The sequence below is a fragment of the Candidatus Nomurabacteria bacterium genome (genome assembly GCA_020631905.1).
GTDB lineage: Bacteria > Patescibacteriota > Saccharimonadia > Saccharimonadales > VXPC01 > JACKGQ01.
Genome location: JACKGQ010000001.1, coordinates 229329 through 285594 on the forward strand (window position 1 = coordinate 229329; position 56266 = coordinate 285594).

The 56266-nt window shown below is 46.8% G+C and carries 63 protein-coding genes and 1 tRNA gene (2 of these 64 only partly in view); 49 read left to right on the forward strand and 15 right to left on the reverse strand.

Annotation, left to right across the window (positions count from 1 at the left end; all coding sequences use genetic code 11):
• Positions 1 to 475, reverse strand: partial view of a tRNA (adenosine(37)-N6)-threonylcarbamoyltransferase complex transferase subunit TsaD gene (locus tag H6798_01235; GenBank protein MCB9821145.1) — the 5' portion only. The gene continues 701 nt to the left of window position 1, outside the view; the window shows 475 of its 1176 coding nt (coding positions 1–475); it begins with the start codon at positions 473 to 475; its stop codon lies off the left edge, out of view.
• A gap of 56 nt (positions 476 to 531) precedes the next feature.
• Here H6798_01235 and H6798_01240 point away from each other — a divergent pair, with 56 nt between their 5' ends.
• On the forward strand, positions 532 to 1884 hold the full coding sequence (locus H6798_01240; GenBank protein MCB9821146.1) for a UDP-N-acetylmuramoyl-L-alanyl-D-glutamate--2,6-diaminopimelate ligase: 1353 nt from the start codon (positions 532 to 534) through the stop codon (positions 1882 to 1884).
• A 198-nt stretch (positions 1885 to 2082) separates the two neighbouring features.
• A complete protein-coding gene (locus H6798_01245; protein ID MCB9821147.1) occupies positions 2083 to 2805 on the forward strand; it encodes a hypothetical protein in 723 nt (240 codons plus the stop codon).
• Positions 2806 to 2960: 155 nt separating this feature from the next.
• Here H6798_01245 and H6798_01250 read toward each other — a convergent pair whose 3' ends face one another.
• Entirely contained in the window at positions 2961 to 3818 is an 858-nt protein-coding gene (locus tag H6798_01250; GenBank protein ID MCB9821148.1) for an amidinotransferase, read from the reverse strand.
• Between the two features lie 468 nt (positions 3819 to 4286).
• Here H6798_01250 and H6798_01255 point away from each other — a divergent pair, with 468 nt between their 5' ends.
• A complete protein-coding gene (locus H6798_01255; GenBank protein MCB9821149.1) occupies positions 4287 to 4442 on the forward strand; it encodes a hypothetical protein in 156 nt (51 codons plus the stop codon).
• 446 nt (positions 4443 to 4888) lie between these two features.
• Here the strand turns inward: H6798_01255 and H6798_01260 are convergent, their stop codons facing one another.
• A complete protein-coding gene (locus H6798_01260) occupies positions 4889 to 5332 on the reverse strand; it encodes a hypothetical protein (protein MCB9821150.1) in 444 nt (147 codons plus the stop codon).
• 85 nt (positions 5333 to 5417) lie between these two features.
• Here H6798_01260 and H6798_01265 point away from each other — a divergent pair, with 85 nt between their 5' ends.
• The gene (locus H6798_01265; protein MCB9821151.1) at positions 5418 to 6023 is read left to right on the forward strand and encodes a hypothetical protein; all 606 of its coding nucleotides are present in this window, start codon (positions 5418 to 5420) and stop codon (positions 6021 to 6023) included.
• 8 nt (positions 6024 to 6031) lie between these two features.
• Here the strand turns inward: H6798_01265 and H6798_01270 are convergent, their stop codons facing one another.
• On the reverse strand, positions 6032 to 6298 hold the full coding sequence (locus H6798_01270) for a hypothetical protein (GenBank protein ID MCB9821152.1): 267 nt from the start codon (positions 6296 to 6298) through the stop codon (positions 6032 to 6034).
• 53 nt (positions 6299 to 6351) lie between these two features.
• Here H6798_01270 and H6798_01275 point away from each other — a divergent pair, with 53 nt between their 5' ends.
• From H6798_01275 to H6798_01300, 6 genes are all read left to right on the forward strand, one after another.
• Positions 6352 to 7359 (forward strand): hypothetical protein, encoded by a 1008-nt coding sequence (locus tag H6798_01275; GenBank protein ID MCB9821153.1) that lies wholly within the window; start codon positions 6352 to 6354, stop codon positions 7357 to 7359.
• A gap of 92 nt (positions 7360 to 7451) precedes the next feature.
• On the forward strand, positions 7452 to 7721 hold the full coding sequence (locus tag H6798_01280) for a co-chaperone GroES (protein MCB9821154.1): 270 nt from the start codon (positions 7452 to 7454) through the stop codon (positions 7719 to 7721).
• Between the two features lie 83 nt (positions 7722 to 7804).
• Positions 7805 to 9424: a chaperonin GroEL gene (gene groL, locus H6798_01285; protein ID MCB9821155.1), complete on the forward strand. Its 1620-nt coding sequence runs from the start codon at positions 7805 to 7807 to the stop codon at positions 9422 to 9424.
• Positions 9425 to 9820: 396 nt separating this feature from the next.
• Entirely contained in the window at positions 9821 to 10318 is a 498-nt protein-coding gene (locus tag H6798_01290; GenBank protein ID MCB9821156.1) for a hypothetical protein, read from the forward strand.
• A 72-nt stretch (positions 10319 to 10390) separates the two neighbouring features.
• On the forward strand, positions 10391 to 11416 hold the full coding sequence (locus H6798_01295) for a bifunctional phosphoglucose/phosphomannose isomerase (GenBank protein ID MCB9821157.1): 1026 nt from the start codon (positions 10391 to 10393) through the stop codon (positions 11414 to 11416).
• Between the two features lie 65 nt (positions 11417 to 11481).
• Positions 11482 to 11811 carry a hypothetical protein gene (locus tag H6798_01300; protein ID MCB9821158.1) on the forward strand — a complete coding sequence of 110 codons (330 nt, stop codon included), beginning with the start codon at positions 11482 to 11484 and terminating at the stop codon, positions 11809 to 11811.
• Positions 11812 to 11956: 145 nt separating this feature from the next.
• Here H6798_01300 and H6798_01305 read toward each other — a convergent pair whose 3' ends face one another.
• A complete protein-coding gene (locus tag H6798_01305; protein ID MCB9821159.1) occupies positions 11957 to 13183 on the reverse strand; it encodes an ABC transporter permease in 1227 nt (408 codons plus the stop codon).
• Positions 13180 to 14022, reverse strand: a complete 843-nt coding sequence (locus H6798_01310; GenBank protein ID MCB9821160.1) for an ABC transporter ATP-binding protein — start codon at positions 14020 to 14022, stop codon at positions 13180 to 13182. The genes H6798_01305 and H6798_01310 overlap by 4 nt, the downstream gene beginning before the upstream one ends.
• Before the next feature lie 80 nt (positions 14023 to 14102).
• Between H6798_01310 and H6798_01315 the strand changes: the two genes are divergently transcribed.
• From H6798_01315 to H6798_01340, 6 genes are all read left to right on the forward strand, one after another.
• Positions 14103 to 14396, forward strand: coding sequence for a hypothetical protein (locus H6798_01315; GenBank protein ID MCB9821161.1), 294 nt, complete (start codon positions 14103 to 14105; stop codon positions 14394 to 14396).
• Positions 14397 to 14575: 179 nt separating this feature from the next.
• A tRNA-Ser gene (locus H6798_01320) sits at positions 14576 to 14665 on the forward strand.
• Positions 14666 to 14850: 185 nt separating this feature from the next.
• Positions 14851 to 15549: a DUF1361 domain-containing protein gene (locus H6798_01325; protein MCB9821162.1), complete on the forward strand. Its 699-nt coding sequence runs from the start codon at positions 14851 to 14853 to the stop codon at positions 15547 to 15549.
• Positions 15546 to 17222 carry an arginine--tRNA ligase gene (gene argS / locus H6798_01330; protein MCB9821163.1) on the forward strand — a complete coding sequence of 559 codons (1677 nt, stop codon included), beginning with the start codon at positions 15546 to 15548 and terminating at the stop codon, positions 17220 to 17222. The genes H6798_01325 and argS overlap by 4 nt, the downstream gene beginning before the upstream one ends.
• A 49-nt stretch (positions 17223 to 17271) precedes the next feature.
• Positions 17272 to 18771: a cryptochrome/photolyase family protein gene (locus H6798_01335; protein MCB9821164.1), complete on the forward strand. Its 1500-nt coding sequence runs from the start codon at positions 17272 to 17274 to the stop codon at positions 18769 to 18771.
• A gap of 33 nt (positions 18772 to 18804) precedes the next feature.
• Positions 18805 to 19230: a DUF1761 domain-containing protein gene (locus H6798_01340; protein ID MCB9821165.1), complete on the forward strand. Its 426-nt coding sequence runs from the start codon at positions 18805 to 18807 to the stop codon at positions 19228 to 19230.
• A gap of 1 nt (position 19231) precedes the next feature.
• Here the strand turns inward: H6798_01340 and H6798_01345 are convergent, their stop codons facing one another.
• Positions 19232 to 19561, reverse strand: coding sequence for an MscL family protein (locus tag H6798_01345; GenBank protein ID MCB9821166.1), 330 nt, complete (start codon positions 19559 to 19561; stop codon positions 19232 to 19234).
• Between the two features lie 77 nt (positions 19562 to 19638).
• On the opposite strand from H6798_01345, the gene H6798_01350 reads away from it, so the two are divergent.
• The 5 genes from H6798_01350 to H6798_01370 are packed head-to-tail and all read left to right on the forward strand — an operon-like array spanning position 19639 to position 22518.
• A complete protein-coding gene (locus H6798_01350; GenBank protein ID MCB9821167.1) occupies positions 19639 to 19932 on the forward strand; it encodes a hypothetical protein in 294 nt (97 codons plus the stop codon).
• Positions 19929 to 20321, forward strand: a complete 393-nt coding sequence (msrB, locus tag H6798_01355; protein MCB9821168.1) for a peptide-methionine (R)-S-oxide reductase MsrB — start codon at positions 19929 to 19931, stop codon at positions 20319 to 20321. Before H6798_01350 ends, msrB begins: the two co-directional genes overlap by 4 nt.
• A complete protein-coding gene (locus H6798_01360) occupies positions 20314 to 21654 on the forward strand; it encodes a CapA family protein (protein ID MCB9821169.1) in 1341 nt (446 codons plus the stop codon). The genes msrB and H6798_01360 overlap by 8 nt, the downstream gene beginning before the upstream one ends.
• An 11-nt stretch (positions 21655 to 21665) precedes the next feature.
• Positions 21666 to 22196 (forward strand): oligoribonuclease, encoded by a 531-nt coding sequence (gene orn, locus H6798_01365; protein ID MCB9821170.1) that lies wholly within the window; start codon positions 21666 to 21668, stop codon positions 22194 to 22196.
• Positions 22189 to 22518, forward strand: a complete 330-nt coding sequence (locus H6798_01370) for an MmcQ/YjbR family DNA-binding protein (GenBank protein ID MCB9821171.1) — start codon at positions 22189 to 22191, stop codon at positions 22516 to 22518. The genes orn and H6798_01370 overlap by 8 nt, the downstream gene beginning before the upstream one ends.
• On the opposite strand, the gene H6798_01375 is transcribed toward H6798_01370, so the two are convergent.
• The gene (locus H6798_01375; GenBank protein ID MCB9821172.1) at positions 22515 to 23114 is read right to left on the reverse strand and encodes a hypothetical protein; all 600 of its coding nucleotides are present in this window, start codon (positions 23112 to 23114) and stop codon (positions 22515 to 22517) included. The two genes, H6798_01370 and H6798_01375, sit on opposite strands and share 4 nt — an antisense overlap.
• Positions 23115 to 23276: 162 nt before the next feature.
• Between H6798_01375 and H6798_01380 the strand changes: the two genes are divergently transcribed.
• Both H6798_01380 and rpoD read left to right on the forward strand, forming a co-directional pair.
• Positions 23277 to 25040: a DNA primase gene (locus H6798_01380; protein ID MCB9821173.1), complete on the forward strand. Its 1764-nt coding sequence runs from the start codon at positions 23277 to 23279 to the stop codon at positions 25038 to 25040.
• 42 nt (positions 25041 to 25082) lie between these two features.
• Entirely contained in the window at positions 25083 to 26204 is a 1122-nt protein-coding gene (gene rpoD / locus H6798_01385) for an RNA polymerase sigma factor RpoD (GenBank protein ID MCB9821174.1), read from the forward strand.
• A 37-nt stretch (positions 26205 to 26241) separates the two neighbouring features.
• Here the strand turns inward: rpoD and msrA are convergent, their stop codons facing one another.
• Positions 26242 to 26829: a peptide-methionine (S)-S-oxide reductase MsrA gene (gene msrA / locus H6798_01390; protein MCB9821175.1), complete on the reverse strand. Its 588-nt coding sequence runs from the start codon at positions 26827 to 26829 to the stop codon at positions 26242 to 26244.
• Between the two features lie 102 nt (positions 26830 to 26931).
• Here msrA and H6798_01395 point away from each other — a divergent pair, with 102 nt between their 5' ends.
• Positions 26932 to 27132: a hypothetical protein gene (locus H6798_01395; protein MCB9821176.1), complete on the forward strand. Its 201-nt coding sequence runs from the start codon at positions 26932 to 26934 to the stop codon at positions 27130 to 27132.
• Here H6798_01395 and H6798_01400 read toward each other — a convergent pair.
• The gene (locus H6798_01400; GenBank protein ID MCB9821177.1) at positions 27129 to 28040 is read right to left on the reverse strand and encodes a D-alanyl-D-alanine carboxypeptidase family protein; all 912 of its coding nucleotides are present in this window, start codon (positions 28038 to 28040) and stop codon (positions 27129 to 27131) included. The two genes, H6798_01395 and H6798_01400, sit on opposite strands and share 4 nt — an antisense overlap.
• Positions 28041 to 28074: 34 nt before the next feature.
• Between H6798_01400 and H6798_01405 the strand changes: the two genes are divergently transcribed.
• Entirely contained in the window at positions 28075 to 28416 is a 342-nt protein-coding gene (locus tag H6798_01405; protein MCB9821178.1) for a hypothetical protein, read from the forward strand.
• On the opposite strand, the gene H6798_01410 is transcribed toward H6798_01405, so the two are convergent.
• The gene (locus H6798_01410; GenBank protein MCB9821179.1) at positions 28413 to 29225 is read right to left on the reverse strand and encodes a hypothetical protein; all 813 of its coding nucleotides are present in this window, start codon (positions 29223 to 29225) and stop codon (positions 28413 to 28415) included. The two genes, H6798_01405 and H6798_01410, sit on opposite strands and share 4 nt — an antisense overlap.
• 21 nt (positions 29226 to 29246) lie before the next feature.
• Between H6798_01410 and H6798_01415 the strand changes: the two genes are divergently transcribed.
• From H6798_01415 to H6798_01450, 8 genes are all read left to right on the forward strand, one after another.
• Positions 29247 to 30167 carry a threonine/serine dehydratase gene (locus tag H6798_01415; GenBank protein ID MCB9821180.1) on the forward strand — a complete coding sequence of 307 codons (921 nt, stop codon included), beginning with the start codon at positions 29247 to 29249 and terminating at the stop codon, positions 30165 to 30167.
• Complete coding sequence (locus H6798_01420) at positions 30164 to 30997, forward strand: hypothetical protein (protein ID MCB9821181.1); 834 nt, start codon at positions 30164 to 30166, stop codon at positions 30995 to 30997. The genes H6798_01415 and H6798_01420 overlap by 4 nt, the downstream gene beginning before the upstream one ends.
• Before the next feature lie 49 nt (positions 30998 to 31046).
• Positions 31047 to 31409: a hypothetical protein gene (locus H6798_01425; GenBank protein MCB9821182.1), complete on the forward strand. Its 363-nt coding sequence runs from the start codon at positions 31047 to 31049 to the stop codon at positions 31407 to 31409.
• Positions 31410 to 31521: 112 nt separating this feature from the next.
• Positions 31522 to 34164, forward strand: a complete 2643-nt coding sequence (gene polA / locus H6798_01430) for a DNA polymerase I (GenBank protein ID MCB9821183.1) — start codon at positions 31522 to 31524, stop codon at positions 34162 to 34164.
• Positions 34165 to 34725, forward strand: a complete 561-nt coding sequence (locus H6798_01435; GenBank protein MCB9821184.1) for an NUDIX domain-containing protein — start codon at positions 34165 to 34167, stop codon at positions 34723 to 34725.
• Entirely contained in the window at positions 34715 to 35131 is a 417-nt protein-coding gene (locus tag H6798_01440; GenBank protein MCB9821185.1) for a nucleoside deaminase, read from the forward strand. The genes H6798_01435 and H6798_01440 overlap by 11 nt, the downstream gene beginning before the upstream one ends.
• Positions 35131 to 35775 (forward strand): hypothetical protein, encoded by a 645-nt coding sequence (locus tag H6798_01445; GenBank protein MCB9821186.1) that lies wholly within the window; start codon positions 35131 to 35133, stop codon positions 35773 to 35775. Before H6798_01440 ends, H6798_01445 begins: the two co-directional genes overlap by 1 nt.
• Positions 35775 to 36185, forward strand: coding sequence for an NUDIX domain-containing protein (locus H6798_01450; GenBank protein MCB9821187.1), 411 nt, complete (start codon positions 35775 to 35777; stop codon positions 36183 to 36185). Before H6798_01445 ends, H6798_01450 begins: the two co-directional genes overlap by 1 nt.
• Here H6798_01450 and H6798_01455 read toward each other — a convergent pair.
• Positions 36182 to 37726: a hypothetical protein gene (locus H6798_01455; GenBank protein ID MCB9821188.1), complete on the reverse strand. Its 1545-nt coding sequence runs from the start codon at positions 37724 to 37726 to the stop codon at positions 36182 to 36184. The two genes, H6798_01450 and H6798_01455, sit on opposite strands and share 4 nt — an antisense overlap.
• 45 nt (positions 37727 to 37771) lie before the next feature.
• Positions 37772 to 38953: an MFS transporter gene (locus tag H6798_01460; GenBank protein MCB9821189.1), complete on the reverse strand. Its 1182-nt coding sequence runs from the start codon at positions 38951 to 38953 to the stop codon at positions 37772 to 37774.
• Between the two features lie 37 nt (positions 38954 to 38990).
• On the opposite strand from H6798_01460, the gene H6798_01465 reads away from it, so the two are divergent.
• Positions 38991 to 39569, forward strand: coding sequence for an HAD-IA family hydrolase (locus H6798_01465; protein ID MCB9821190.1), 579 nt, complete (start codon positions 38991 to 38993; stop codon positions 39567 to 39569).
• Here the strand turns inward: H6798_01465 and H6798_01470 are convergent, their stop codons facing one another.
• Positions 39570 to 39806: a hypothetical protein gene (locus tag H6798_01470; GenBank protein ID MCB9821191.1), complete on the reverse strand. Its 237-nt coding sequence runs from the start codon at positions 39804 to 39806 to the stop codon at positions 39570 to 39572.
• A 92-nt stretch (positions 39807 to 39898) separates the two neighbouring features.
• On the opposite strand from H6798_01470, the gene H6798_01475 reads away from it, so the two are divergent.
• The 3 genes from H6798_01475 to holA all read left to right on the forward strand — a co-directional run bounded on the left by H6798_01475 (position 39899) and on the right by holA (position 42340).
• Complete coding sequence (locus tag H6798_01475) at positions 39899 to 40426, forward strand: hypothetical protein (GenBank protein MCB9821192.1); 528 nt, start codon at positions 39899 to 39901, stop codon at positions 40424 to 40426.
• A gap of 148 nt (positions 40427 to 40574) precedes the next feature.
• On the forward strand, positions 40575 to 41438 hold the full coding sequence (mutM, locus tag H6798_01480) for a bifunctional DNA-formamidopyrimidine glycosylase/DNA-(apurinic or apyrimidinic site) lyase (GenBank protein ID MCB9821193.1): 864 nt from the start codon (positions 40575 to 40577) through the stop codon (positions 41436 to 41438).
• Entirely contained in the window at positions 41435 to 42340 is a 906-nt protein-coding gene (gene holA, locus H6798_01485; GenBank protein ID MCB9821194.1) for a DNA polymerase III subunit delta, read from the forward strand. Before mutM ends, holA begins: the two co-directional genes overlap by 4 nt.
• Positions 42341 to 42386: 46 nt before the next feature.
• Here holA and rpsT read toward each other — a convergent pair whose 3' ends face one another.
• The gene (gene rpsT, locus H6798_01490) at positions 42387 to 42767 is read right to left on the reverse strand and encodes a 30S ribosomal protein S20 (GenBank protein MCB9821195.1); all 381 of its coding nucleotides are present in this window, start codon (positions 42765 to 42767) and stop codon (positions 42387 to 42389) included.
• Positions 42768 to 42900: 133 nt separating this feature from the next.
• On the opposite strand from rpsT, the gene H6798_01495 reads away from it, so the two are divergent.
• The 12 genes from H6798_01495 to H6798_01550 all read left to right on the forward strand — a co-directional run.
• Entirely contained in the window at positions 42901 to 44502 is a 1602-nt protein-coding gene (locus H6798_01495) for a hypothetical protein (protein ID MCB9821196.1), read from the forward strand.
• 70 nt (positions 44503 to 44572) lie between these two features.
• Positions 44573 to 45406: a tRNA pseudouridine(55) synthase TruB gene (gene truB, locus H6798_01500; protein MCB9821197.1), complete on the forward strand. Its 834-nt coding sequence runs from the start codon at positions 44573 to 44575 to the stop codon at positions 45404 to 45406.
• Positions 45407 to 45435: 29 nt separating this feature from the next.
• Complete coding sequence (locus H6798_01505; protein MCB9821198.1) at positions 45436 to 46335, forward strand: hypothetical protein; 900 nt, start codon at positions 45436 to 45438, stop codon at positions 46333 to 46335.
• Positions 46336 to 47079: 744 nt separating this feature from the next.
• Positions 47080 to 47346, forward strand: coding sequence for a 30S ribosomal protein S15 (rpsO, locus tag H6798_01510; GenBank protein ID MCB9821199.1), 267 nt, complete (start codon positions 47080 to 47082; stop codon positions 47344 to 47346).
• A 171-nt stretch (positions 47347 to 47517) separates the two neighbouring features.
• On the forward strand, positions 47518 to 49635 hold the full coding sequence (pnp, locus tag H6798_01515; protein MCB9821200.1) for a polyribonucleotide nucleotidyltransferase: 2118 nt from the start codon (positions 47518 to 47520) through the stop codon (positions 49633 to 49635).
• Positions 49636 to 49681: 46 nt separating this feature from the next.
• Positions 49682 to 50236, forward strand: a complete 555-nt coding sequence (locus H6798_01520; protein ID MCB9821201.1) for a GNAT family N-acetyltransferase — start codon at positions 49682 to 49684, stop codon at positions 50234 to 50236.
• Positions 50220 to 50825: a uracil-DNA glycosylase gene (locus H6798_01525; protein MCB9821202.1), complete on the forward strand. Its 606-nt coding sequence runs from the start codon at positions 50220 to 50222 to the stop codon at positions 50823 to 50825. Before H6798_01520 ends, H6798_01525 begins: the two co-directional genes overlap by 17 nt.
• 19 nt (positions 50826 to 50844) lie before the next feature.
• Positions 50845 to 52929 (forward strand): ribonuclease J, encoded by a 2085-nt coding sequence (locus H6798_01530; GenBank protein MCB9821203.1) that lies wholly within the window; start codon positions 50845 to 50847, stop codon positions 52927 to 52929.
• A gap of 13 nt (positions 52930 to 52942) precedes the next feature.
• Positions 52943 to 53527, forward strand: coding sequence for a GrpB family protein (locus tag H6798_01535; protein ID MCB9821204.1), 585 nt, complete (start codon positions 52943 to 52945; stop codon positions 53525 to 53527).
• Positions 53528 to 53529: 2 nt separating this feature from the next.
• Positions 53530 to 54192 carry a hypothetical protein gene (locus tag H6798_01540; protein MCB9821205.1) on the forward strand — a complete coding sequence of 221 codons (663 nt, stop codon included), beginning with the start codon at positions 53530 to 53532 and terminating at the stop codon, positions 54190 to 54192.
• 70 nt (positions 54193 to 54262) lie between these two features.
• Positions 54263 to 55135, forward strand: a complete 873-nt coding sequence (locus H6798_01545) for a hypothetical protein (GenBank protein MCB9821206.1) — start codon at positions 54263 to 54265, stop codon at positions 55133 to 55135.
• 89 nt (positions 55136 to 55224) lie between these two features.
• Positions 55225 to 56266, forward strand: partial view of a DNA translocase FtsK gene (locus H6798_01550; GenBank protein ID MCB9821207.1) — the beginning only. The gene runs 1223 nt beyond the window's last position; only the first 1042 of its 2265 coding nucleotides appear in the window; the start codon lies at positions 55225 to 55227; its stop codon lies off the right edge, out of view.

Genomic DNA, 56266 nt, shown 5'->3' on the forward strand with positions numbered 1-56266 from the left:
GCTGCTCACTCACCGCACCTGATTGTGTGCGCCTTATTCCGCTGCTCGCCAAGAAATCACCACCAGCACTCACAGATATCCCGCTGTTACGAATATCTTCGGGTCCTTCAGTTAAGAAGTTGGCAAACACATGGCCAACCACGTGGTTGCAGGCTTGTAAGGGTTTGTTTTTAACGATTGCTAATACCCGAGCCGCCAAGGTGCCAATCAACAAGCTACCAGATAAGCCAGCCCCGTAAGTGACCGCAATTGCGTCGATATCGTCCCAGCTGCAAGCAGCCTCGTCGAGAGCGGTCTGAATAATCGGATTGATTGCTTCTAGGTGGCTGCGGGCGGCAATTTCGGGCACCACACCACCGTAACGAGCGTGAATGTCGATCTGGCTAAGCACCGCACTGCTCTGCACCCGCTGGCCATCTTCGATAACCGCCGCGGCGGTTTCGTCACAACTCGATTCGATCCCTAATATTTTCATCAGCCCAGATTATAACACCTCAGACAAACCGAACCGGTTAGTGGTATAATTTAGGTATGAAGAAGGCGGTCAAACAACTAGCCGAGAAGGCGCTACGTGGTGGGCTTTATAACAAAGTGGTTTTGCCGAAACACTATGCGAACGCCGTCGCCCAAAACATCAAGCACGGGTTTCCGGCCCGCCGGCTCAAGGTAATTGGTGTAACCGGTACCAATGGTAAAACCAGCACCTGTTATTTAATCCATAGCATGCTACTGGCAGCGGGCTACAAAGCTGGCCTAATGACCACGGTGGCTTACGGAGTGGGTAAGAATATTCAGCCGCAAATTCACCACATGACTAGCCAGCCGATTGGTCTGCTGCTGGAGCGGATAGAAAAGATGAAAGCCGAGGGCATGGACATCTTAGTATTAGAAGTCACCAGCCACGCCTTGGCTCAGTTCCGCACCATGGGTGTGCCGTTCGATATTGCGGTAATGACCAACGTCACCCACGAGCATCTCGATTACCATGGTACTTTTGGCGCCTATCTGGGGGCTAAACTCAAGCTGTTTAAATTGGCCAATCGGAATAAGCACGGGCACCGGATTGGAATAGTTAACGCCGACGACGAAAACGCCGCTGTTTTTGCCGATGCGATTGAAAATGTCCTGGCTTATACGCTAGATCCTAAAGCAACAGGTGCTGTCGCGGCGCCGCGCAAGCTCAAGCTAACCCCGCGCGGTAGTACCTACGAAACCGAGATCAAGGGAGTCAAACTTAAGCTCAAGTGCAATTTACCAGGCAGTTTTAATGTGGCCAACAGTTTGGCCGCGGCGAGTGTGGGCGTGGCCTTGGGCCTCGAGGCCAAGCAGATCGAGGCAGGCATCGCCAATCTCGACAACGTCGAAGGCCGAATGACTAGGGTCGACGAAGGCCAAAGTTTTGACGTAATTGTCGATTTTGCCCACACACCAGATAGTTTCGAGAAGTTATTCAAAGATTTGCGACCAGTGGTCAAGGGCAGACTAATTGCTTTGTTTGGTAGCGCTGGCCGGCGCGACGAATCCAAGCGAGCCATTCAAGGCCGACTAGCCGGCAAATATGCCGATTTGGTCGTGGTGACCGAAGAGGACGACCGCGATATCGACGGTACCGAGATTATGAATCAGATTGCTCACGGGGCCGAGGAGTCGGGCAAGGTTCGTGATCAAGATCTATTTTTGGTACATAACCGCACCCAGGCGATCGAGCTTGCCCTCATGCAGGCCAAAAAGGGCGATACAGTCATTTTGCTAGGCAAGGGCCACGAGAAGACCATCGAGCGAGCTGTCGGTAGTGGCGGTACTAAAGACCCCGATAACCCATGGGAAGAGCACCCATGGGACGAGATCGGCACCACCCGCAAACTTCTTAAGACTATAAAATAGTATTGTAAAATAAGCATAAGTAGTGTATAATAGTGTTATTGATCATGAGAGTGGTCATGAATTTTTGACAATGTGTGAAAAAAAAGCCGCGGTTTTCCGGAGGTGTGTGTTTAAGTGGTTTTAACACAGACCCCCGGAAAGCCAACAGGCGGCTTACTTCTACCCGGGAAATTGATTGGAACTACTACAGCCATGACCATGACCATGACCGACTCGACCGTCAGCACCGACAACCTGCTCCAGCAGGTTGGTGCCATCACCAGCCACAAGTTCTACGAAGTGGTGATTGGCGATGCCAGGGTCATCCTGGACATCGCAACCATCCACGGGATCGGCAGCAGGCAGGACGCCAACAACGCGAATTCCATCTGCTGGGCCATCCGCGTGGCCGAAGGCAAGATCAACGCCCTCGAGGGCTTCTACCGCAAGGTGGAGGCCCAGCTGGCCGCGGTGCGCGAGCACCCACAGAGCGAGCACCTCTACGGGCGGGTCCGCGCCGACATCGACGCCGGCATGCCGGCGATCGGTCAAGAGCTTCAGCACCAGCTGCAGTTCGCGCAGGAGAGGCTCTTGCCGGGCCTCGAGAAGCGCCAGGTCAGCCTGGACAAGGCCCTGCAGATCCTGGCGCGAGTGCGCCAGGAAGAGGCTTACGCCGACTTCGTGGACCAGCGCGGCCCGGCACCGGCCGAGTGCTTCGAGAACCTCGATGTTCTCTGGGCGCATCTCCACGCCTACAGGGAGTGGAACAGCGTTCTGCCCGACAACCCCGCCTTGCGGCACATGGGGCTCGACCCCAGTGTGACCCACCAGGGTCACCGGCCGCACAGCTCCGCCAGCCGGCGGGGTGCCGGTCCGCGTGACGACGTCCGCCCGAAGGCCCGCAACCCCAAGGGGAAGCGGGGCAAGGGGAACAAGCAGTAGCCGCCAGGCCAGGGCTTAAGCCAAGGGTGGGAGAGGTGCGACAAGTAGGCATTTGTCTACTTGCTAAGAGCGCAATACCTCTCCTGCCCGGGGCAATCAACACACATTGTCACTTCACCAAAGGTTTTACTAGAAATTTAAAACTTTTGACGAAGTTAAAGAGTCAGACTAACACAGCGGATAAAACCACCGCCCTTAACTAGCTCGGTTACGTTCGGACTAAGCACGTTGTAACCTCTATCACGTAACTCACTTGCCAGATTATGAGCGTGATTGCTCATAATTACGGTTTTTCCTGTACTAACTAGGTTGCACGCGAAACCAGTTTTAGCTTCGTCGAAGCTAACCTCGATTTTATCAATATCTGTTAGTGCACGGATTTTGGCTTGGCTTTCGGGCAGCAAGGCATCCGGGCAATACGCGATGGTGTGGTCGTCGATGACCGCAAGCGCAAGATCGAGATCGTAAAAGAAGCTATCTGGCCAGCCGGTGACCGGATTGATGACCGGTTGGTTGTCGGCACCTAGCTCTGGAATAGCTTGCACACCGATAACAGTTTTACCAAATTCGCGTCCGAGCATGTCGTGCACCTCGGGGCTGGTGCGGTACTGACTACCAACAAAAATGTAGTTACCGCAGGGTAGGGCATCGCCCTGGCCACTAAAGTGGAGATCATCTGGCAATTTAACTGTCTCGAAACCAAGCTTTTGCAGCGTTTCGAGCGCATAGGGCTCTTCTGAGGCGCGTTGCTCTGGCAAATTACTCATGACTGCCTTATCGCCAATTACCAGCGCCCAGTTGGCCGTATAAACCCCGTCTTGGCTAGTAGGTGGTGCGGGTACTTGAATAACCTCTATACCAGCTTGCTCGAACAAACTTTTGATTTCGGCATGTTCGGCTTGGGCTCTGGCTAGATCGACAGGCTTGGAGGCATCCATATGCGAGTTGATCGCGAATCCGTCGTTAAAGTAGTTGGCATCGGACATCAAGACGCGTTGGTTAATCAGACTCATAGAAAAGTAGTATATAGGCCGAAGGCCTTAGGGGCTAGTTTTAAGGAAAGCAAAGCATTAAATCTTTACTAATATTTTCAAGAAAGCAAAGCTTTCCATCTCACTCTTCTATTTTTGAAGAGACCAAAAACAGAAGCAAAAAAAGTCTTCCCAGCCACCCAAACATCCAGACTATCAAGCTTACAGCTCTTAAATCTGGTAACTTGCGGAACTTGCTGGCAAAGCCAGCTGCATACAGTCCTCGTTACCATACTTAAGAACTACAAGCTTGCTAATCTCGAGTTTGGGTGATGCTGGATATACAAGACCGACAGACATCTAATATCCGAGTTCTAAGATCTATCTCATATCAATAAACGAGAAAACCCCGAGCCCCTGAGAGGGCTCTAGGGCTCTCGATCAGAAGCTCGGGGTAGTTGCCCCAAGTCGACGTCGCTCGAAGCGTCGCCGTTTTCCATGTTGCGAGCCATGCATTTCGCAGGTGTGCTGCGGGTTGGCTTCTGTCAGCCAGTAGCAGAGCAGAAGCTGCAGGAACTCGCACGACCGTCGTGTCAGCAACTGCTCGGGGCAGTTACGATCCAGGCTGGTCACGTAGTAACCAAAGGAATCTTGGTTAACCAGTAGCGAGTGATGAACTTCACCACTCAGATCGGCCAAAACCCGAAGGTCTGGTAGCTGGCAGTTGGAGTTCAGCCGGATGCGAAGGTAACCACCTGGCGGTGTATACTTGCCGGCGAGACTCACCGTCCGGTTGTCGAAGTGAATGGTAGGAGGTAGGTCGGTAGCAGACATGTCGAGCATTTGGAGCGACAGTCTGTTGAGGGTCGGGCTCACTTGAGATCCTTTGTTGGCGTGTGGGACGAACGACTATTATGCCAAATTTATTGATAATGTCAACCCATAAAAGCGGAAACCCCAGGCTACTTGCCTGGGGCGTTGTAGTGCGGAGCGACGGCTCGACGCACAATTCAAAAGGAGAAGGTTCGAAGTGGGCGAACCCGGGTTTGAACCCGGACCGAGGAAACCTCGGTGTATTGGCGGTTAATCCGCCCACTACTCGAAACCTTGAGCTACTCCGACATCGCGGGCGGCAGCCCCGCCTCGTGGGTGGCGTACCACTCACGGTGGGGATCGATCACCCCAGGCTCTTCAGAGTTGTTGCCATCTTCGATCAGGCCGAGACCCTTCGGCCAAGTCCTGATCAACCCCACGATGGTTGCGATGACCTCCTGCTCCTTCCGGGTTGAGGCGTCCGTGACGGGCGCATCGTGGGCTCCGAGCAGGATTTTCACCGTTGCGGTGTCCGGGTAGTAGACCCAGTCGTCAGCGCTGATGCCGGCGACTTGACCCATGTCGGCAATCAGCTGGTCGAGGCCGGCAGATGTCAACGGCTGGAAGAACTCGATCTCGCCGAAGTGACTGTTGGGATGGACTGCAATTCGCAACCAACCACAGCCGTCACCAAGCGTGGTGAGCTCCCTATCCGAACCCTCAGTGAAGGTTGAAGGTTTCAAGGTGTCTCCTTGTAAAGGGCCCGGACTTGTTTCCGAGCTTGGGCATCTTACACAATCTATATCACATTGTCAAATTTATGAATATATGTTAAAAATATATATGTTTATGACTGAAGGAGTCTTAGCCGAACAAAACTTGACCTTACGGGTCGGCTTATTGCTCAAAAAAATTACTAAATACGGCCTAGGCGCATTCCAAGATGGCCCCGAATTCTTTAAGCGCTCGATTGAAGATGGCCATGCCGTTGGTAAGTTTGCGCTAAAGGCAAGGCCGGGGGTCAATCTAGAAGCGGTTAAGCCGGAGTTTCGCATGGTTGTATCAGTCCCAGTCCGCGAAACTGGCGAAATTATTCTGGACGAAGAGACGCTTAATGTTGCATGGTGTAGCTTGCGCTCATTCCTAACCCCAGAAATAGTCGGTGGCGAACAACGCGACCCTAAAGAATGGGTGGTTAATTCCGGCACCGGCATAACCGATGAACAAACAGGCACCACCGACAATGAAATTAAAGATTTATTAGACACAGTCACCGATTCTTCGTTAGTTGTGGCCGGCCAAACCTTGATAGAGGCTCCAGACCTCGAGCAGGAGGTTATAGCAGCCCTTAATCGTCAGCTAAGCTTAGCTGATCGACTTAATCAGTTGCTGGGCAACTATCTAGAACTGACTAGATTCGACGATATTTATTAGTCTATTGGTTAAGAGAGCGAGCAGACAGGTCGACCGTCGTTATCTATAGCTGTATCTGCGAAAGAAGCCATGCTTGGCTCAAACTGAAAAGTATAAGACTGGCCTTCTTCGTCAACACAGGTAACTCTAACTAGACCGTCATTATCGTGGTGGAATGTTGGTTCACCAATCACCCTACCGTTTAAAGAAACTGTACGCTGCAGAACTAACGCGACCACCGCATCTATACCTGCAACACGTGGGTCGCAAAGTTCATGCATTGACAAACTACTCATAATCTGTTAAATTTTAACACATAAGTAATTAAAACGCAAACGATAAACATCTTATGACTTCACCACTAGATAAAGTTAACGAACAAGACCCCGTGTTAAGTAGGCGGGCATTTGACCCGCTCGAAATAGAGTTTGGCGATAAAAACTTAAGACGCCAAGCTTTAAATCTCGACATTGAAGCGCTGAATACATCGTTAGATCCTAATGAAAGAATCGAACTGTTAGTTGATGCATGTTATTTGATGTTTCGAGATGAGGAACTGGTTGAACGTGCAACTGGGCTAGCCCGTAGTACCATGGATATGGTTGTCGAGAGGTTAGATGTTGCACTGACTCCCACAGAGCGGCTTAGAATGCGTATGCGTTTACTCGATCTAGGTGAGTTGCACTCACTTGGACTAATCCGTCAAACCGAGCTCGATCACTACGATGGTGATAGCCTAGAGGAATTTGATGCGAAGCACACTAAAGCTATGGTCGCTCGTGAGTCTCGATTAGTGCTTTCGGTTCGAGCGGGCATTGATATGCTGGAAGAAGCCCATAAAGCCCACGAAGCCTCGGAAGCCGAACCGGTGCTACAGAGAGATTTGCGCGGAATGATGTTTGAAGCCCTTGTTATGACATACGCCAGGTATCTCTTATATGAAGATGAGAACACTCTAGATGGTGTGTTCGGCAGTAGCTATTTTAGCGATAAAAGCTCAGCACACGACGCAACAACTAAGAACCACGACATGGTCGTTCGAGATATAGACGGTAATCCAATATCGATCATACAGACAAAAAACTACCATATGGGACATAATCACTACGATCGGCGTATCGACCCTGTCGAGGCGCACAATTTTGGACTGTTTATGCGCGAACCCGGTAAATATATACATGCTCTAAGGCTACTTATTGACAATAACCCGATGACATCAGAAAAGATGCTGGTCGAAGCGAAGGCCCGACTAGAAGAGATTACTGGGCTCAGGGCTCTTTTAGAGGCCCGACGCCAATCGCGCAGGGTGGCCTCGGGTATTGGTATGGCAGTTGAAGCTGCTGACGTAAGATTGTGATTGACACATTATTAGCACTCGGTTAGTATGAGTGCCAGAAACTGCGACGCAGTTTGTTATCAATAGCAATTCGTAAGAGGGAGTAAGACAGAATGTCGAAATTAAGCATTGTACCGCTAGCCGACTTGGTGCTAGCCAAAAACGACGAAGCTCAGGCCAAGACTGCCAGTGGCTTGTTCTTGCCAGAAAATGCTCAAGAAAAACCAAAGACTGCCACTGTCGAGGCAGTTGGTCCAGAAGTTAAGGGTATTAAAGCTGGTGATCAGATAATCTTTAAAAGCTATAGCACGACCGACATCAAACATGGTGGAGTTGATTACATTTTAGTAAAAGAAGAAGATGTTCTAGCAAAGGTAGGCTAGGACACACTCAGAATAAGAACTAATAGTAAGAAAGGAGAAGTCTTAGGGCTCTAAGATCTAAGCTCTAAGATCCAAGATCTAGAATGAGTAAACGAATATACTACGATGCAGATGCCAGAGAGCGCTTACTGGGCGGTGCGAGGGCCCTGTACGAAGCTGTAAAAACAACTATGGGCCCCAAAGGTCGCAATGTGATTATCGCTAAAAGCTACGGCGCACCTACGATTACTCACGACGGTGTAACTGTTGCCAAAGGCATTGATTTACCAGATAACGATCCAGCTACTTTAGGCTATAAGGTGGGTGCCGAGCTGATCAAGCAAGCTGCCAACAAAATGAACGATGTTGCCGGCGACGGCACAACCACTGTAACTGTTCTGACCTACCATATTTTAAATGAAGCCAACAAACTAATTGCGGCTGGCCACAACCCAATGCAACTCCGCAAAGGCTTGGAAAAGGCTGCCGAAGAGGTAATTGCTGCTCTCGAAGGTATGCGCGAAGATATCGGCAACGATAAAAAGCGGGTGGCTCAGGTAGCTACTATCTCGGCCGGCGACTCGACGATTGGCGACATGATTGCCGAAGTTATGGAAAAGGTCGGTCGCGAAGGTGTGGTAACTGTCGAAGAAGGCCAAGGACTGGCCATGGAAAGCGAAGTTGTCGAAGGCTTTACCTTTGACCGTGGTTTTGTTAGCCCCTATATGGTTACCGACAGCGGTCGCATGGAAGCAGTCTACGACAAGCCAAGTATCGTAATTACCGACAAGAAAATCTCGAGCATTCAAGAATTTTTACCAGTTCTTGAAAAGCTTGCCCAAGCTGGCAAAAAAGACGTAGTACTGATTGCCGAAGATGTTGAAGGCGAGGCTCTGGGAGCGCTGATTTTGAACAAGCTTAAAGGTGTGCTCAACACCGTTGCGGTTAAGGCTCCATCTTTTGGTGACCGCCGCAAAGATATTTTGAACGACATTGCCATTTTGACTGGTGCAACTGTGATTTCCGAAGACCAAGGCTATACCTTTGAGTCGGCCGACCTAAGCATGATCGGTAGTGCTCGCCGAGTAATTGTAACTGCCGACGAAACTACAATCATTGAGGGTGCCGGCAATCCGGTTGAATTAGCCTCGAGGATTGATCAGATCAAAACTCAGAGCACCAACGCAAGCAGCGAGTTCGACAAAGAAAACCTAGACAAACGAGCGGCTGCCCTAAATGGCAAAGTTGCGGTGATCAAAGTTGGTGGTGCCACCGAAACCGAGATCGAAGAGAAGAAATACCGAGTCGATGACGCTGTGGCTGCCGTCAAAGCCGCCCTCGACGAAGGCATCGTGCCTGGTGGTGGCGTAACACCTGTAAACTTAGCTGTTGCGATCGACGACACCGACTCTGGTGCCGCTATCTTGAAAAATGCTCTCGAACAACCATTCCGAATCTTACTAACCAACAGTGGTTTGAATGCCGACGAGTGGCTGCCGCAAGTTAAGGCCGGTAAGCCGGGTATGGGACTAGACGTCAATAATCCAAGTAAATTGGTAGACATGAAGGCCAGTGGAATCGTCGACCCTGCTCGGGTAACACGCGAAGCCATCCAGAACGCAGTCTCGATTGCCGGCACCAGCATGACCATGGGTGCGCTTGTAGTCGACGAGCCAGAAGACAAGTCGGCTGGTGGTGCTCCTGATATGTCTGGCATGATGTAAGTATTCAGGAGGGAATGACTTTCCCTCCTGACGCGCAGGCAAATCGAAGATTTGTCTGGCTGTCCTCCCTTCGCAAAGGATCTAATAAACCCGGAGTAAATCCGGGTTTATTAGTGTTTTAAATGGTTATCTAGATGTTACTTATTCTTAAACTGGGAAGGTTGAGCGTTCTCGGGCTGCTCATATCCCAAAGCGGAATAAAGAGATCGGAGTGGATCCGATCTCTTCGCGGTTTTTGAGGAGGTGTGCTAGCCCTTCAACCAAAGACTTATAGCCTCTGATCAAATCCAGATTTATTTAATTTTATGAAAATTGGGTGTTGTAAGTAAAACTTGCAATACTTTAATACTTGTGGTATACTACAGTTACTAATTGGAAGGTTAGGAGTTGGATTAAATGCCATACAAGAAAAAAGATACCAAGATTTCTAATGCGCAAGCATATTTGAAGTCGACCGACACAGTCAGTCGACCGACTGCCATTATTATGAGCTTGTTAACGTTTTTGGCTGTATTTGCGGTTGTCTTGAGCCTATTCTTGGGTGGAAAGTGGTTGTACGACCGTCAGAACAATAATTCGAGCTCCTCGACCAGTACAACTCAGAGCACTTCTAGTAACACAGAAACAGACAATTCAAGCAAAGTTACCTCGAACTCAGCTGGCAACGACGGGCTTGGGATTACAGTTATCGACGGCGACGGCGAAAAGATTGCTAGTCGCGTGGGTGAGCAGTTTAACAAGTCGACCACTACCTCGACCGACAAGCCAGCTTCGACACCAGTCGTTAAAACCGATACTTTGCCTCGGACTGGTCCAGCCAACAATCTTCTGATTGCAGTCGGAGTTGTCGTAATTGTATCAGCTAGCCACAGCTTGTATGCTCGCCGCAGATAACTCATAAAAATACGGAATTATCAGAATTTAGAGAGCTCGCCATGAGCTCTCTTTTGGTTTATGCTTATATATATGTTAGACGATCTTAAATATATTCACACCAAAGATTCTGGCGATGCCTTGGGTATGGCCGAAAAGCAATGGCAGCAGCTCGAGCACGAGTTTCCTGTACCCGACCTAAATAAACCCGATAAAGTGGTCTTTGCGGGCATGGGCGGCTCAGCACTAGAGGCGCTGGTTTCGATGACCTGGCCTGGGTATAACGTGCCATTCGAGCTGGTTCGCGATTACGACTTACCTAAGTATGTCGACGATAAAACCTTGGTGATTGTCTCGAGCTATTCGGGTAATACCGAAGAGGCAGTTTCGGTGCTCGAACAGGCAATTGCCAGCCCGGCCCAGGTGGTCGTGCTAGCTGGTGGTGGCGAATTGGCTGATTTGACCCGCGATAAACATCAGATATATGTTGATTTGCCTAAAGCCAGCCAACCACGTTATGCAGTTTTTTATGCCCTTAAAGCACTAGTTACAATGCTCGAGCGAGCGGGTTTGGTAGCCGAGGCAGAAGCCGAGAAGGCTTTGCATAACAGTGCTGAATTTTTGCGCGAAGAAGTTAAAAATTGGCTACCCGATGTGCCAACTAGCAACAACCCGGCCAAGCGCTTGGCGCGTGAGCTGGTCGGTAAGTCACCAGTTGTTTATGCTGGCAAAGTCCTTGCGTCAGCTGCCTATAAATGGAAAATAAGTTTTAACGAAAATGCCAAGAACGTCGCTTGGTGGGGGCAATACCCGGAGTTTAATCATAATGAGTTTATGGGCTGGAGCTCGCACCCACATGATAAGCCTTATGAGGTGATCGATTTGCGCAGTAGTTTTGACCACCCACGGGTTCGAAAACGTTTTGAACTCAGCGACAAGCTACTAAGTGGCAAGCGACCTAAAGCCCATGTAGTAGAGGCCAAAGGCGCGACTATCTTAGAGCAAATTTTGTGGACGATAAGCTACGGAGATTTTGTTTCGATCTATCTTGCACTACTAAATGGGGTTAACCCAACCCCGGTCGACCTGATAGAAAAGTTCAAACACGAGCTTGGCTAAAGCCCTCATGCTTGCTTGAATGCAAGGCGGCATGTGTCTTAACTTAATGACAGTAAGGAGAGTATATGGCGTTAAGTATTGAAGCGGGCGAGATAGGATTTGAACATGCTGTGCTGGCTTACCAGGTGTGGCCAGATGGGCAAAGTATATCAAGTCTGAAGCTGCCAATTCGGGAATCGTCGGCCATGGCAGTCGAAGAGATCGATATGCCGGAAACAACAGCCTGGGTGACATTTTTTGTCGCAGCTGTTTGTGTAGCTAGAGTCCGGGACGAAAGTGCAGGTGTCGACAGACAGATGATTTTGAGCTCTAACACCAGTATCCCGGAGCTCGAGCTAGAAGATCACGTTGTGATTGAGAGAAGTGGCAAAAGGGTGAAGTTAGCACCATTATAACTGATACTAGAGCAAGGCGAGTTACCAGATTTTGTTCGGGACTGGCTGGTGCCTTACGTTGAACTTGGTAGCAGTGGTAATCCGACCGCGTCAGCCCTTAAGAGACTTCTATAAAAAATCTGGCCGGGACTTGATTTAGCTAATACTATGAGCGGAGGGCGTCGATTGGTTTTTTGCGACTTGCTTTCCAGGCTGGGCCAGCCCCGAATAAGACACCGACAATAACCGACATAGCAATCGCCAGTAATATAACTGTTGGGCTGAAAGCTGGCTTAATGTTCGTAGTGGTACGAATGACTAATCCGGCTAGCTGCGATACAAATACACCGATAAAGCCGCCAGTTACACTGAGTACAATCGATTCCGACAAGAATTGACTCAGGACTTGCCAATTACTAGCACCAATCGCTTTACGAATGCCGATTTCGCGGGTACGCTCGGCGACATTTACGAGCATGATGTTCATGATACCAATTCCACCAACAATCAACGAGATGGCGGCCACTGCGGCCACTAAAGCCGTGACTAACTGAAAAATATCCTCGGTTACATACTCGAGTTCGCTCAGGCGTAATACACTGTAATCTTCTTGGTTATGGAGCTCATGGAGCTTCTGGTTGATAGTTTGCATAAGTTGATTAAGATCGGTTTGGCCTCGCACCAATATTTCTTTGATCTTGGTGTTTTCGGCTTGGAGTTTGTGCAAGGCCGAAAAATCTACAAAAACGGTGTTGTTGTAGTCTATGCCCAGGTTGATCGGGTTGGCTGGGAACCGTTCAAAGACACCTTTGATGACAAAATCTTGTCCGCGGACTTTAATAATCGAGCCAATTGGCGAAGGATCACCAAATAACTGATCGGCTACCGAAGCACCGATCAGAACTGTCCTATCTGATGGTGTCGAGCTAAAATCGGAACCATAACTTATCTGGCGGCCAAGTAATCCGGAAACATTACTATTTGTGGCTATCAAGTAGCCATTGCTTAATAAGTTGCCATCACGGTCGGTGATTTCGGCGCTAATATCGGCTAGTGGCGAAGTTGCCGTAACCCCAGGTATGGCGTTGACTGCATCAAGGTCTGCTTGTGTCAGGCTATTTGAGCTAAGTGCACGGTTGAGGTTGTATCGGGCGATAGTGCCGTCTGGATTACGGTCGATCACATGACCCGAACGTATGCTAATCACATTGGCACCGCTGGCCTCTACCTGCGACAGAACTTGATTCTTAACTCCTTGACCAACGTTGATTGCCAGCACTATCGAAGCTACACCAATGACTACGCCCAAGATTGTTAAGCCACTACGGACACGCGCACCACGTATATTGTGCATTGCGATTCGGACATTCGAACTAGTGTTGCTAAAAATCATTTCTTCTTACCTTTTTGTTTAGAGGTACGTTTCTTGCTGGCGACATGTTTCGGGTCGACTTGGTCTGCTTTTTTATGCTTTTTGCCAGACTTGCGGGCCTCGTAATCTTCGCGTTCGACAACGTCCTGGACCTTGGTTAGATCGATTTGCTGATTTTCTTTCAAGGCTTGGTCGATTCGAATCAGTCCATCTTGCATGTATATGACTCGGCTGGCATAGCGGGTCAGCTCTGGGTTATGGGTGACCATCAAAATAGTATTGCCTTGCTTATTGATAGTTCGAAGTAAGTCCATAATCACTTTGCTGGAAGCTGTGTCGAGATTGCCGGTTGGTTCGTCGGCCACAATCAGGGAGGGGCGGTTAACAAGGGCTCTGGCGATTGCGGCTTTCTGAGTTTGACCACCACTGAGTTGTTTTGGTAGGTAGTATTCCTTGTTGCGAATCCCGAGTCTTTCCAAAAGATCGCTAGCTCGCTTAAGACTGTTGATGTGGGTGGTGCCCTTGTAGGTGAGTGGCAAGGCTACGTTTTCTAACACGGAAATATTCGGCAAAAGGTTAAAAGATTGGAAAACAAAGCCAATGTGGTCGCGACGAATTTTGGCTTTGCCACGGGCAGAGAGATCATTTATATGGACACCCTCGACTTCGTAGATACCATCAGTGGGATCGTCGAGTAGGCCGATGACATTTAGTAATGTTGTTTTACCCGAACCACTTGGGCCCATAATAGCGAGGAACTCACCCTGATCGATTTCGAGACTAACATCATCGAGAGCAATGGTGGTGGCGTCGCCAAGGCCGAAAACCTTGCGGATGTTTTGTAGTTTTACTATCTGCATTCTGGACTATTATTGTAGATTGAAGATTGCTTTTCGAGCAAGCATAAGAACCAGAATTTTGTTCTGGTATAATAGAAGGCATGAGTGAAGTGAGTATCGATCCCATTGACACAAGAGGCATGGTGGCGGGTTGCTATGCGACGTTTATTAGTTGGAATGACCATCCAGACACGGCTCCTATTACAGAATTTCTAGATCAGCAGGGTGTCGACTACTTACCAGTTTTGCTCGACCCAGAGAGAGAAACGTGGCTGGGGACTAGGCCAAGTCTCGATGTGCCAGGGTATGGAACATATGTTGGTCGAGAAGAGATTGAGGTGGCAGTCACTCATCTTAATCTCGGGTCTGCTGCAACTATGGCCGCTGGGCTCTAGCTTATGTGAAAAAATAATACTTTGGTTCGCGGTTTGTCGCCGAATCCCGTAAAATAGTTTGGCCGCACCAAATTCAAACCTTTTGGATTTGAGAGTAACAGCAATGACCTGTCAGACTAATACTTTTACCACTTGTTTTGCAAAAGTAGTGATCCGACAGTCGTCATTGACTGCGACTAGGAGAGGTGTCCGAGTGGTTGAAGGAGCACGCTTGGAAAGCGTGTATGCGGGCAACCGTATCACGGGTTCGAATCCCGTCCTCTCCGCCAGTGAGAAATAATTGAACCAAGGCAGTAAGTATTTAGTTACGCCTTGTTACAGGAGTACTGGATGCGAACCCGTAGGGTTACGAATCTTGTCATAATCTACTGATTTGACGAGATATAGTAGATGGTGGAATAGCTTTAGCTAGTCTACCACCGTACGTTTATCCCGTCCTCTCCGCCAAATATTTATGAAGACAAAACAACATAAAATCGCCCTTGTCCTGGCTCTAGTGGCTGCCGCTTGCGTAGCCTTGAGCATAGTTCGCTATATTTACTCAGGCACGATCAGACATTTGTATTTACCCTGGAATTTACTACTAGGTTCTTTACCTTTGTATCTTGCCTACATCTTGAGCCAGTATCGTGGACGCTGGTTTTGGGTATTGTTCATAGTCTGGCTACTTTTCTTGCCAAACGCTTTTTATATAGTCACTGATTTACTGCATCTTAACCCGATTGAAGCCAATCTTGAACACTACTGGGTAGGCAATTACCGTTATGCCCTAGAACCAAATAGCCCAGGCATTTTATTCGACACGGCACTCCTATTTATGTATTCGAGCTATGGCTTTTTGTTGGGGTTGATATCTACTGGAGTAGTCCATGATCAACTTCTCGACAAGAAGAGATTCAAGCCAAATGCAGCTTGGCTTACAATTTTGGGTTCGTTATTTTTGAGTGGCTTGGCGATCTTTATCGGGCGACGACTCAGACTAAATAGCTGGGACATAGCCACCGATCCAGTTGGGCTAGTAAAGTTAATTGCCAATATATTTTTGCACCCAATAGCAAACGCCGAGGCTTGGGCTGTAACGTTACTATTCTTCTATGTTAGTGCTTGTTTTTATCTACTTTACCGAAGTTTGATATACTTAACTAAACCATGAACTACCTTGAGGAGCTAGTAGCCGACCTAGAGCATTTTGGCGTAAAACCAGAGCTTATTCAGTTTGGCAACGACCAGATTGGCAGCGACATAGCGATGCCATGCTTTAGCTTAGCTCAAGAGCTGCGTCAGAGTCCCCAGGCGATTGCCCAAGATATTGCCGGCCGCCTAAATCACCCCGACATCAACAGGACAGAAGCTCTGGGTGGTTATGTGAATATTTGGCTAAACGAAGAGTCGATGGTCCGAGGCTTAATTGCGCAAGGAGCAGAGAATCCTGATTATGGGTCGGTCGAACCAAATAATCGAACAGTAATCGTTGAATATGTGTCGCCGAACCTTGCTAAACCGCTTTCAATCGGACATCTGCGAAATGCGCTTCAGGGGAGAGCCTTGACTAACTTATATCGGTCGCAGGGCTACAAGGTTATTACCGATAGCCATTTGGGTGACTGGGGAACTGTGTTTGGTATGTGGGTAGTTGGTTTTCAGACATTTAGTAGCTACGAAGCCTTAGGCTCGGGAGGCAACAAAGAACTCGGCAGAGTTTATGTCGAAATGAGGAAAAGCTTGAAGGCCGAGGCCGAAGCCGGGCGGGATGAATTGAAGCAATCCGTCCAAGACTGGCTAATTAAGTTAGAGGCTGGTGACGAAGAGGCTTGGAAATACCATGAATTGTTTAAAAACATTTCACTGGCCGATACCAACCGGGTACTTGCAAAACTAAATATTGTTTTCGATGAAACTCTAGGGGAGGCATTTTATTACCAGCAAGCTCGTCAGTTAATCGAACAGTTGCTGTCAGATGGGGTTGCGACTAAACAAGATGATAATTCAGTTATTGTTGATTTGTCATCTGAGAATCTTGAAACACCACTGTTATTGCAGAAGAGCAACGGAGCCCTGTTATATGCGTCGACGGATATAGCCACGATCAAGTACCGCGAGGAACGTTGGGATCCAACGGCAGTTTTGTATGTGGTTGGCGCAGAGCAACAATTTCACTTTAGGCAACTTTTTGCATTTAATAAACTGGCTAAATATAGCGATGCCGACCTGGTCCATTATTGGTATGGTTTGGTCGAAGAGATTGGCGAAGATGGCCAGAGGCAAAAAATGAGCTCGAGGCGAGGTGCAGTCTATCTAGAAGATGTCTTAGACCTCGCCCTCGAGAAAGCAAAAGCTCAGGCCGAGCCAAACATGAGCACAGAAGATATTACAAAGGTCGCCTACGGAGCAATTAGCTACAGAGAGTTTCTGCAAGGACACCAGAGCAATGTCTTATTTAACTGGGAAGAAATGTTTAGTCTAACCGGTAAATCCGGGCCATACGTCCAGTATGCGGCTGTTCGATTAAACTCAATTTTGGCTAAATCGTCGCTTCAGCCAGCAAGAACAGACGGTTATGATTGGCGAGCAGAACACAGTTTATTACACAAACTGCTCGGCTATCCAGCCCTCGAAAGACAGGCCCGAACAGAGCTCGAGCCCAGCAAATTAGCTTTTTATATTTATGATTTAGCCAAAGATCTTAACCGATATTACGAGACAACAATAGTACTGGACGAAGATGAACAAGTTCAGGCAAACAGACTTTGGTTAATGCAAATCGTTAAGCAGAATCTGGCGCATGCTCTTGGTATTTTGGGCATCGACATTCCAGAGAAGATGTAACCAGACCAATATCTGGTAAAAAAGCTTATGTTCATGCTAAGCTTTTAGTATGTTTGGAAGCAAAAAAGTAGAGGCTGGCAAGAAAGCCCTCGTTCTATTTCCGGATCAGTTATTCAAAATTGATGATTTGCCAAGCGTCGACAGAATATATTTTATTGAAGATCCGCTTTACTTCGGCAACGACAAGACATATCCCTACAAAATACATGGCTCAAAGATAATCTTTTTACGGGCCAGCATGCAAGCCTATCTGGGCGAAGAATTGTGGCCAGCAAAATTAGAAATTGACTACATGGAGAACCACCCAGATTTATGGTCTGGTGCAGCAGTTGCCAGAGCAGCACTCGATGGCTACGAAACAATTTATGTGTTCAAGCCCAATGATCACCGGCTCAAAGAGAGGTTGATTAAGGCCGAACAGGAGCTTACTGATGAGTATTCGGTTGTCTGGCTAGATCTACCTAATTTTTATCTACAGACGCAAGAAATACGCGAGTTTTTCGATGCTAAAAAGACTGACTTTAAGAACTTTTACCAGTGGCAACGAGAGCGTTTTAACATACTTATCGGCAAAGACTATAAGCCTGTTGGTGGCGACTGGATGCTACCCGAACCAAAACCCGTAAAGCAGGCTAGCGTAGGTATGCGTTCATTCGGTAACAATAAATATGTTGCCGAGGCCTATCATTATGTCGAGAATCGCTTTAGTCATTATCATAATCTTCCAGAAGATTTTATCTGGCCGGTTACTCGCGAAGAAGCTGGCCAATGGCACGAGGACTTTTTGTCTACACGACTAGCTGGCTATGCGGCCGGGTCTCATCAGTTAGATCTGGAGTCTTCTTGGAGTGGACGTTCGTTGATTGGTACACTTCTTGAGTCTGGCTTGGTTTACCCTCAAGAGGCGCTGAAATTAGCTACACAAAATCATAGCAAAAAGCCTGGAGAGTTGGTCGATCTAGAGCTCTATGTGCGAAATATATTGGGCTGGCGAGAGTACATGCGTGGTTATTACCTGGAGCGCTGTGTTGACTTGCCGGGTAAAAATGAACTCCAGGCGTCAAGGGTAATGACATCGGCCTGGATCGACGCTCAAACCGGACTCGAGCCAGTCGACGCAATTATCAGAAAAGCTCGACGTACTGGCTACATATCTTCACAAGAACGAGTAGTAATGGCTAGTTTGATGCAAATTATCGGATTTCACCCCCAGAACGTTATTGCTTGGTTCCGGGAAATGTCGATCGATTCTAGTGAATGGCAATTGGTTACTAATGTTTTAGCGGTGACCCAGTTTGCTGGGGGCAAGAACCTATTAACAGCCCAGCCAGTATTGTTGTCTAGTAGTCAGTTAGTTGATATGGGCGCTCATGCCGATCAGACATGGCAAGAAATATGGGATGGGCTGTACAGCCGTTTTATCGACATGCACCGGACACGCCTAGATAAGAATGTCGTCAAACTTCATGACGCACTGGGCGAAGATATTAAGCGAGTGCTTGGCTACAGGGCGGGCGACTTCTTGGCCGAATATACAGTCCGCGGCTAGTGTATACTGGCAGAATAAACAGAGGAGCGAGTTATGGACTATCTTAGTGAGTTGGGCAATGTGAACATCATCGCGGTGTTATGTGCGACGTTTGTTTCTCTAGTGCTCGGTTTTATTTGGTATAACATGAATGTATTTGGAGCTAGATGGGCCAAATTGGCTGGCATTAAGAAAAAGGATTTAGACAAACCCAAGGGCATTGGCCTAAATATGTTGATTATGTCGATCGGGGCTTTTGTCGCGGCCAGCGTAATTGCGGTGATTATGCAAGCAACAGATATGGATACAGGCTTAGATGGGTTTACGCTAGGCTTTTTGTTTGGTTTGGCTTTTCGACTCTCGTCCCATTTCATGCACAATGCCTTCGTTGGCAGAAACCATGAGCTATCGGTTATCGACGGCATGCATGATACTTTACAGCTCGCCCTGATGGGTCTAGTTATTGGTTTGTGGCTCTAAGTTATTGCTTTGGCTTATCGAGTTTGTCTAAGCCAAGTTTTTTGACCATCAAGTAGATAACCAGAGCGGTTGCGACAAGGGTGATTATCGAATCGAGAATCGCTCCCCAGCCGATTGTTAGCTCGCGACCGCTTTTGAGTGATACGACTGTCCAGCTTAACCCAGACAAGCTTTCATTACCTAGAATGAAACCAACGATTGGGCTTATAAGGTTGTTTACAATCGACGAAACAGCCCCGCTGGCTGCTACACCAATTGCTAAACCAACTGCTAAACCTACAACTCCCTGAACTCTTACGAAGTCGACGAATTCTTTGACTGTTTTATTCATAATACTTCCTCCTTTTTTTGCTTACTCATAGATTAGCATATATCGGCAACTCGGCATGCTCGATGTATAATCATGCTATGAAATCTGAGCCAAAATTATGGTTTAAAGCGAAACGCTACGGCTGGGGATGGCGACCTGTCAGCAAGGAGGGTTGGTTGGTTACAGTTATCTTCGCTGGCTACCTTGGAGTTATTGGTGTCGGGTATGGTAGAGTTGCCGAGAAACTAGAGCTAATCGATACAGGCAGTGGTTCGCTAATTTGGCTGACAGCCTTATATTTTACGAGTATCGCTGGTTCGGTGGCTGGTTTAATATGCCTAATAAGATCGAAGAGCGAAAAACCAGGCTGGCGCTGGGGAAATAAAAAGTGAACAACAATCTAAGTCCTCGCCAAAAGTATATACTCGAAGATGCTGGAACAGAGTTACCTGGCAGTGGGCAATTGCTTCACGTCGATAAAACTGGGGTATACCACTGTGCAAAATGCGATACGCCACTTTTTTTGAGTAGCTCGAAATATGACTCAAGCACACCCGGATTAATTGGTTGGCCTAGTTTTGATCAAGCCATTCAAGATTCGGTTGAGTTCCGCGAAGATAAATCTCTTGGACAGTTGCGGACAGAGGTTATCTGCAAGCAGTGCGGCGGCCATTTGGGCCATGTCTTTGCTGCGAATGATTCGAGCACAGGTCAACACTTCTGTATTAATTCGGCAGGTTTATGTTTTGAAGGCCAAGATGGCGAGAGAATCGATGGCTGATAAGCAAAAAGATATTAAGCAGACGGGTAGATTGATAGATGTAGATCACATAAGTCTTGAGGAAATGATTGATGTACGTCAACCAACCGCACCCGTCCAGACTTTGGCAGCTCCATTGGTGTCAAAACCTAGACATCATTTTCTTAGGGCAACGATATTGGCAGTAATTTCTGTCGGACTGGCATTAAGCTATACGCTATATAACCAGCATCTGGCTGTCTCGCCTGGTGTTGATCAAACCGTAACTCAACCTCAGCCATTAGATGAAATCGTAAAAGTTGAAGGTCGATATTTGTTTTCTGGAACCTTGGTCTGGGACCGCAATGTGGAAGAGTGGAGCAAGGACGCCAACGGCAATATCGACCCAGCCCAGCCGTTCTCGTTGCTCGACAGTTATAATCCAGATCAATATGGCGCCTGGATAGCCGACTTAGAATGTCCAACTATCGAAGCCGATATTCCTTTTGAGGCAGGTATGCAGCTACTCCAATTTAATTGTCGCCAAGAGTATTTGCCCTATGCCGCCAAGTATTTCGATTATTTTGATTTTGCCAATAATCACTCCGACAATTTAGGCCGCGATAAACTAATTGAGACCAAAGCTGCTCTCGAAGAAAATGGTATTGGTTATTTTGGCGACCCCGACCCAAGCCTAACCGACGAGACATGCAAGGTGGTTGCGTTGCCGGTTACAGTAACCATGAGTAATGGGATCACTAGCCACGAAGAAGATGGCCGGATGCCGATTGCCTTATGCGCCTGGCATTATTTCTATCGACTGCCAAGAGCTGGCGAGATAGAACAGATGCAAAAATATGCAGAAATTATGCCGGTGTTTGCTTTTTTGCACATGGGCACTGAGTACCAGACGCACTCCAACGCCTACCAGCAAAATGTAGCCCACAAAATTATCGATGCTGGCGCCGATTTTGTGATTGCGAACAACCCACATTGGGTTCAGGAGTCAGAAAGTTATAAAGGCAAGTTAATAGTCTATTCAACTGGTAACTTTATTTTTGATCAAGCTTGGAGCCAAGAGGTCTCCAGTAGTGTTAGTATCGATGCTTTAACCGAATTTACGCTTGCTCCAGATGTTGAAAACTGGCTAGAGGTTGGCAAAAATTGCCCCGATAAGGCTGACTGTTATCAGCAAGTTCTGGAAGCTGGATTAAGTAAAATGTCCGCCTCTTATAGCTATACTCCGATTGCTGGTTATATAAGCAAGACCACACCACAAGCTAGAGCCGACGCTGCTGGTCAAGCTTTTATCGAGAAGCGTCTCAACTGGGCCGAAGTGAGTAGTTTGCTTGAAAACAATCCACTAGAGCCCTAAACTAGAGTCTCATGGAATTAAAAAAATTACTCTGGATTGATCTTGAGATGACTGGTCTGAGGCCGCAGACCGATATTATTCTTGAAGTTGCCTGCAAGGTTACCGACCTGGACTACAAGACCTTAGATGAGTACCAAGCAGTCGTTAAGCCAGACATAGATATCCAAGATTTACTCAACGATTTCAGTCGCCAGGCTCACACCGACAGCGGGCTGCTAGATAAGCTTTCGAGTGGCCAGACCTCGGACGCAGTTGAGGCTGCACTAATTGATTTTGTTGAGCGGCATTTTGGCCAAGAAAAGGTGGTTATCGCTGGCAATAGTATCTATATGGATAGGCAATTTATTAACTATTGGTGGCCACAGCTAGCAGCAAGACTGCACTACCGGATGCTTGATGTAAGTGCCTTTAAGATTTTAGCCCAGGCCAAGTATGGACTTTTTTATACCAAAAAAGAAGCTCATCGAGCTCTCGACGACATTCAAGAATCGATCGATGAACTAGTTTTTTACGAGCAGCATATGGATTTAAAACATGAGTAGGAAAGAATTACACGACTTTTTACTCAGTTTCCCAAATACACGCCTCGACTATCCTTTTGGTGAGAGCGTGGCCGTCTACAAACTAAAGCATGGCGAAGAAGAAAAGATGTTTGCCCTGATGAGCGAAGGCAAAGAACCAATAAATTTGAGTCTAAAATGTGATCCAAATCTAGCCACACATCTGCGCGAAAAATACGAAAGTGTAATGCCCGGGTATCATTTAAACAAAAAACATTGGAATACGATCATACTGAGCGGGCAGTTGAGTCGGCAAGAGATCGAAGACTTAATCGCGCACAGCTATCAATTGGTTTCCGCCTAGTTAGTGGCAGCTACATCGTAGCCTAGAAGAATTGATATGTTCGCGTAGGCTTGATTAATTGTCTCGCGCTGCGAAGTTGAATCAGTACCGGCGTATGCTTCCGCTAATTGGCTGCGGTATTCAAGCAATTTGTTTGTGTACAGTTCATAGAACGAGGTGTCGTAGGTGTTGGCACTCGTAGCCGCATTGAGCTCGTCGCGTATGGTTTGATCGACAGCATTTTGAAGTTCTAGTTTTGTTACCTCACGACCGAGTTTTTCGAGTAAGCTGTTAATTGCAAAATGATCACTATTTAGCAGAACAACAGAACCTGCCAGAAGTTCCTGAGATTCTGAACTACGAATTTTGCTTTTTGCACCACTAGCTATATCTAGTAAGTCGGCTTGCTCGCTGTAGATCTCTGCCAGTCGATCTGCAGGGCCAGTATCTGGCTTGAGCACTATCCCGAATACTACCCAGGCTATAACTATCAGTAAGCAAATCCCACCAACCACCACCATCAACCGTTTGAGCATGCTTGGCTGGCCATTGGGGCTAAAACTACGTTTTGGTGACGTCTGAGTTTGGGGATTCAAAAAAAAGTCGTATTCACTCATGCCATAAGCTTAACCGATAATCTCTGAATTTTAAATCCTCTAACAGCCGGGATTTAATTTGGGTTTCTGGGTGCGCTATAAAGTACAGTACCATCATAAACTGCCACTCGCGACAAGCTTCTGATTTGTTATCTGTTGGTAACAGAAGTAAAATAACCGCATATGAGTGAAGGCAAGGATCTGGTGTTCGATGTTAAGCAACGGCTCGGTATCGAGGATGTAGTTGGCGACTACCTTGAGCTTAAGCGAGCTGGCCGTAATCTTAAAGCCTTAAGTCCGTTCAACCCAGAGAAAACAGCTAGCTTTATGGTCAGTCCAGAAAAACAGATCTGGCACGACTTTAGTTCGGGCAAGGGTGGTGACATGCTAAGTTTTATTATGGAGGTCGAAGGGCTAGATTTTAAAGAAGCGCTCGATTTATTAGCGCGCAAGGCCGGCTTAGATCCAACGGCGTATCGAAGCTCGGGCGACCAGGCTGCTGGCAAACTCAAAAAACGGGTAAGCGAGGCGTTAGAACAGGCAACTAAGTTTTATCAGACACAACTTCTGCATAACCCGGCGGCACTAAACTATGTAACCCAGCGTCGAGGTTTCACAAAGCAGTCTCTAATCGACTTTAGAATTGGTTATGCGCCGGATAAGCTCAATGCTTTAAGTAGCTACCTCAGAGATAAGGGTTTTAAAGACACCGAGATAACTGGTGCCGGGTTGGCTGTGTTGCGATCTCGTGGTCCAATAGACATGTTTCGTGGGCGAATGATGGTGCCGTTGATGGACACTCAGGGTATGGTAATTGGCTTTACGGCAAGATTGGTCAAAGATGGCCAGGACGGGCCAAAATACATCAATACACCTCAGACCTTAGTTTACGATAAATCACGACACGTGTTTGGCTTTTCGCAGGCAAAAGACGCAATCCGAAGAGCTGGCTACGCGGTTGTTACAGAAGGTAACTTAGACGTTGTTTCGAGCCACCAAGCTAGCGTAAAGCAGGTAGTGGCAACTGCCGGTACTGCCATGACAATCTACCACCTTAAAACAGTGGGCCGATTGACCAGTGATATTAGGTTAGCTTTCGATGCCGATCGAGCGGGTATCGCAGCAACGGAAAGAGCTATCGAGTTAGCCCAAGATCAGGACTTGCAACTTTCGGTAGTCAACATTCCATCGGGCAAAGATCCTGACGACATAGTTCGAGAAGATTCAGCCTTATGGCAAGAAATTATTACCAAGCCTGTTTACGCAGTCGATTGGTTAATCGATCGTTATAAGAATATACTCGATATCGAAACAGCCCCAGGGAAGCGTGAGTTTACAGATGTAATTTTAAGACTCATAAAAAAACTCCAAGATCCGGTCGAAAAAGATCATTATTTAAGGGTCTTGGCCGAAATGGTAGATATCTCGCTTGATTCGATAAAGCTAAAGCTCGATCAGATTAAGTTAGACAGTCAACCGACTAAGCGCCGGGTTGTCGAAAATTTGTCGAGCACAAATATTAAACCCGACGCCAGTGTAATCGAAGATAACTTCTTGGGTTTGCTAATTCTATACCCAACTACTCGGAGGGTGGCCGAAACTACTGCTGGACAGTTGTTGTTCTCGCGACCCGGCCGACAGCAGATATACGACTACATCTTGGCCAACCCACACGCGAGCATCGACGACATGTCGCCGCCAGAAGAGTTGCAAGAAGTTAGCGAGCATGTTAAACTTGCCGCGTTTACGGCAGAGCACAATTATCAAGATTTCGATTCGAACGAACGCCTGCGCGAAGCGAGTGATCTCGCACAAAAACTTATCAAAAATAGCAAACAACACACCAAAAATGAACTTATCAATCAACTTCGTCACGCCGAGACACAAGGCGACGACGACATGGTTAGTCAAATTGTTCAGGCTATCGACCGCCTCAACAAACAGTAAGTTATTGATCTAAACAAATTATTCAAGAAAGGCTTATGACTAATGGCAGGCAAGAAGAAAGAAAAAGTATTTGGCAAAAAAGAAATTGAGACTATCAAGCAAAGTCTAATCGAAAAAGCGGGCGAAGAAGCTAGCTTGGACTACAAACTTATAGTTGCCGAAATACCAGATACACCAAAGAATCTTAAAGCTATCGACAAAGTAGTCAAAGGTTTAACCGATGCTGGTGTTGAGGTAATTATGCCCGAAGAGCCAAGCGAAGACGACCTAAGTGACGATTGGGATGGTGAAGACGAAGAAATTGTTCTCGACGAAAAAACCTACCTCGACGATGTTTCCGACGACTCAGTACGCTTGTATTTGCGCGAAATCGGCAAAATACCTCTGTTGAGTCCAGAAGAAGAACTCGAACTAGCCTACAAAGTAAAAGAAGGCAATAAGCGCGCCAAAGATAAAATGGCCGAAGCCAACATGCGTTTGGTAGTGAGCATTGCAAAGCGCTACGTCGGACGTGGTCTAGATCTGCTTGATCTAATCCAAGAAGGCAACACCGGTCTGCTGCGTGCTGTTGAGAAGTTCGAACCAGACAAGGGTTTTAAGTTTAGCACCTATGCGACCTGGTGGATTCGCCAGGCTATTACCCGCGCAATTGCCGACCAAGCTCGGACGATTCGAATTCCGGTACACATGGTCGAAACGATTAATAAATTGTTGCGCACCCAACGTCGACTAGCCCAAGACCTCAACCGTGAACCAACTTTCGAAGAGATTGCCGAAGAGATGGAGATTGATGTCGACAAAGTTGAGCACATTATGAAGATCAAGCAAGATATTCATAGCCTCGACCAAACCATCCGCGACGACGAAGACGACAGCTCTTTAAGCGATTTTATCGAAGACACCGACACCATTACTCCCGAAGAATCAGCCACGAATCAGTTACTCAAAGAACATGTTAAAGAACTGCTTGCCGGCTTGTCTGAACGTGAACAAAAAATTATTCGCATGCGCTTTGGCCTAGACGATGGCAAGAACCACACTCTCGAAGAAGTTGGCCAAGAGTTCCAAGTGACCCGCGAACGCATACGCCAGATCGAAGCCAAAGCTCTAACCAAACTGCGCAAGCACAAAGACAGCAAGAAGCTCCTCGACTATATTAAATAGGCTCAAGTTTATATAATTGATTATATAAACTGCTTTCCTATTTTTTGCCGGATTGGATTTGTTGCCAGACTAGCTCTTTGAACTCTTTGCGACCACTGGCGTTTTTGTAGATTTCGTAGCGGGCGGCGCTCTTCTTGTAGAACTCTTGGTGATACTCCTCAGCCTCGTAAAAGGTCGTAAACGGGAGTATCTCGGTAACGATTGGCTTGTCGAACTTGCCAGAGTCCTGCAGAGTTTGTTTACTGGTTTCGGCTTGAGACTTCTGCTCGTCGGTTTCGTAGAAAATGGCAGCAGTATACGATGGTCCTTGATCGATAAATTGACCAAAGGCGTCGGTGGGGTCGATGTTTTGCCAGAAGATATCGAGCAGTTGCTGGTAGGTAATCTTGGCAGGGTCGTAGTAGACCATCACTGATTCACGGTGGCTTGTACGCCCCGTGTAGGTATCTTCATATGTTGGGTTATATTCGGTGCCACCGCCGTAGCCACTGATAGCATGTTTAACTCCAGGAGTCTCCTGAAAAACTGCCTCCATACACCAGAAGCAACCCGTCGCAAAAATTGCCCGTTTCAAGCCTGGCTCGATCTGTTCACGAACAATCACTTTAGTTTGATTTAATTCCATGGCTCAACTCCGTAAAGTACCTAAAATTATACAACTTTCTTAATCAAGACTAGCCATAAGCAAGTTGACAAATGTCTGTCTGTATGCTAATATATATGCACTATGACAGAAATAAAAATCACAGTAGTAGAAGAAGAAAATAATCAACCATCTACGGTAACCGTTAGACGTCTAGGCGGAGCCTCACTACCTAAAGATTATGGTAGTGGTAACTGGGATCCAGATGCTGGTGGCTACAACGACCCCGGTAGTGATCGCGCCATTGCAGCTAATAATGGTGCTGAAATCGACGGCGGTTTCTAGGCTACTTTTGCAAGTGCTTGTTTGCGAGCGGCAATCGACTCGTAAACCTGGTTTTCGACCATTCGACGGTGGGCTTCTTCTGGATTGCCTAGATATTGCCAATGCCAAGGTTCGTATATTATCCCGGCATGACTGATGGTCGATAAAGGGTTATCTGGATTAGGGTGATATGGCAGCCAGTAGCCACAGTCTGGCCCAAATTTTAAGAGTGCCTCAAATTCTAGGGATTGCTCAAAACTAGCAACATTATCTCTATAACCTGTCTGGGGATTTAGTAACAGTTTGCCAAATTGATCGCCGATAATCATAAAGTCCACAGCCGGGTGCCGGTAGTCGCTGTGTTGTGAACTGCCTGGCACCGAGCAACGCTTCAGCGCATCGCCGAGGCCATATTCAACAATCGCACGTAGCAAAGTTATTGCTTGGTATGAAGGCGATCGGTAGCCTGAATCGATAATTATTCCAGGACGTTCTGGCCAGTTGCGAATAGATATTTGTTCGACGATATACTGGTTGCAATTTGCCTGAAGGCTTAATAAATCGGAGTAAGTATGGCGGGGCATGAATTTTGTGTTCGGTTGCCGGTATTTACCGTCGGCACCAACATACGCTTGCTGGATTTCTGCAAATGCAGCATCTGGCGGCACGTCGGCAAATATCTCTATCGGTGATTCGGTGCCAGTTTGAGGTTTTTCTAGCAAGAGCACATCTTGAAAGATTCTTGCTGCGTGCGGATGAGAATCGAGCATGGCCAAGAGTTGAGTTTTTGAGTAAGTAGGAGCAAATTTATTGTCCGGCTGGCTCAATATACTAATAATCCAAGCGTTGGCCTCGCTCAGCTCTTCGCTAGACCAGCGCCCAGAGAACTCCTCTGGGGTTATTTTGTCGACTGTGTATGTTTCGGTCATTGCTCATACTCTAGCATACGCGTAAGATTCAATCATGTCAGAAGAATTAGACAGAACAGACCTAGATCGTGTTAGAGAGGCGATCGGCTTACACAAACTCGTAGCTGGTGAAACAAGTACTTGGTATCAAACAGATTGGCCAGGCTATAGGATTTCCATAACCGAAGGATGGGGTTCGATAGAAATTAGCGGTCAGTATCCTGCACCAGTTGAGCCCAATAGGGTCATTGAAGTGCCGGACAGATCATTCAGGCTGCTTGCAGATATTGACGGGTTATCGTACAAAATCGAAGAAATATTGTTCGGTAACTGGCGTGATGATGTCGATGGGCATGGCTATCGAGTAGGCGATAGTGATGAAATCTACTACGATTAGATTGTCGTTCTGAGTCTACGAATAGCAACAAACTGGTGCGGATTACTGAGTTTCGTGCAGTCGATGCCAGCACGAGTTATCGGGAGTGTTTCGCGTACGACTCCTCCCAGATATTGGGGATTCTTACGGCTAGAATGAGCAAGTTCTATGGAGTTGTTTTCTGTGTTCACAATAACGGCGATATGTTGGCGTTTATCGGCACCATCTAGCATATGCACCAGATCTCCTATCTGGGCATCCTCAGGACTTACAGCGTAGCTAGAAAAATCCGATGTGAGTGTGCGAACGTTACATAAATTGGCTGGCTTTCGGTTGAAATTATCGACTACCCAACTAATTGGTACGTCGTTCGGAAGGTTTTTAATCTCTTCGGGCGTAAGCTTATGCTTTTCTTGCCATTCTTTATAGTTTAGGGCTCCGTTCATGACAGCTTCTTTAGGCATTGCAAGCATGTCTGACAGTCGTACTCCATGAACAACTTCAAGCACTTCAGACATAACATAATATACAAACCCTGAGCACTCGATTGCCTTATAGTTCATCGACTTATCTGGGAGGCTTCCATCTATTAGCTTTTGCCGGATTTGCTGACCATTTAGATCTGGGTAATTCGCCTTAATGTAGTCGACAGATCTCTTGATTTCATCTGGACTAGTTTTGCCAAGACCTCGGATTGCTTGCTTGGTCTCTATATATAGGTCATTGCGTAAATAGGGAGCCCAAAAAACTTCGCCGGTGTTTGTGGTGTAAGAGAATCTGGAAATTGCTCGATTCAGAGCATTTTGAATATCTTTCTGTTGACCCGTCATCAGGTATAATATCTTAACACAATGATACCAATAGCAGATATCTACGAGGCCCGGAAACGGATTTCACGGGTAGCCAAACTTACACCTGTTCTTACTTCGAACAGTATCAATCTAGAACTTGGACGTAAATTATTTTTTAAGTCAGAGCATCTGCAGACAACAGGAAGCTTTAAAATACGGGGGGCTTTAAACGCGGTCTTGCAAGCACCTGAAAATGCGCCAGGGATTATCGGTTTTTCCTCTGGTAATCACGCCCAGGGCTTGGCCTACGCAGCCAGCATATCGTCAAGGCCAGCAATTGTAATTATGCCTAGCGACTCCTCGAAGCTAAAGGTAGAAGCCACCAAACGATATGGCGCCAAGGTTGTTACTGAGGGGGTAACAGTCGAGAATCGTTACGAGATATTAAGCAAGATGATTGTCGAAACCGGGTATCATCCGATTCCACCTTTTGATGACTATCGAGTTATGGCAGGTCAGGGTACGATAATGCTTGAACTGCTCGAGCAAGTTTCGGATCTGGATGCAGTGCTTGTTCCGGTAGGTGGTGGTGGGCTGATTAGTGGCATAGCATCCGTAGTAAAGCAGTTAAAGCCATCGATCGAAGTTATTGGTGTTGAGCCTGTTGGTGGCGACGATACCTACCAGAGCTTACAGAAAGGTGAAAGGGTTCAGCTAGATAAACCACCGACAACAATCTGTGACGGTATCCGGACGATCATACCTGGCGAAAAAACCTTTCCGATCATTCAAGAGACAGTCGATAGAATCATAGTTGTCCCTGATGAGGCAACAATCAGGGCTCAAGCGTTGATCATGCAGAGAATGAAACAAATAGTTGAACCTACGGCGGCGATCACCCTAGGTGCTGTGCTTGTCGACAAAGATTTGCCAAGTAACGTCGGCTTAATCTTGACCGGCGGAAATTGGATGCCACAATGAGCTTAAACAACATTAATCCAGATATTTTAAACTTACCCATACCTAGTTTTGAGGCAAAGCGTAAACAAAAAACGACCAATGGCTACGCCGACATATCACTCAACCACGACCACCCATTATTCAATGATCCAGTGGTTAAGTTGAGTGCTTACGATGTTCGATGTCAAAGTTATTATGCAAACAATAGTTGGCTCGGCGAAGGGAGTGGTTTTGAGGCGGCGATGCGAGATGTCTATGTTCGTCAGGACATAGCTGAGCGGCTACAACGTATCAACGCTTTTCTCGGATCGACAACCGCAGACTTTATTCACGAAGCACTTGGTGGAAGGGTCGATATTTTTGTAACAGATGGTCTTAGACCAGTGGCATTGATAGAGGAGCTCTATCACCGACTAGTTCCAGATTCAATCCGCAGAGATCACCCTGAGTTGAGTGAGGCCGAAGTTATGCGCTGGCGTGACCATCGTATGGCCAAACCAGATTCGAATGCGCCACACTCTACCGGTGGTGCTATCGATATAGCGCTTTCGTATCCCGCAACAAATCAAAAAGTACCAAATGGCTTTGAAAGAGATAATATGGAAACAATGATTCCAGAATATCTAGAGATTCTGGAGTTAAGCCAACCACTTTCACCCGAGCAGAGACTAGCCCAGCTTAATCGACGGATACTCTATTATTTAATGACATCTGCCAGTTCCGAACGTGGTGGGGCAGATTTTGTTAATAATGGACTTGAGCTCTGGCATTTTGGAACAGGTGACAAACTCTCTGGTTTAATTGGCGATAGAGACGCTTATTACGATCAGGTTGCGGAGCTTCCAGAGTAAGCAGCATACTATTGACAGACGTAAGAAAATAATTTATAAACATATACCTATGAATACTGAAGCAGGCAATTTATCTCAGCCCACTACTTACGGGCTATTAGACACACTTTGGTTTGATGAAGATCTGCCAACAACCCCAGTAATATCTAATGGTATGGGTGACATACTACGAGCAGATAGCTTCGAGTTGCCACCGGATGAAACAGTCGGCGACAGTAGGCCTATGCAGGTTATCCGTGTTCAAATGCAAGATGGCTCTGTGCATTTTCATATTGGCGATGGTACATTCGGTGATACCAATCAGAATGCTGTCACACTGAGAAAAGGCGATGTACTAGAAGGGGTGCCAGACCCAGAGAGATCTGCCGAACGTTTAGTCAAAATTGGTCGCTATGTGCACCGAGCAATTTAATTCTTATCCAAAAAAATAACTTACTAATTAGAACTTCGCATATAAAAGTTGCTTGGTAGTTTGCTTTAAAACAAAGCCCGAATACCTATATGTTATGGTATAATATTTACAGATGAGCAAGAGGTTAGTGATTATCGATGGCATGTCCGTCTTCTACCGGGGCTACTATGCCATGCCTAGCCTGAGCACCAAAGACGGCACACCGACAGGGGGTGTTTATGGTTTTACAAGCCTGGCACTCGAGATTATCAAGCAACTCGAACCAAATTATGTATGCGTAGCATGGGACAAGTCAAAAACAAGTACTCGCAAGCGCCTAGATCTATATCCGGAATACAAAGCTGGCCGCAAACCACCTCCACCAGATTTTTATGCTCAGATACCAATTTTAAAAGAATTGCTCGAAGCATTCAGTTGGCCGCTGTATGAATGCGATGATTATGAAGCCGACGATATCATTGCGACCCTTGCCAAGAAAGCCGAGGCCAAAGACATCCAAACAATTATTATCGGTTCGGATTTGGACTTGCTCCAAGCGGTGACCGCTAAGACACACATGTACGCGCTCAAGAAAGGCTTTAGTAACATTCAACAGTTCGACGAAGCCGAATTCGAGAATAAATATGGTATTAAAGTTGAGCAGTTTATTGATCTAAAAGCAATCATGGGAGATGGCAGCGACAATATCCCAGGTGTTTCCGGTATCGGCAAAAAAGGCGCTGCCGAGTTATTGCAACAGTTTGGCACGCTCGAGAATGTTTACGAAAATCTTGATCTTGTAAAAGAGTCGATGCGTAAAAAACTAGAAGCTAGTCGAGACATGGCTTTCTTGAGCAAAAAAATCGTCACCCTTATGCTCGACGCACCGGTCGATCTGGATTTAAAAGCTATGGATGTGAATGATGTCGATGCAGCTAGGGTGCGGGCAGATCTCCAAAAACTTGAATTTCATAGTCTGCTGCGTAGTTTGCCAAAGACGATGGTAGACGCAGCGGCTCCAATTTTGGCACCGCAATCTAGCAGTAAGCTTACTTTACCCAAAGTGCACATACACAATCGTCTCGACAATTTTTCGGATATCGACACAAGCAAACCTGTGTTTACGCACGTTTTTTGTAAGGGTAGATTTGGTGATGACCCTCAGGCTGTGCTCCTAGCCAACGACAACAAATCTCTACATATCTACAAGTCCGTCGGCCCAGAACTCAGAACTCAGAACTCAGAACTCAGAATCTATGGTTATGCCACTAAGCATAGCTTACAGATGTTGATCAGGCATGGTTTTGAGCAAGTCGAAGTCGAGCACGATATTAAAGTCGGAGCATTTTTAATAAATCCTTTGATTCGTGAACAATCGTTGAGTGCAATCGCTCTGAGCGATGCAGGCTACGATATCGAGCTGGATGATCTAGATGTTCAGGAGTTTATTTCGAAAGCACCAGAAATGTGCGCGATTATCCATGCAGTTGTCGACAAGCAAAAAGATGTAATGCAGAAGACAGGCCGACTTAAAAAGCTCGCAGAGGATATCGAGTGGCCAGTAATACCAGTATTAGCGCGAATCGAGCTCGCTGGCATGAAACTCGACGCCGACTATTTACGTAAAATGGGCGAAGAGATGTCTGGCAAGATTAGCGATCTTGAGCAAACTATTTACGGCTACGCCGACGAACAGTTCAATATCAGCAGTCCAACTCAGCTTGCCGATATTCTATACGACAAATTAGGTCTACCAACTCAAGGCGTAAAAAAAGGCAAAACAGGCTACAGCACGGCTGCCAGCGAGCTGTCTAAACTCCGTAACCTTCATCCAATTATCGAATACATTAGCGAATATCGGGAGCTTACAAAGCTCAAGAGTACATATATAGATACCTTGCCAGAACACCAAGGTGCCGATGGCCGAGTACGTAGCGATTTACGCCTGACTGTGGCGGCTACCGGACGCTTGAGCAGCAGTGAACCGAACCTCCAGAATATCCCTGTTCGTAGCGAAGTTGGCAAAAAAATTCGGAATGCGTTTGTTGCCGAACCAGGTAACTTGCTTGTTAGTGCCGACTATAGCCAGTTCGAGCTGCGTCTAGCAGCCGTACTTGCCGGCGATAACGACATGGTCGAAGCTTTTAATAGTGACGAAGACATCCATACACTTACCGCAAGCCAGGTATTTGGCGTGGCACTAGAAGATGTGACGCGCGAGATGCGCTACGATGCCAAGACTGTTAACTTTGGTATTCTTTACGGCCAGGGTAGTCATGGTCTAGCCCAACAAACGGGTATGAGCTATGGGGAGGCCAAAGAGTTTATCGACAAATATTTCGAAAAGCGGGCTGCTATACGCGAGTACATCAAGCACCTGCGCGAGCAAGCCAAAGAGCAGGGCTACGTCGAAACGATGTTTGGCAGACGTCGGCCAACACCAGATGTTGCCAGCAGTAACTTTATCGTCCGCGAGGCAGCTTACCGCCAGGCAGTTAATATGCCAATTCAGGGGAGTGAAGCCGATTTAATGAAGATGGCGATGATTAAACTCGAGAACGAGTTTAATCATAGTTCTGAGTTCATGGTTCTAAGTTCTAAGCAGAAACCACGGCAGATTATGCAGGTCCATGACTCGATCATCGTAGAATGTCGTGAGCAAGATGCCGAAAAGGTTAGCAAGTTAATGAAAGAAACTATGGAAAACATCTACCCAAGCCTCGAGATTAAACTCAAGGTAGATGTATCCGTAGGCACCAATTGGGGAGATCTTTAAATGAATGAAGACATAGCATTTAAAGGAAGATTGTTTGAGATTGTACATCTTCTGCAGGCCGACGGCCGAGTGTTCGAGGTTGCTAGGCGAGCACCTGGGGTGCGATTAATTGTTGCAAATCAAAATGAAAAGAAGATTTTACTTACTAAAGAATTCAGGCGTGAGCTAGATGCCTGGGATTATCGTTTGCCTGGCGGCAAAGTATTCGATTCACTCGACGAATACGAAGCTTTTCGACAATCTGGTAAAGACATTCTAGTGGCTGCCAGATCCAAAGCTACTCAAGAAGGTGCCGAAGAAGCTGGGGTTGATATAAAAGACGTCGAGCTATTTGAAAAGTCTACTCTTGGGGCAACTGTAGAATGGGATTTGTTTGTGTTCGAAGTCACCAACTGGCAAGCACATAAAGATGGCCAAAAATTGGAAGATGGCGAGAACATCGAAGCCGACAACTGGTTCAGTTACGGGCAAGCTAAACAAATGATTTTAAATGGTGAAATGCAAGAACACCGCATCGCTTTGCTACTACTACAATGGCTGGAGAAACAAAATGACCGATAAAGATTTTCTAAGAATTGCTGTAGAAGAGTCAAAGAAAGTTCCTGCGCCTTACGGTTTCGGTGCTGTAATAGTTAAAGATGGCGAATTAATTATTGCAGAGCATAATCATGTAGCCGAGTATAACGACCCTTCGGCACACGCTGAAGTAACTGCTATTCGAGCAGCATGTTCAAAGCTTGGTGATTGGCACATCCATGGCACGACAATGTATACGTCCCACGAACCATGCATGATGTGTTTATGTTGTGCTGCCTGGGCACAGATTGACAGGATTGTGTTCGCAACTCGTGCTGATGAGCTTACGGAAGATATGTATGAGTTCAGAAACGCCGAATTCAAGAATATTGCTAGCAAGCTACAGAGACAAATTGAGGTTCAGTATTTGCCTTTAAGGATCGAGGAATAATGGAAGTACCGTATAACTTACATTTTGAGCCGAGTTGCGAAGAAGTGGTGTTGATTGCCCCGGGTAGCTCAGGCGGTATGAAGCAGAGCTTAATTAGGGCCGTGTTTGAACGTGCTGTCGAGCAGAGGCTGACAGTCCTAGCCTTTGACTATCCGTATTACTACCGCGGTGACGAGCAACCATCAAGTCAACTAAGAGAAGAAGTTGAGGCTATGGCCGAAGCCACGGATTTACTATCTGAGGCTGGAGCAAAGAGTCTGCATATTATAGGGAAGTCGTTGGGAGGAGTTGTTGCCAGCATACTGCTCAGACACACTAGGCAGATGGAGCGTGAAGCCGATAAGCTAGGTGAAATAACTGAACCAGATGGCCCTTGGTCTTCGCTGTCGGATAGAGTTCGACTTACAGTAATGGGTTTTGTTATGCCTGATATAACAATCGAAGACCTAGCTGCCTATCGGGTCGATATTATTCAAGGACAGTTCGATCGATTTGCGAATGTCATGGATATCCGCGACATGCTCGACAACGCAGATAGGCCTGATATTGGCGTAACAGAAGTTGTTGGCGCTGATCATAGTTTTCGTGATTCTAGTGGCGACGATATCTATGTGCAAGCAGCTGTTAATCTGATCGAGTGGTGATGACTAGCTTGATTCATAAAGTTGCTGGGATAATAATAAAAGACAGGCAGTTACTGGTGGTGCGTGAGTTTGGTAAGAGCGTGTTTTTTAGCCCGGGTGGTAAGATTGAGCCCGGCGAAAGCAAAGAGCGGGTGCTAATGCGCGAGCTGGCCGAAGAACTCGGAATTCAGACAACCCCCAAAGATTTCAGGCCTTTTGGCCATTACAAGGCCGAAGCTGCCGGGAAGGTAGGCGCGATGCTCGAGATGGATGTACTGATGGTTACGAACTACGAAGGCCAAATAAGGGCTGGTAGCGAGATCGAAGAGCTAGCTTGGGTCGACAGCCAGAACCAAGCCGGCTTAGAGCTTGGCAGTATATTTGAACATCATGTTATTCCCGAGCTAAAATCGAAAAACTTAATTGACTAGCGTCTAGATAAGTCGAGCAGATCAGACCAATACAAGATTGAGCCACTGGCTAATAGTCGGTTAACTTCGGGTATTAGATCGTTGTCATTAAAATAGCCACTCCAAACTGCTATCGGGCTGTGGTTGACTGCTATCAGACCATCTTCTATATGTACTGAGTCGAACGAACTAGTTTCAAGCAGACTTGGGTTACCTGCAGCGATTAGTGTAATCTTGCCTGGATCGTATGGTACGAGTCGTAGGTCGTACAGCTCACCAGATATGACCGAGTAAGAGCCAATAAAAGCTATTTGATCAAAAGCATTGCGTATTACGAGCGGGTTTTGGATGGTCGTAAAAGCGTATGCACCTTCGTATGCTTCGTCTATCTGATAAAAGTAAACAGCTGTAACATTATTTAAGTACTCAATTGACCCCTCGCCATTTAACACCGACTCGATACTCGATTGTGCTGCCTCTTGTGGACTTGGCTCTTGCTCTAGGTAGTTAAGCGTATTAAAGTTTGAATTCATGTATTTGTTGTAGTAGCTGGCGGGGCAGATTCGGTAATAATTGGTTAAGTCGACCAAGCCAGACTTGAAGCCAGGGTATTTAGCCTCGATATCTTCGATAATCGCATATTGCTTGAGCTGGTAAACCGAGCCCCAATCTACATCTCCCGGTAATACCATGCCTCGAGAAGTGAGCATTTCCGTAACAAGCGTAGCCCAATCTTCATGCTCACTTTGAGCACCGTAGGCGACCGCAAACTGACGAAACTCTGAAGGTTCGATTAACCATGGAGCTGGATCTAGATAGCGATCATTCAGGTAGCTGATTTGTCTCTGACTAGACTGCAGCTCGGCAATAAGTTGATGGTATCTACTGCCTGAGTTGCATAATTCGGTCTGAAGCGCATGAGCAATCTCGTGTACGAATGTGTCTGGCCCGGCCGATTCGTCAACCGCAATATCTTGGATGCCAATGTTGAACGCAGATTTGTTGAAAGTCACTCCAGCTGCGTCGCCCAAATTTGGGTTATCCGGGATAGAGTCAATCGAGGCAAAGACCGAAATGCGCAGATCGAGTGAGCGGACTAATTCGCTTGGGTAAAATCCTGGCCCGAGAATCGGTCCACTCGGGTCTGGATAAGGCAGGTTATCGTACAGTGGCTGATAGATGGGATCATTCAGGCCGGCTGGGGCGTCTTCGGGAGTGTATACCGGGTTATATTCAACCCCACGTGCAACCAATGTTTGCTGGATGTAATCGGCTTGTAGACCGGTGTCAAAATACGCGTTTCTCAGTTTTAAGGATTCAAGTATTTGTTCAAACATGCCGCCAACAGGTATCGGCGTTTTCTCGATACATACTTGGCTGCCTGGACTCGTTTGGACGGTCGACTCGACGGATGGTTGCTGGTTTGAGTCTGCCATACTTGCAGCTGTATCGGTCGAGCTGTAGTCACCATCTAAGGCTAGTCCAAACATGCTCGATAACACTAAACCAAAGGCTACAAAGCGGCGGCGCACAAAGGGCTGCTCGTATCTTGTTATTTTCATGTCACACTAGTAAAGCACCCGTTCACCTGATCGACAAGCATAAGCTTAGGCGCGTCTAGGCTTAATGCCAAGAGCACTAATAGTTACGAATACAAATAAAAACGCCAAAAATGCGTAAGACGACCGAGCTCCGAACAGACTAATAAACACGGCGATGCCAAGCTTAGCGACCAGCGATCCTGCAAATGTCGATGTGTAATATGTAGGGTAGGCCATGTCTTCTTCGTGGCGATCAACTTGGTCGAACACAAATAGTTCGCAGATTGGCTCTAGGAAAGATAAAGCCAGCGAACAAGCAATCGTAACCCCGATCACAACATGTATGTCATTGGCAATTAACATTAGTATTGAGGCAATTGTGAGCAACGAAAAACCGGTGGCAAATATCTTTCTATACCCGAAAAATCGGACGGTTTTAACTGTCAAAAATTCGAACAAAAACAGCGGCAACTGCGTTGCTCCAACTACCAACCCGACACTAGTTGGGCTGTAACCGTTATCGAGCATAAACAAAGGCAAAAATGCCCAGACGTAACCCCACCACAATCTAACTCCTAAGCTCTGGATATAGGCAATGGTTAAGTTTTTTCGAGATAAGTAAAACTTAATGTTGGCTAGCGGATCGGTATCGAGCTTGACGCGTCGTTTGCCCTTAACATGTATCGGTAACAAAACGATTATTATTGCCGAAATCATGATAAAACCACCGCTTAGTAATAGGGTGTTTCTTGTACCTAACTGACTTAATGCTAGTCCTCCAAGGATTGGTCCCACAAACCAACTAAAGTTAATCAGCGAGCCAAAGATACCCTGAAGGTTTGTGAATTCACGCTTAGAGCTTGTAGTGTCTTTAAGGGCGATATTGATTGCGTTGCCGCCAAACATCAATAATATATTGGTTAAACAGTAGGTAATAATCGCGACTGGCACAACTTTTGTAAGACCCAAAAAAATGGTTGCAAACGACAGGAGTATTCCCGAAACCACATATATAACAATCTCGCTATATTTTTCGAGCAGATACGGCGCGACCATGGTAAACACAATCGCCAGTAGCGAGCCGAGTGCGGCTACGTACCCAACCGCAGCATCGGTTAGACCGATGTTATGAAAATATATCGAGGCAATCGCGGTTAATATCGATGTGCCCATCGATAGGGCAATCCTAGATACCAAGATCTCGCCACTGGCTTTTATATGGATTGGACTTTTTAAGAAATCGCTCATGAAGTCTGAGTATAAACCAAGCGTGTACAATATAGCTATGATAAAAGCAGTTTTGTTTGATTGCTTCGGGGTTTTGGTCGAAGATGGGCTGGGGATTATGAGCCGTGAATTTCAGCCCACGCAAAATCAGTGGCAAGAAATGCAAGTTTACCGATTGCAGGCCGACCAAGGCAAAATCGATAGCCAGCAAGTTCAGCAAGAGTTTGCCCGGATTCTGAATGTTAGCTACGAACAGATCGCCAATTCTTTTGGTCGTCTTCACAAGAACTATTCAATGTTCGAAATAGTTAAAAGTATCAAGAAGCAAAATTTAAAAACCGGACTCCTCAGCAATGTGAGTCCTGGCTTTATTGAACGTTATTTTAGCCCCGACGAAAAAGGACTGTTCGACACAATGCTACTAAGTTTTGAACTCGGTTTCACTAAGCCAGACAAACGCTTTTTCCAAGAGGCAGAGTTACGGCTTGGAGTCGATTCGAGTGAGTGCATATTTATCGATGACAACCAGCAAAACGTAGCCGCTGCGGAAGCCTTAGGCATGCTCGGGCATGTTTATGGCAACTTGAATGATCTCGGTTCGTTTCTTCGAGTTAATGGGGTTGGTGTTGAGCTTTAATTAGCGGATTTTGACGTAGAGTTTACGAGTTAGTTGGCAACGAGTTTTAACCTCGTAGTAGCGCATTCGCAAGATGCTAGCAGTGGCAGCGTTGGGCATATAAACTGTTAACATGTTTGGCTGAATCCGGATTTCTGGAGTTAGCTCGAACTCTTGGCGAATAAATTCTCGGAGTGCGGTTACTTCTGTTGGCTCCTCCATGTTCTTCTGCAATAAAAGATCTTTAAGCGAATCCATGAGCTAAGTATATAGTATTGAAGAAATCGTCTAAGTATTGTAGAATATGCATCTGGACAATCCGGTCCAATTACCCAAAAAGGGGTACGTACATGAACGAAGATTTCCATTCTGATATCGGTGGGGTTCGTGACCAGCTCAACAGCTTGTTACGGGAAATCAGGGAGCTTCAGGCAAGAGCTGCCCAGTTCCAGTCTGATCTCGATCGCCGTCGTTCCGTGCAGCTCGACCCTGGCATCACCTCTGTTGACGCACAACTCGCGGAGTTCAGGTTGAAGATCATGTTCCTCCGCACAGAGTTGCTCGATGTCGCTGAGGGGGGCATCACCGAGGCCTATGCCAGCAGAGTCGACGAGAGCATGCCCGGTGTCGTGGAGTTCTACAACGAGTTCTTCGAAGCTCTCCAGACCTACGTCTTCGAGCCCGACTGGTTCCCGTTGAGGTTGGTCTTGGTGCCGAAGCCATCGAGCTGGCACACGCCCTCGGTGTCTCACACCCAACTGGTAGACAGTTTCAAGCAGGAACTCGCTGAGTTGTTCGCCAAGCACGGTGTGACCAGTGGACGCGTCGACGTCCGTAGAGGTCAGATCGTGGCCTTCACCCTGGATCCCCAGCGGTAGATGGCTAGAAGCGGATCGGATTACCACTCCGGGGTGTGGAGCGTTAAGTTCCACCCCGGGGTGCCGATTCATGAAAACGACACTCCGACAGGAGTGTTTTTTGCTACAAGAACTATGAACAGAAGTCTCCGGACTATATACTAGCTGTATGCCGGAGTTACCAGAAGTCGAGACGGTTGTTTTGGGTTTGCGCAGCCTTTTACCTGGACATAAGTTTGTGCGGGTCGAGTTTGACTGGTCAAAAAGTTTCCCGAATACGCAAGCCGATGTCGAGAAGTTTTTGTTTGGTAGCGATGTAATCGATGTCCGACGTCGCGGTAAGGCAATTTTAATCGATCTTAGCAGTGATTATACATTGGTAATTCATCTCAAGATGACCGGTCAACTTGTATATCGTGGTGAGTCCGATTTCGGCGGCGGTCACCCAAGCGACAGCCTAGTCGACAAACTGCCCGACAAGTCGACTCGGGTTGAGTTTGAGTTCGAAAACGGTCATAAATTATTCTTTAATGATCAGCGAAAGTTTGGCTGGGTCCGGCTGTTACCAACTCTCGAGGTTGGCGAAATAAATTTTATGAAAAATCTTGGCCCAGACGCGCTAACAGTCACTGACACAGAGTTTGTAAAAAGATTTAAATCTCGCCACAAAAGTATTAAAGCCTGTTTACTCGATCAGACTATCTTGGCGGGTTGCGGTAATATCTATGCCGATGAGGCTTTGTGGGCTAGCCAAATACACCCAAAAACTACCGCCAGTAAACTGACAGACAAGCAGCTTGCCGAGCTGCATAGATGCCTCCAACAAGTCCTAAAACTCAGCATTAGCTTGGGTGGCAGTAGTAGCAAAAACTATGTTAACGCTCAAGGCGAACGCGGCAGTTATTTAACTTTTGCGAACGCTTACGGGCGTGATGGTTTGCCATGCAATCGTTGTGGGCAGGAGATGACTAAAATGGTGGTCGCTGGTCGAGGTACACACGTCTGCCAGGGCTGTCAGCGAGTCAAAAAATGAGCGTAACGACATTAGTCGGTAGCCCTCAACGTGTCCTAGATGAGCTTACCAAGATCAGGACAAATTTTATCGATCAGTACGGCGAATTAGCTGTCGAAGTTATTGATGATCCTGAGCTGCCACTAGAAACTATCCTGGCGGCAGCTGCTAGTTTGCCGTTTTTGGTCGAGCGAAAACTGGTAATAATTAAGGATCTAAGTAGGTTTAGCGACGCACAAGACCTACAGAACTTATTGGCAGCCACTAGTGATAGCGTGGAGTTAGTGCTCACGGATCGCAATCTAGATAAACGTAGTAAGTTATATAAAACTCTCCAGAAAACTACCGAATTTAATGAATTACGTCCTGCCAGTGGACAAAACCTAGTTCGACAAATTATCGCTTGGTCGCAAGAGATCGACTTACGGCTGAGCCCGCAAGCAGCCGAGTATTTGATCGACCAGGTAGGTGAAAACGAGGCGATGCTAAAGAGTGAGCTCCATAAGCTTGCGATTGTCGGCAAAGCCGATAAATCTACGATCGACGAGTTGGTCGAGAAACAGGTTCATAGTCGGGTTTTCGATTTACTTGATGCAGCCATGAACAAGCAACTGGCGCTAGCCGATCAACTTTACGCCGAACAACGTGCCCAAAAAGTTGAGCCACAGGCAATCTGGGCTCTAATTGTTTGGCAACTTCAGGTGCTGGCACTTGCCAAGACCACTAAAGACCCGGAGGCCATTGCAAAGCAGGCTGGTATAAATGTCTACCCAATCAAAAAGGCCTTAAAGCTAGCTAAAAGTATGGATTATGCGCGAATGCTAGACTTAACAAATCAAGCAGTTGAGCTAGACTTATCGATAAAAAACGGTATCGACCCAGACTCAGCAATTAGACTATTTCTTGCGAACCTAGCGACCTAAAAAGCCTCTGCTAGAGAGGCTTTAGATGTGTTTGGTGGTTTTGAGACTATTTATTAGCTGGTGCCTTTTTAGGAGCAGCTTTTTTTGGAGCTGGCTTAGCAGCTGGAGTTTTCTTAGCTGGTGCCTTTTTGGCAGCCGGTTTCTTAGCTGTTGAGCTAGGCTTTGAGCCGGCTTGCTTGGCCGCATTGGCAACTTGGGCCTTTTTGCGGGCGGCTTTATTTTTGTGAATCACGTTCTTTTTGGCAGCTTTATCGATTGCACTGTCGACGGCAACTTTAGTGGCCTGGATATCGGCAGATTTTCCACCCTTTATGGCTGCCTGGAAAGCTTTTAATGCATCACGGACTCGACGCTTGGCAACACTGTTGCGTTTGGTGGCCGCGTTAGTCTGCTTAACACGCTTTTTTGCAGATTTTATGATTGGCATTTTATTCCTTTTGACATTAGTTATTATCTTATAACCGGTGTAATATACACTAAAATCTTACTTTAAGCAAAAACTACTTGAATAAACAAAACGTTTATGGTAATGTACCAGGAGTAAAACTAAAAATAAAAATATGGATCAAAATTCACCCAATCCTAAGCAACAAATAGTCGAAAAGCTAAAATCGTCCGAGAACGTTTTAGTAACTGTGAGCACTAACCCAAGTGTCGATCAGCTAGCAGCCGCCATAGGCATGACCTTACTGCTAGACAAACTTGGAAAACGAGTAACCGCTGTCTATAGCGGAGAAACTCCAAGTACAATCGAATTTCTTAATCCAGAGGGAAATCTGCATAAAGGTATCGACAGCCTTCAGGATTTTATTATTTCACTCGACGCCAGTAAGGCAGACAAGCTGCGCTATAAAAGAGATGGCGATGTTGCAAAGATCTTTATTACTCCCAATAAAATCGCGATTTCCGAAGACGACCTCAGTTTTAGTAAAGGTGATGTAAATGTCGACACTGTGGTTGCGCTCGGAGTTGATCAGCGCGAACACCTCGATCAGGCGATAGTTGCCCATGGCCGAATACTCCACGATGCCAGTGTGCTGACTATGATGGCTGGCAATGCTACTAGTGATGTTGGATCAATCAATTGGCAAGATCCGGCTGCTAGCAGTTTGTCGGAGATGATTGTTAGCATCAGCGAAGCTTTTCAGAGTGGTTTGCTTGATGCACAGATGGCAACAGCCTTCTTAACGGGCATTGTAGCCGAAACAGATCGGTTCAAGAATAGCAAGACCACGCCAAAAGTCATGACAATGTCGGCTCAGTTGATGTCGGCTGGAGCAAACCAGCAATTGATAGCCGATAATCTGAGTCAGCCACCCGTAGAGCCAGAAAAGACCGAACCAGAAAAGGTCGAACCTGAAGTTGCACCAGCAGAGTCAGAGCCACAACAAGAGCAGCCGGAACAACAGTCTGCCGAAAGAGTCGATTTTAATAACGCACCTACCGAAGAAAAAAAGCCCGCCCAATCTTCTGATGTGCTGAACTTTAATATGCACGACATCGAAGGCAACGTGACTTACGGCGACGAGGCTGGCGGGGCCCAGAAGGCCAAAGCAGATGACGAAGTTGAGGTAGACTTACGTACCGATCGAATTCATATCGATAACGAAGGCAATATGCAGGCCGTCGACAAAGAAAACCCCGATTCAAATTCGAGTGAAAATGCCGGTGTGTCCGAGAACCCAGCCAACCTTGGTCAAGCATCTACTGCAACTAGTCCAGAGCCCGAAGCCGAGAACCAGTCACCGGAAGCCGAACGTCACGCCGAAGGTGGCGAGAGCTTTGCTCTCAATAAGCGCATGAAGGTCATCCAACCACTACCACCAGAACCAGAAGAAAAGCCTGACGCAACATCTGCTCCAGAGGTGTCGGACAGGACAATCGACGATATCGAGACTCGTATCCAGCAGAATAATATACCAGAAGCAGACCAGGCAGTCATCGAACCTGCGTTGCCGGTTTCCCAAGATAATGCTCGCGAACAAGTTTATGATGCAATTAAAGCCGATTTACCAAACGAGGCTCCAGAGCCTATCAAAGCCCTCAACGCAATGCCTCTTAACGAAGGTGATACCGAACCGTTAAGTGAGCCAACTCAGCCTCAAGTAGAGTCGACAGCACCACCGCTACCACCTCCGCCAATCGCTCCCGATGGCGCTTAATTAACCTTTGTCTAGTTAGCCTATTTTATGTATTCAGATTATATAATCGATTATATAATCTGAATAAGCAATGGAATTAGACAGAATCTTACTAATTGATAAACCTCAAGGTTGGACATCGTTCGATGTTGTCGCCAAAATTCGTGGCTCTATGCAAAATAAGTACAACTTGGCTTTGCGGGATACACCCGAGCTTTGTGGTTGCGAAGAGTGCAAGGCAGAAGTGAAGCGCAGAGCAAGCCTTACATCAGTAAGGCGCGCGAGCACTGGAACTTCTAACGCGGCAATCACGCACCAGACGACTGGGAATGATCAGATTCATTCTGATTATCCAAGGCGTCGACACAAAATTCGGGTGGGTCACACAGGTACATTAGACCCTATGGCTACGGGTTTGCTGGTGATTGTGACTGGCAAGAACACAAAAATGGTCTCCGAGATGATCAAGCACGACAAAACCTACGAGGTCGAACTAACTTTGGGTTCGATAAGTGACACAGGTGATGCCGAAGGTAAGCTGACCAATCTAAATAAGCTTGTACCAGATGCACTGGCGGTAGACGAAGCAGTCTTAAGTTTTGTTGGCGAAATTATGCAGACACCGCCCGCTTATTCGGCGATAAAGATTAACGGCAAGCGGGCTTATCAGCTAGCCCGAGAGGGCAAAGAAGTAAGGTTAGAGCCACGCAAAGTGAACATTTACTCAATCTTAGACATAAAGTACGAGTATCCAGTAGTAAGTTTTGTGGCCGAGGTGAGTAGTGGCACCTATATTCGCTCACTGGTGCAAGATATCGGCCAGATGCTTGGCACAGGTGCTTACATGAGTGGCCTCAGGCGCACCAAAGTCGGCGAATATGATATTGATGACGCCACAGAACCTGAATCGCTTGAGCTTGCATAAGCCAGAGTATGGAGTATAAGTAACGGCTTATGAGTGCAAGAAGCCGTCATACACCTACTTTGAGTGGCAGACTAGATATGGTCTTCCCGAATGACCCGATGTCCGAGGCCCGTAGCAGTGGGCGAATGGTGGTTCAGGAATTTACCTGGGGCGATGCATTGAGTAAAGTTGTCGAACAACTAGATATTAGCGTAGCAGATGCCCTAAAAATGCTCGGCATATCTTTGGAGACCGTCCAGAACAGTGGCGTGATCAAGCTGACCGATGGGGCATATGCCGAATATCAGGAAGACCGGGTCGATGAACTGGCTAGAACAATCGCTACGCAGATACAGCCAGAAATCGAAAGAATTGGGTTGCGATTCGAGGAGCTTAAGGCTGGTTGGCGTGTTGAGGAGGATCGTCTGGATAGCTACCAAAAACTAGCTGAGATGCTCCTAAATTATGCTAGTGAGACAGATAATCTGCATGAAGACCTTAACTCTCAAGCAAGACATTTTCCACCTCGCACAGCTCTAAGATATGCAATTTATGAACTCAGGGATTTTAATGACGATCTTCAGGCTAGACTCCGGGATATGGCCGGTCGCTTAGAAAAAAGTGCACACCTACTATCGTTAGCCGATCTGGCGACAGGTGTACTTGAAGCCGGTCTCTCAAGTTCTTACGGACAACTAATTACCTCTAGGGCTCTAGCTTCGACCATAGAAGCTATTTTGCAGGGGCATCGTTACGACGTTTCGCGCGTCTTGGTTGATCGACTTCTGGTTGGTGACACTCAGCTAGATGTTTTTAGGAGACAACTACGAACCGAAGCATATGAGTACTGCTTGGCCGAAGCTCGAGACAGGTGGCAGCAGGTTGCCGAAGTTGTCTTTCTAGCCGAAGATCCATACTACTTAAGAGTTAAAAACGGTCAAGAACAATAAAATAACTTGCATAATATTTACACATATGTTATAATGATGTAATCAACCTGAGGTGAGGTGTTTAACCCCTTGAGTTGAACATTTACAATCAGGTACTAGAAAAAAAATCGCGGTGGCGAGGCAGACGACGGTGTTGGATTACCGTATGGCGCCTTAGCCCCAGTTGGCATGTTGCAAGCAGCAATTCTGCAGCGTCATCTGACGTGCACCACATTTGTTGGCCGGCAAAGATTAGCCGGACTTGCCAAACTTCTCCGAGGTGCGCGTCGCGTGCTTTGGGGTGCGTGCGGGCTCACCCGCAACCGAATGGGCGATGCCGGATCCGCTGGCCGCCGAATAGACCCTAGTGAAAGGGGTAAGCTGTGGTCCCACCGGGCCTCTAGGCCGTACCGGTCCAAGATGCTACCACCCGAAAGGGGGAGCTATATCAGACTGGTACGGCTATCTTCAGTCAAAATCTGGTGCTCCGCTACAGGCTTGCGTCCACTACGTGGCCACCTGGGGCGGAGCACCGAGACCCAATGAAAACCGCCGCCCCGACCTCGTGCAATCGGCCGCAAGGCAGCATGGGGTCGGGGCACAGGTTATCTAGTACCTGAATTTCCACTAAATCTTAAAAGAGTTAAGGTTTGATGGAGATTAAATACTTGCCACATCTGTTATTTGTGGTACAATTTAGGCTAACGCCATCACTCTTATCTGAATAATTAGAAGAGTACAAAGTAATAAAGGAGTAATACCTGCATGATTTCAGCTGATAAGAAAGCTAAAACCATCAAAGCCCACGCCCGCAAAGATAGCGACGTCGGCTCACCAGAAGTTCAGGCAGCTGTGCTGACAGAACGCATTAAAGAAGTTACTGAACATCTTAAAGTTAATAAAAAAGATAATATGGCTCGCCGTGGTCTGCTTCAGATGGTCGGCAAGCGACGTCGATTATTGAGCTACTTGGCCCGCAAAGATGCTGCTGGCTACCAAGCTTTGATTAAAAAGCTCGGCATTCGCAAGTAGTTAGGCTTAGTTAGTTTGGGGTGAACCCCCGAACTCTAGTGAGCCTAACTATAAGTCTCACAAGAACATTATTAAAAGTCAGCTTTTGTAAGTAATAGATCTAGACTACTCGGATAGTAATCTCGGAGTATTTAAATCTGTTACTTAAGCTGACTACTTAGAAGGAGATATATGGATATTATCAATCCTAAAGGCGACAAGACTTTACGTGTAAGTACAGAATTTTGTGGCCGCGAATTAAGCCTAGAAGTTAACCGTTTGGCTTTCCGCTCGGAGGCTGCCGTCTTGGTAACTTACGGCGACACTGTTGTGCTTGGCAACGTCAATGTTGGCGACCCGATTTCGGGTATGGACTATTTTCCGCTTACAATCGACTACGAAGAGCGCTTTTATGCAGCCGGCAAGATAAGTGGCTCGCGCTACATTAAACGCGAAGGTAAGCCAAGCGACGACGCTGTGCTTATCGGGCGACTTATCGATCGGCCAATTCGACCACTGTTTCCGAAAGGTTATCGTAACCAAGTGCAGGCAGTAGCGACTGTCTTGAGCCTCGATCCAGAGGTTCGACCAGACGCTGTAGCCATGATTGCCATCAGTACCGCCATGACACTAACCGGAGTGCCGTTTGACGGCCCTGTAGCTGGAGTGCGTGTTGGTTTGGTTGATGGCAAGCTAGTAGCTTATCCAAATACCAGCGACATCAAGACAAGCGATCTAGATATTATGGTTGCTTGTGTCAAAGACGGTGTAATGATGGTCGAGGCCGGGGCAAACGAAGTTAGTGAGGCGACAATCGTCGAAGCTATGGAGGTTGCGCTAAAGGCCGTACAACCAGTCCTCGAGCTGCAAACCAAACTAGCCAAAGATCTAAAAGTTCAGGCTCAAGAATACGAGCTGTTGCTGCCAGATGCCGATATCGACGAAGCTGTAACCGACTTTTTGAAGGGTAAACTAGGCGATAAGGTCCAAGGTGGTTACTTTGAGCGCAAAGCTAGCTTAGACGAATTACGTCAGCAGATGGTCGACAAATTTAGTGCCGATTTAGGTGAAGATGCATGGGGGGCTGTAAAAGGTCAGTATCTCGATGCTTTCGAACTAATCGTTAATAAAGATGTTCGAGAACAAATTATTACCAAAGGCGTGCGCCCCGATGGCCGCGAACTTACCCAGGTTCGACCATTAAGCAGCCAGGTAGGTGTATTGCCGCGAACTCACGGCAGCGCCATTTTTACTCGTGGTGTAACCCAGGCGTTAAACATTACAACCTTGGCGCCCCTATCTTACACACAAGCGGTTGATACAATGGAAAAAGACGAAGAGCGACGCTACTTCCATCACTACAATGCCCCTGCCTATACTTTAGGCGAGACTGGCCGTATGGGTAGCCCAGGCAGGCGCGAGATTGGCCACGGTTATTTGGCCGAGCGAGCGGTTAGCCCGATGCTTCCTAGTGAAGAAGATTTCCCATATGCAATCAGAACAGTTACCGAGATTATGAGCCAGCATGGTAGCACCAGCATGGCCGCTACTTGTAGTAGTGTACTTAGCCTGATGGATGCCGGCGTGCCTCTAAAGCGGCCAGTCAGTGGTGTGGCTATGGGTCTGATTATGGATGGCAAGAAGCCGGTTGTGCTAACCGATATTCAAGATGCCGAAGACTTTGCTGGTGATATGGACTTTAAAGTCACTGGCACCACCGAAGGCGTAACCGCCCTACAGATGGACATGAAAGTTCATGGCCTGCCAGTCGATGTATTAGCTAAAGCCATTGAACAGGCTAAGCAAGGCCGCGCCGATATCTTGGCTCACATGCTCAGCGTGATCAAGGCGCCACGAGCCGAACTCAGCCAATATGCACCACGTGTCGAAACCATCAAGATTAATCCAGACAAGATCCGCGATGTGATTGGCAAGGGTGGCGAAACCATCCAGAGGATTATTGCCGAAACAGGTGCCGATATCGACATCAAAGACGACGGCACAGTCTTCTTAGCCAGCAACGACGGCGAGATGATGGCCAAAGTTAAGCAGATGATTGCCGACCTAACCGAGGAGCCAGAAGTTGGCAAAATCTACCGCCAGCGTCCGGTTGTTAAGGTGATGGATTTCGGGGCATTCGTAAATCTCTTCCCAGGTACCGACGGCATGGTTCACGTGAGTGAAATGGCCGAAGAGAGGGTTGAGAGCCCAAGCGATGTAGTTAAAGAAGGTGATCTTGTCGACGTTAAACTGATGGCGATTGACGACCGAGGACGACTTAACCTAAGCATGAAGAAGGCCAAAGGCTAGAGCTGCCAAATAGCATCCATTTTGGGCACTAGAAAGACGTGAGAGTATGGCAAAAAATTTACACGAAACAGGTTACGAGCATCGGTTTGTGGCATTTGATTTCAGTGGCTTTCCTTCTGTGATTGAGGTCGATGGTATAACCCTAAATTTCTTTAATCTCGAAGATGCCGAACGACTAGATGAGATAACGTCTGATGACACCGTCCAGAGGTACATTCCTTGGGCAGCTGAAGATAAGCGTGCATATATTGAAAGGACGACTACGGCCAGGCAGAACAGAGGCCCCCGATATGCCATAAGGCTAGGAGAAATTCTGATTGGCCATTTTGCCATTTTTCCTAGTCCTGACGTACAAGGTGTTATTGAACTAGGCTACGTTATTGATAAGGCTTACAGGGGCCAAGGAATCATACCTAAGGTTTTGCTTGAATGTGAGTCAATAATTAGAGAGCAAATGCCTAAAGCAAGAATAGGCTTAGCAATAAACGATGAAAACGAGGCGAGTATACGTGTTGCCCAAAAAGCAGGTTTCGAACGTACCGATACTATCAGTGATGGAGATAGGTTGTATATAAAAGTAGGGGATCAGATTGGTCAATAAGCAACAGCAACTAGATCAGATTGCGGCAGATATTATCAAAAATAATGTCTGCCATGAGCTAGCGGCTGGGGCAATTCAGTTGGTGATGGGAGTGGGTGACCCAAATGCCGATATTGTTTTGATAGGTGAAGCCCCGGGCAAGAAAGAAGATGAGCAAGGCGAACCATTTGTCGGTGCCTCTGGTAAATTTTTGAACGAAATGTTAGAATCTATACACCTAAACCGTTCTCAAATATACATAACGAACATCGTCAAGTACCGGCCACCGAACAATCGCGACCCGTCACCAATTGAGAAAAAGGAGTTTACACCATATCTAGAACGCCAACTGGAAGTTATAAAGCCAAAAATTGTTGTAACTTTAGGTCGGCATTCTGGGGAATATTTTTTACCAGATTTAAAAATTAGCCGAGATCATGGCCAAGCTTTCCGGATGTCCTGGAAACCAAGCGATGGTAGCGAAGGATTAAATCTAATAGTTTTACCTCTGTACCATCCGGCAGCCGCCCTTTATAACGGTGGTATGCGCCAAACCTTGTTATATGACTTTGCCAAGATCCCAATCATTATTAAGAAAATGAATAAATAATTAATTAAAAGGAAGATTAATGAATCAAAATCCTAACCAGCGTCCAAGACAAAACAATCGGCGCCCAAATCAAAATCGACAACCTAACCAAAAGAACCAAGCTCAGAAATCCGGAGAACAAAGTAACCGGAGTCAGGCTTTAAGTTTAAAAAATTCAGAAACAAGCCGTGGACAAGCTATTCGAGCTTCGCGACGAAGTCGAGATTTAGCCGACAAAGTCCTAGATGGCGCAAACTTAGCCGATCAAAACAGCACGCGAAAACGAGCCAACCTATTGCCTATAAAGAACGAGAATAAACTTAGAGTTACGCACCTTGGCGGTCAAGACGGTATCGGCGAAAAGAACATGATCGTTATCGAGTATGGCGACGAAGCTATCGTTACCGACTGCGGTAATGAGCTTGGTCTAGATTTGCCTGGCATTAACTACTCTGTTCCAGATGTCAGCTATTTAGAGACTATCAAACACAAGATTAAGGCATATGTGATTAGCCACGGTCACCTTGACCACATTGGTGGTTTACCGCATATATTGCCAAAGTACCCGGCACCAATTTATGGTTCGATATTTACAATTGGTATGGTTCAGAAAACTCTTGGTAATCATCAAAATACAGCCGATATCTTAGACGAGTTCAGTTATAACGAAATGAATATGGATAATCATGAAAGACTGATGGTCGGTAAGCATTTTACAATCGAACTTGTGCGAATCACACACTCTATACCAGAGAGCAGCCTGATAGTTGTTGATACACCGCTTGGTCGAGTGATCAACACGGGTGATTTTCGTCTTGACCCAGAGCCGCTAGACAGCCGCCCGAGTGATCTTGAGCGGATTAAAGAACTCGGTAAAGACGGCGTTTTGCTACTGATGAGTGATAGCACAAATTCACAGCGCCCAGGTCGCACACCTACCGAACATACACTTCAAGATAGCTTCCACGATGTCATCAAGAATGCTCCCGGACGTATCATGGTGGCCAGTTTTTCGAGCAACATTAACCGCGTCCAAATGATTATAAATAGTGCTAGCGAAGCTGGCCGAAAAGTAGCTATCGATGGTCGAAGCATGATTCAACACGTCGAACTTGCAGTTAAACTTGGCTTGCTCCGAGTGCCTAAAAATACGATCGTGGCGATGGCTCAGGCCGTCAACCTACCAGATGAAAAGGTCTTGGTAATGTGTACTGGTGGTCAGGGAGAGAACGGGGCAGCTCTGCCACGCATGAGTATTGGCGAACACAAACACATCAAGCTACGTGAAGGCGACACTGTTGTAATTAGTTCGACCCCAATTCCAGGTAACGAAGTCGCTTATGAGCAACTTGGCAACGATTTGATTAAGCTTGGTGTTTTCTTGTTTAGAGCACCTACATGGGAAGTTGATGGCTGTAGCGGTCCACTTCATGTTTCTGGACATGCTTTCCGAGATGAGCATAAAGATATGATCGAAATGTGTAAGCCAAAGTACTTTACGCCAATTTATGCTGGCGCCTTTAACCGCAAACATCATCAAAATGTTGCAATCGAAATGGCTACGATGCCGCGTGATCGAACTTTTATGGTTGATAATGGCGATGTGCTCGAGATTGACGAGAATCTGGCTGCCAAACTCCACAAAGACGCTGTTAGCCATGGCTCGGTGTTAGTCGATGACTCTGGCCAGACAGTGCCTAGCGTAGTCGTTAAAGATCGCTTGCTCTTAAGCGAGACTGGCCTAGTAGTAGTTGTGCTTACAATCGACCGCCGTACTGGTGGGTTACTGACCAGCCCAGACATCATCACCCGAGGTTTCATTTATATTCGTGACAACGAAGAGCTAATGAATCTATTCCGCGGCGAACTACGTCGGGCGGTATCTCAGCGCTACAAGCGCGTCGATCTAGATCGCTTTAAAGCCGAGCTCAAAGATCATGTTACTCACTTCTTGTTCGATCAGACCCAGCGAAGCCCGATAGTAATACCAGTCATCAACGTCGTTGGAGGCCGTAAGGGCTCTGACGGCAAAGAACAGCCAGCAACTAACAAAGACGTCGAAGACCAGCAGAAACGTTTTGCCGAGCTGCGGGCAGCTATCCGCAGCCAAGACCAACGCGATTAAAGGGTGTGTCTTGATGATAAACCAGTTTAATCGCCCGGATAGAAGCTACGATATTCTGCCGTACGATCCTGTGTGGGCTATAAAATTTAAAGAATTACGCGAAAGGCTCAAGGCGGTCCTTGGAGATATAGCGATATTAGTAGAGCATATTGGTAGTACGGCAGTTCCAGGTATGGCGGCCAAGCCACAAATTGATGTCATAGTTGGAGTAAACAACCTAGAAGATGTGCGCACACTTAAAGACAAAATGGCAGATGCCGGTTTTAGCGCCAGAGGCGATTTCGTTGGTAACGGTGAAGAGTACTTTACTGAAGATGATCAGGCTGGTCACAGACTAGCGAGTATTCATATTCAAAAAATAGATAGTCCGGAAATTCCTAAACAAATTCGTTTTCGTGAATACATGCGGCTGAATATCAATGGCGATCGAGATTTATACGAGCTGAAGAAACAAGAACTAAAACAACTCTTCCCAGATAGCTATAATGCCTATGGCGACGGTAAACGTCTGCTACTCGAAGAAATTCATCAACGCTGTAAAAAGTGGGCCGAAGAAGCTAACTTTCACTATGAAGATTACATAAATAGAGATGAGTAGATGTGGATTTGTTTACATCTAACCTAGACGCCTTGCATCATGTGCAGCGCGAGGTGCTGAGAAAGCTTACTTACAGCCCATTCGTACTGTCGCACGCAGCATTGCTACCAGAAGGAATGGCTGGCAATTCTTTTAACTATCATTTACGTACTCTGATTCGCCAGAAGCTTATACAGAAGAACGAAGAGGGCTACCTTCTAACACCACTAGGCAGGCTGGTGATTGATTCGATGTCTCTCGACGACAAACGCTTTAAGTTACGACCAAGTGTCGGTATCATGCTAATTATTAAATCAGGCCGCAAGACCTTACTTTATAAGAGTAGTCGGCAGCCTATGCCAGGTTTTGTAGCTCTGCCATATGGCAAATTAAGAATATCGCAAACCTTTTTTGAAACAGCCGAGCGTATAATCAAGCGCCGTGGAATAGACCCACGAGCTATTAAGGATCTAGAGTTTAGAGAACCATTTAACCTTCGTTATTACCAGGGCGAACAACTGGTTGCGCATCGGGTGGGTGAAATATGGACAGCAAATTACTCAGGCACCTTAAGTGATTTTCAGACAGAAAACGGGCAGACATTCTGGAGCGATCAACTAGTCGAATCTAAAGAGCTAGATCTGCTGACTAGTACTGGCTTACATGATGCTCGGATAGACATCTAGGTAAAAAGTTTTACTTACCTACGCAGGCTTGGGTTGCTATCGTTTTGCCATAAACGAAAGGATAGAAATAATGGCAGTCGAAACAAGATTTCCAAATTCAGATATGAAAGAACGCTGGGAGATTATGAACGAAGCCCTGCGAGTCTGTACACACTTGGCGATGCGAGCCTTTGCTGAAGGTTACGATTTACAGGTGGAATATAAGCCTGATGGCAGTAAAGTCACCGAGTTAGACGTAGCCTTAAACGAGAAGTTGATAGAGCTAATCAAACAACACTTACCCCAGGACACAGTACTAGGCGAAGAAGTAAAGTATCTACCAGCCCAACCTAATGGCTTTGTTTGGCTCCACGATCCCATAGATGGAACAAGTGGCTTTGTGCGTAATTCTCGTAATAAAACTCCAGGTCTTTGCACCTCGGCGGGCATGATCGCACTGATACCTCCTGGACAAAAGCAGCCCTGCATGGCTGGTGTCGATCGAATATCTGACGAGCCAGAAACATATGCACTGAGTGATTGGTCGAATTGGGGAGTCGACATGCCAGAAGCATACCGGGTCAGAACTGAGGTTGAGTCTTTAGCCCAAGTCGAGCGTTACGACTGGAACCACTGGGACGGCGCTGAACTTGATTTAAGAAGGTTAGACGCACATCTGCCAAAGACCGCAAAAAGAATCAAGATTTCTTCGCTAGGAATTATGGCGGGTAGGGTGGCGACTGGCTTGCTCGACTTTGCAGTGTTTCCGGGACCTCGCAGCAACCCACATGACTACGTACCGTCAATGTATTTGCTAGACAATAACCCATACGAACCGTGGGTAACCAACTTAGACGGAGAGACCATTGTAAACATAGATTGCCTGAGACCAACCAACGGCGTGATACTTGCTAGCTCTCAGCACCTGGGCGCTGAGCTACTAGAGCTATGTGCTAATTTGTAACGAACACTTTACGAACATGACTTTTTGTGATACAATATAGGCCGACTGATATTAGCAACAAAAACATAACTAACCTATAATAAGAAGCCATGGCAAAAAAGAAATCTAAAAAGAAATCTGCTGCAAAAAAGAAAGCAGAAGTTACCGAGAAGAAGTCTTCACCACTCCTAAGGCAATCGTTTGCGTTCATATTAATTATTATTGCGCTGTTTGTCTTGTTTGGGAGTTTTGGTCAAGGAGGGGCGCTACCGGTAGGTCTATTTAAGATGTTCTCCTGGCTGGTCGGCTATACTGCCTATATAGTCGTTCCAACGGTGATTGTTTATCTGGCTATCCAGAAGTTTAAGCACGAGGACAATATCATCCCGTTCTCGAAATTAGCCTCTGCGGTTGTGGCCGTCAGCATGTTAGCAGGGATGCTACACGTCTATGTAGACCGCAAAGACGCCGCCAGTTTAGCTGGCGATGGTTCGTATGGAGGCCAGATTGGGCATTTTGTTAGCTCAGTTTTACTGACAATGCTTGGTAGTAACACGGCGTTCATATTGCTGGTTGCACTGACTATTATATTTTTCTTATTCACTTTTGGCGTCTCGCCGAAAAGATTCTTCGGTGCATTTATAAAATTATTCAAACGCACAAAAGCTGAAGACAGCGAAGAGTCAGATGAAGTTACCGATTTAGCTCAGCTCAAAGGGCATAAGCAAGCCAAGTTTGAACTCCACGAAGGTGTTCCAGTCGAGAATCATCACGATGAACCTGCAGATGGCAAGCGATTATCTAGCTTTAAGAATAGTGTTGAACAACTCGCCAAAGATGAGAATCATGAGGCCTTAACAATCGCTGCCGACGAAGACTGGCAGTTCCCAAATATTGACTTACTAAACCAAAAACAAGACAAGGCCGATGCTGGCGATGTCCAGGAGAATGCCGAAATTATCCGAGAAACATTGGCCAATTTCAACATCGATGCCCAGATGGAGGGAGCTAACATCGGTCCACGCGTGACCCAATATACACTCCGACCGCCATCAGGCACCAAGCTTACCCGGATCACAGGTCTCGAGAGCAACATCGCTCTCGATTTGGCGGCTCAGTCGATCCGAATCGAAGCTCCAATTCCAGGTAAGC

What these genes read in the sequence shown, in the direction of transcription:
- H6798_01240 (MCB9821146.1), top strand. Translation starts at nt 532, where the DNA reads ATGAAGAAGGCGGTCAAACAACTAGCCGAGAAGGCGCTACGTGGTGGG.
- H6798_01245 (MCB9821147.1), top strand. Translation starts at nt 2,083, where the DNA reads ATGACCATGACCGACTCGACCGTCAGCACCGACAACCTGCTCCAGCAG.
- H6798_01250 (MCB9821148.1), bottom strand. Translation starts at nt 3,818, where the DNA reads ATGAGTCTGATTAACCAACGCGTCTTGATGTCCGATGCCAACTACTTT.
- H6798_01255 (MCB9821149.1), top strand. Translation starts at nt 4,287, where the DNA reads ATGCATTTCGCAGGTGTGCTGCGGGTTGGCTTCTGTCAGCCAGTAGCA.
- H6798_01265 (MCB9821151.1), top strand. Translation starts at nt 5,418, where the DNA reads ATGTTAAAAATATATATGTTTATGACTGAAGGAGTCTTAGCCGAACAA.
- H6798_01270 (MCB9821152.1), bottom strand. Translation starts at nt 6,298, where the DNA reads ATGAGTAGTTTGTCAATGCATGAACTTTGCGACCCACGTGTTGCAGGT.
- H6798_01275 (MCB9821153.1), top strand. Translation starts at nt 6,352, where the DNA reads ATGACTTCACCACTAGATAAAGTTAACGAACAAGACCCCGTGTTAAGT.
- H6798_01280 (MCB9821154.1), top strand. Translation starts at nt 7,452, where the DNA reads ATGTCGAAATTAAGCATTGTACCGCTAGCCGACTTGGTGCTAGCCAAA.
- groL (MCB9821155.1), top strand. Translation starts at nt 7,805, where the DNA reads ATGAGTAAACGAATATACTACGATGCAGATGCCAGAGAGCGCTTACTG.
- H6798_01290 (MCB9821156.1), top strand. Translation starts at nt 9,821, where the DNA reads ATGCCATACAAGAAAAAAGATACCAAGATTTCTAATGCGCAAGCATAT.
- H6798_01295 (MCB9821157.1), top strand. Translation starts at nt 10,391, where the DNA reads ATGTTAGACGATCTTAAATATATTCACACCAAAGATTCTGGCGATGCC.
- H6798_01300 (MCB9821158.1), top strand. Translation starts at nt 11,482, where the DNA reads ATGGCGTTAAGTATTGAAGCGGGCGAGATAGGATTTGAACATGCTGTG.
- H6798_01305 (MCB9821159.1), bottom strand. Translation starts at nt 13,183, where the DNA reads ATGATTTTTAGCAACACTAGTTCGAATGTCCGAATCGCAATGCACAAT.
- H6798_01310 (MCB9821160.1), bottom strand. Translation starts at nt 14,022, where the DNA reads ATGCAGATAGTAAAACTACAAAACATCCGCAAGGTTTTCGGCCTTGGC.
- H6798_01315 (MCB9821161.1), top strand. Translation starts at nt 14,103, where the DNA reads ATGAGTGAAGTGAGTATCGATCCCATTGACACAAGAGGCATGGTGGCG.
- H6798_01325 (MCB9821162.1), top strand. Translation starts at nt 14,851, where the DNA reads ATGAAGACAAAACAACATAAAATCGCCCTTGTCCTGGCTCTAGTGGCT.
- argS (MCB9821163.1), top strand. Translation starts at nt 15,546, where the DNA reads ATGAACTACCTTGAGGAGCTAGTAGCCGACCTAGAGCATTTTGGCGTA.
- H6798_01335 (MCB9821164.1), top strand. Translation starts at nt 17,272, where the DNA reads ATGTTTGGAAGCAAAAAAGTAGAGGCTGGCAAGAAAGCCCTCGTTCTA.
- H6798_01340 (MCB9821165.1), top strand. Translation starts at nt 18,805, where the DNA reads ATGGACTATCTTAGTGAGTTGGGCAATGTGAACATCATCGCGGTGTTA.
- H6798_01345 (MCB9821166.1), bottom strand. Translation starts at nt 19,561, where the DNA reads ATGAATAAAACAGTCAAAGAATTCGTCGACTTCGTAAGAGTTCAGGGA.
- H6798_01350 (MCB9821167.1), top strand. Translation starts at nt 19,639, where the DNA reads ATGAAATCTGAGCCAAAATTATGGTTTAAAGCGAAACGCTACGGCTGG.
- H6798_01360 (MCB9821169.1), top strand. Translation starts at nt 20,314, where the DNA reads ATGGCTGATAAGCAAAAAGATATTAAGCAGACGGGTAGATTGATAGAT.
- orn (MCB9821170.1), top strand. Translation starts at nt 21,666, where the DNA reads ATGGAATTAAAAAAATTACTCTGGATTGATCTTGAGATGACTGGTCTG.
- H6798_01370 (MCB9821171.1), top strand. Translation starts at nt 22,189, where the DNA reads ATGAGTAGGAAAGAATTACACGACTTTTTACTCAGTTTCCCAAATACA.
- H6798_01375 (MCB9821172.1), bottom strand. Translation starts at nt 23,114, where the DNA reads ATGAGTGAATACGACTTTTTTTTGAATCCCCAAACTCAGACGTCACCA.
- H6798_01380 (MCB9821173.1), top strand. Translation starts at nt 23,277, where the DNA reads ATGAGTGAAGGCAAGGATCTGGTGTTCGATGTTAAGCAACGGCTCGGT.
- rpoD (MCB9821174.1), top strand. Translation starts at nt 25,083, where the DNA reads ATGGCAGGCAAGAAGAAAGAAAAAGTATTTGGCAAAAAAGAAATTGAG.
- msrA (MCB9821175.1), bottom strand. Translation starts at nt 26,829, where the DNA reads ATGGAATTAAATCAAACTAAAGTGATTGTTCGTGAACAGATCGAGCCA.
- H6798_01395 (MCB9821176.1), top strand. Translation starts at nt 26,932, where the DNA reads ATGACAGAAATAAAAATCACAGTAGTAGAAGAAGAAAATAATCAACCA.
- H6798_01400 (MCB9821177.1), bottom strand. Translation starts at nt 28,040, where the DNA reads ATGACCGAAACATACACAGTCGACAAAATAACCCCAGAGGAGTTCTCT.
- H6798_01405 (MCB9821178.1), top strand. Translation starts at nt 28,075, where the DNA reads ATGTCAGAAGAATTAGACAGAACAGACCTAGATCGTGTTAGAGAGGCG.
- H6798_01410 (MCB9821179.1), bottom strand. Translation starts at nt 29,225, where the DNA reads ATGACGGGTCAACAGAAAGATATTCAAAATGCTCTGAATCGAGCAATT.
- H6798_01415 (MCB9821180.1), top strand. Translation starts at nt 29,247, where the DNA reads ATGATACCAATAGCAGATATCTACGAGGCCCGGAAACGGATTTCACGG.
- H6798_01420 (MCB9821181.1), top strand. Translation starts at nt 30,164, where the DNA reads ATGAGCTTAAACAACATTAATCCAGATATTTTAAACTTACCCATACCT.
- H6798_01425 (MCB9821182.1), top strand. Translation starts at nt 31,047, where the DNA reads ATGAATACTGAAGCAGGCAATTTATCTCAGCCCACTACTTACGGGCTA.
- polA (MCB9821183.1), top strand. Translation starts at nt 31,522, where the DNA reads ATGAGCAAGAGGTTAGTGATTATCGATGGCATGTCCGTCTTCTACCGG.
- H6798_01435 (MCB9821184.1), top strand. Translation starts at nt 34,165, where the DNA reads ATGAATGAAGACATAGCATTTAAAGGAAGATTGTTTGAGATTGTACAT.
- H6798_01440 (MCB9821185.1), top strand. Translation starts at nt 34,715, where the DNA reads ATGACCGATAAAGATTTTCTAAGAATTGCTGTAGAAGAGTCAAAGAAA.
- H6798_01445 (MCB9821186.1), top strand. Translation starts at nt 35,131, where the DNA reads ATGGAAGTACCGTATAACTTACATTTTGAGCCGAGTTGCGAAGAAGTG.
- H6798_01450 (MCB9821187.1), top strand. Translation starts at nt 35,775, where the DNA reads ATGACTAGCTTGATTCATAAAGTTGCTGGGATAATAATAAAAGACAGG.
- H6798_01455 (MCB9821188.1), bottom strand. Translation starts at nt 37,726, where the DNA reads ATGAAAATAACAAGATACGAGCAGCCCTTTGTGCGCCGCCGCTTTGTA.
- H6798_01460 (MCB9821189.1), bottom strand. Translation starts at nt 38,953, where the DNA reads ATGAGCGATTTCTTAAAAAGTCCAATCCATATAAAAGCCAGTGGCGAG.
- H6798_01465 (MCB9821190.1), top strand. Translation starts at nt 38,991, where the DNA reads ATGATAAAAGCAGTTTTGTTTGATTGCTTCGGGGTTTTGGTCGAAGAT.
- H6798_01470 (MCB9821191.1), bottom strand. Translation starts at nt 39,806, where the DNA reads ATGGATTCGCTTAAAGATCTTTTATTGCAGAAGAACATGGAGGAGCCA.
- H6798_01475 (MCB9821192.1), top strand. Translation starts at nt 39,899, where the DNA reads ATGAACGAAGATTTCCATTCTGATATCGGTGGGGTTCGTGACCAGCTC.
- mutM (MCB9821193.1), top strand. Translation starts at nt 40,575, where the DNA reads ATGCCGGAGTTACCAGAAGTCGAGACGGTTGTTTTGGGTTTGCGCAGC.
- holA (MCB9821194.1), top strand. Translation starts at nt 41,435, where the DNA reads ATGAGCGTAACGACATTAGTCGGTAGCCCTCAACGTGTCCTAGATGAG.
- rpsT (MCB9821195.1), bottom strand. Translation starts at nt 42,767, where the DNA reads ATGCCAATCATAAAATCTGCAAAAAAGCGTGTTAAGCAGACTAACGCG.
- H6798_01495 (MCB9821196.1), top strand. Translation starts at nt 42,901, where the DNA reads ATGGATCAAAATTCACCCAATCCTAAGCAACAAATAGTCGAAAAGCTA.
- truB (MCB9821197.1), top strand. Translation starts at nt 44,573, where the DNA reads ATGGAATTAGACAGAATCTTACTAATTGATAAACCTCAAGGTTGGACA.
- H6798_01505 (MCB9821198.1), top strand. Translation starts at nt 45,436, where the DNA reads ATGAGTGCAAGAAGCCGTCATACACCTACTTTGAGTGGCAGACTAGAT.
- rpsO (MCB9821199.1), top strand. Translation starts at nt 47,080, where the DNA reads ATGATTTCAGCTGATAAGAAAGCTAAAACCATCAAAGCCCACGCCCGC.
- pnp (MCB9821200.1), top strand. Translation starts at nt 47,518, where the DNA reads ATGGATATTATCAATCCTAAAGGCGACAAGACTTTACGTGTAAGTACA.
- H6798_01520 (MCB9821201.1), top strand. Translation starts at nt 49,682, where the DNA reads ATGGCAAAAAATTTACACGAAACAGGTTACGAGCATCGGTTTGTGGCA.
- H6798_01530 (MCB9821203.1), top strand. Translation starts at nt 50,845, where the DNA reads ATGAATCAAAATCCTAACCAGCGTCCAAGACAAAACAATCGGCGCCCA.
- H6798_01535 (MCB9821204.1), top strand. Translation starts at nt 52,943, where the DNA reads ATGATAAACCAGTTTAATCGCCCGGATAGAAGCTACGATATTCTGCCG.
- H6798_01545 (MCB9821206.1), top strand. Translation starts at nt 54,263, where the DNA reads ATGGCAGTCGAAACAAGATTTCCAAATTCAGATATGAAAGAACGCTGG.